Genomic DNA, 46,678 nt, shown 5'->3' on the forward strand with positions numbered 1-46,678 from the left:
TCAACGGAGAGCGAATGACCGAATGAACACCTTTGCGTATGAAATTCGGAGCAGTTCAGCGTCAACAATAACGTCTACATGGTGCGGATCACGCCTGCAGTCGGCGCGCCCTATTATCTGGTCGATAGTGACGGCTCCGGCGATATGGAATGGAACCGTGGGCGACCGGGCTTGGATATGCAGGTGCCACAATGGGCACTCATCTCCTGGTAGCGTGATGACGAACCGGTGGCCCGCAAATAACGTTTTTCCGAACAGGGTCGCCCGCGCACGGCAATGACATGAGGATTCGAGTGATGCACGTCTCGACGCGAAACTGGCATGGTTTCCTGCTTGCCGCACTGCTGCTGATCCCGTTCGGGGTCGCCGCCGATCTGTTGGACGAGGTGCGCGAGCGCGGCGTCTTGCGCTGCGGTGTCAATGGCGAGAGCCCGGGGTTTTCCTCGCGCGACCAGGATGGCGATTGGAGCGGGATCGACGTCGACCTCTGCCGCGCGGTTGCCGCTGCGGCCCTCGGCTCGGCAGACAAGGTGGAGCTGACCCCGTTGACCACGGTCGAGCGTTTCAGTGCGCTGCGCGAGGGCAAGGTCGATCTGCTGGCACGCAACACCACCTGGACCCAGGCACGTGATCTCGCCCAGGGCGTGACCTTTGCCGCGACGCTCTTCTATGACGGCCAAGGCTTCATGGTGCCGCGCGCGAGCGATACCCTGAGCACGCTGGAGCTTGGCGGCGCGCGCATCTGCGCGATTGCCGACACCACGAACATCGAGAGCGCCAAGCGCTACTTTAAGCGCCATCGCATGCCGATGGAACTCAAGCCGTACCCAGACCTCAAGGCCGCCGTCGCGGCCTATCTCGACGGTGAATGCACCACCCTGACCACGGACCGCACCCAGCTCTCGGTGCTGCGCGCTGGGCTCGAGCAACCGGAGGCGCAGCGCATCCTGCCCGAGGTGATCTCGCGTGAGCCGCTGGCGCCAGCGGTCGCAAAGTCAGAAACCCGGCTCCTGGATCTTGTGCGCTGGACCCTCTTCACCCTGATCAATGCCGAAGCGATGGGCATCAGTTCCGATAATGTCGACACCGCCAAGGCCCGGGCGCGGAGCGATGCGCTGCGCACCCTGCTCGATCTCGACGGCGAGAGCGCCGAGACGCTCGGCATCGAGCCCGGCTGGGGCTATCGCGTCATCAAATCAGTCGGCAACTACGGCGAGGTCTTCGAGCGCAACCTGGGCAAGGGCTCGGGGCTCGACATCAAGCGCGGCATGAACGCGCTCTGGACCGATGGCGGCCTGCTCTACGCGCCGCCGCCGCGCTGAGGCAACCCGACATGAGCTTGATCGTCCCTTTCGCCGGACTGCGTCCGGGCGCCGAGCGCGCCGCTGAGGTCGTCGCCCCACCCTACGACGTGATGAGCACCGCCGAGGCACGCGCGATGGTGCAAGGCCGACCGGCGAGCTTCCTGCATATCTCCCGCGCCGAGGTCGATCTGCCCGAGGGCACCGATCCCTATGCCGAGGCCGTCTACGCCAAGGCGCGCGAGAACCTAGAGCGACTGCGCGCCGAGGGCATCCTGCGGCAGGACCCGAGCCCGCGCTACTATGTCTATCGCCTGAGTCTGAGTCTGGGCGAGCATCGGCAGACCGGGCTGGTCGCGGCGGCATCGGTCGATGCCTATCGCGAGGGCCGCATCCGCCGCCATGAGCTGACGCGCCCGGCGAAGGAACAGGACCGCGTGCGGCAGATCAGCGCGCTCGCGGCACAGACCGGGCCGGTGTTTCTGGTCTACCGCGCCATGCGCGACATCGACAGCCGGCTTGAGTCGATCTGCCAAACCCCGGCCGAGATCGATCTCCACGCACCGGACGGGGTGCGACATCAGCTCTGGTCGATCGATAACGAGGCCGAGATCAGGGCCTTTAGTCAGGGGTTCGAGCAGCTCGAGCGTCTCTACATCGCCGATGGTCATCATCGCGCGGCGGCGGCAGCGCGCGTGGCCGAGGCACAGCGCGAGAGCGCGCCAAAGGCCAGCGCCAATCCGCGCCCGAGCGATCACTTCCTGGCCGTCATCTTCCCGCATGATCAGCTACGCATCCTGCCCTACAACCGGGTGGTGCGTGATCTCGGTGGTCTCGAGGCCGAGACATTCCTGGCGCGGATCGCGGAGGCCTATGCGGTCAGCCCGAGCGCGCAGCCAGTGGCGCCGACCGCGCGCGGCGAGGTCGGACTCTATCTGAGTGGACGCTGGTATCGGCTGAGCCTGTCGCCGGATCGGATTCCAGCCAGCGACCCGATCGGCCGGCTCGATGTCAGCCTGCTGCACGATCAGCTGATCGCACCCATCCTGGGTATCCATGATCCACGCCGCGATGAGCGTATCGACTTCGTCGGCGGTAGCCGCGGGCTCGACGGACTCAGCGCGCGCGTTGATAGCGACGAGATGGCTGCAGCCTTCTCACTGCCGGCGACGCGGATGGATGATCTGCTGGCGGTCGCCGATGCCGACGCGCTGATGCCACCGAAGTCCACCTGGTTCGAGCCCAAGCTCGCCGACGGCCTGGTTAGCCACCTGCTCGACTGAGCCGCGCCTGCGCTGAGCGAGCGGCTCGGGCGCGGCCAGGAGATCACGACATGGTCACGCACCGTACCACCCTGCCCGACGCCGGAGTCGACGACACCGAGGCTGCTGCCTTCTGGCTCGAGCAGGTGCCCGAGCATTATGGCGAAGACGGCCGGGCCCGCATCGCCGATGCCATCGCGCTGATGCAACGCTGCGTTGGTGATGAGTTGCTCGAGACTGGCGAGAGCGCCGCGCGCCATCGGCTCGGCACGGCCGACATCCTGATGGGGCTGCGGCTGGACACCGAAACCCTCTGCGCCGCCCTGCTGCGCGGCTGCCTCGGCCGCGCCGAGATCGACGCGGCAACGCTCGACGCCCGGTGCGGTGCCGGTGTGTCGCGCATGGTTCAGGACCTCGGCCGCATCGCCCAACTTGCCGAGCTGGAGCCTAAGGCAAGCAGCGGCGCTCGCGAGAAACCGCGCGAGCACGCGCGCCACGAGGAGAACCTGCGCCGCATGCTGCTTGCCATCGCCGAGGACGTGCGCGCCATCCTCGTGGTGCTCGCCGAGCGCGTTAATCTGATGCGCGCCGCCAAGCAGCTACCGGCCGAGCGACGACGCGCGCTAGCCCGGGACACGACAAGGCTGTATGCGCCGCTCGCCAACCGGCTCGGGATCTGGCAGCTGAAATGGGAACTCGAAGACCTCTCGCTGCGCTATCTGGAGCCCAACGAATATCAGCGCATCGCGCGCCTGCTGCGCGAGCGCCGCGATGAACGCCAGCGTTATATCGCCGAGGCGATCGAGCGCCTGCAGCAGGAGTTCGCTCGCATCAGCCTACACGCCAGTATCAATGGGCGCCCGAAACACATCTACAGCATCTGGCGCAAGATGCAGCGCAAGCGCGTGGATATCGATGGCATCTTCGATCTGCGCGCGGTGCGCATCATGGTCGATAACGAGGATGACTGCTACACCGCGCTGAGCGTGGTACATAGCCTCTGGCCGTACATCCCAGACGAGTTCGACGACTACATCTCCAAGCCCAAGGGCAACCTCTATCGCTCGCTGCACACCGCAGTCACCGGCCCGGACGGCAAGGTGCTCGAGGTGCAGATCCGCACCCCGGAGATGCATCAGCATGCCGAGTACGGCGTCGCCGCGCATTGGGCCTACAAGGAGGCGGCCGGGCACGATGCGGCCTTTCAGCGCCGCATCGTGCTGATGCGCAACTGGCTCGAGCGGACCTTGGAGGCCGAGCCGACCGCTGATGCAAATGCTGGCACTGGAGCGAGCAGTGGTGCGGGTGCAGGTACTAGCGGCGCGCGCAGTAGCGCTGGCGCGAGTGCGCACGCGGGTGCGAGGACTCGCTCCGGCTCTAGCATGGGCTCGACGAGCGCGGCAAGCGCCGATCCCGGTGCCGGCGGCGATCCATCGCCGGTGGGTGAAAGCGGCGCGGCGCAGCAGGAAGCCGCCACAAGCATCTATGTGCTGACCCCACAGGCGAAGGTGGTGGAGCTGCCACCCGGCGCGACACCGCTCGATTTCGCCTATGCGATCCACTCCGAGGTCGGTCATCACTGCCGGGGTGCCCGTGTCGATGGGCGCATCGTGCCGCTGACCTACAAGCTCGCCAGCGGCGAGACGGTCGAGATCATCACCCAGAAGAACGCCGCTCCGAGTCGCGACTGGCTCAGCGTCCACCACGGCTATCTAACCACCTCGCGGGCGCGCAATCGGGTCCGACAATGGTTCAAGCAGCAGGACTACGACCGCCATCTCAGCGAGGGCCGCAGCCTGCTCGACAAAGAGCTGACGCGCCTCGGCATCGAGACCAAGCCGCCGCTTGAGCAGCTCGCGGAGCGCTTCAACCTGCAGCGTGGCGATGACGTCTTGGCCGCGATCGGCCGTGGCGACCTCGCGGTCGGTACCGCCGCGCGTCAGGTGGGTGAGCCGCGTCACGAGCGCCGTGATGCGAACGTCGAGTCCGAACAACCGGCACAGCTCATCCAGGGCCGCCGCAATCGCCAACACCAGGACCGCCCGGAGGTGATGGTGGCCGGGGTACCGGATCTAATGACGCAGATCGCAAGCTGCTGTCATCCAGTGCCCGATGACCCGATCATCGGCTTTATCACCCGCAGTCGCGGGGTTGCGGTGCATCGAGCGAACTGCACCAACATCACCAGCCTAGGCGACGAGGAGCAGGAGCGCCTGATTGAGGTGGAATGGACCGAGCAGCCGGACCATGTCGCCTATCCGGTCGACATCGTCATCACTGCGGCTGATCGCAGGGGACTGCTGCGCGATGTCTCCTCGGTGCTCGCCGATGAGGAAACCAATGTCATCGCCACCGAGACCCAGACCGATGCGGCCCATGACCGCGCCAGCATGCGCTTCAGGGTCGAGGTCAGCGACGTCGATCAGCTCGAGCAGGTCTGCAGCAAGCTACGCCAGCTCAGCGATGTGATCGAGGTGCGGCGCACCGGCCGCTGAGCTAGCAATTCCAAATTTAAACCTCTATGTTATCAGGGGCTTTTGAGACACAAGTTGCCGTTCCGATTGTTACCCCATGGGAGCCAGCCCCGCACCGCAGCGCGAATTGCGCTCCCTGGGCGAGAGACGTCGGCACCCACTGAACCCAGTCCGGATCCTTGACGGCCTTGAGCGGTCGTCCAGCACTCCCGCAACTCATCAGGGGGGCTCGGCGCTGATCTATCAGATCAGGGACGTAATCGAGCCGCGCCGGACCCAGGCGGTGGATGAGGAGAGGGGTATCCGACATCGATGCGAGGTGGCGCGGTTTTTGATTATGTCAAGTCTAGAAAATAAAAACGAAGGACTGGATTGGTGGCCTGCCATACAATGGAAGCTGCGCAACATTCGGCAAATGAGCACGCGAGCGCACAATGCAGCCCTGAGGCGCTTGCGTCATGTGCTCGAGCTATGAGGATGCGTGACCATGCGAGGTACAAAGTGAGCCCCAAGCACCTGCCAGCTGTGATCATCGGGTCTCTACTCTTGGCGATCCCCCTTGCCGCTTTGGCTGAGGAGGAGGTCATCACCGATGGGCTCGACGTGGATGTCCGCCAGTCGATTGATGAGTGTCCACAAGGCCAAACGTACCCGGGCATCGATAATGTTCAGGATCTGGGTGATGGGAGCACGAACGAGGGCGGACTACCGGACGTTGTGGTCGATCCGCGCGACGCAGCCCTTGAAGACGAAAAGAACCTGGGTCCCAACGCTCCGGGCTACATCCCTTGAGGGGTCAAATGCGACGATCCCCGACCGTGCCATCTGGACTGGCGGGTTGTGCTCAGGGGTTGGCGGCCGTGAACTCCTCGCGCAATACGCGGCGCAGCGTGCTCTCAAAGTCGGCGCTGCGACGCTGTACGACCGTCGGCAGCAGTGGCATCCCTCGCTTCTGGGTAATGATCCATGAGTGCACCGAACCGAGATGAAAATCGAGCAGTCGGCCGAGCCGATCGGACTCGCGTTGGGCCAGGTTGAGCCGTTTACTCGCCGCATCAGTGAGCGGCTGTCTGCCGAGATAATCCAGCGCCATGCGGAGGGTCGAGAGCGGATTGCGGATCTGGTGCACCATCATTGCCGCGAACTCACCCATCTCGGCCAAGCGGGCGATGGCCGCCTCGGCGGTCTTGCGCTGGCTGACGTCGCGCAGCAGGGCGATGTAGCTCGGCGCCTGCGCCTCGCCGTGGGCACAGAGGCTGACCTCGCTGGGGAAGACCGAGCCGTCGCGACGCCGATGCCGACTCTCGAGCAATCGGGGCTGGTCGATCTCCAGCTCGGCGAGGAGCTGCGCGAAGGTCTCTGGTGTCAGGCCGGCATCGATCTCGAGCACCGAGCGGCCGACCAACTCCTCCGCGCGCTGGTAGCCGAGCATCTCGGCAGCCCGGCTGTTGGTGTCGAGGATGCGACCATCACTGGCGACCAGGAAGAAGCCGTCGCCGGCGTTCTCGACGAAGGCGCGGAAGCGGGCTTCGCTGCGGCGTAATGCCACTTCGGCGGCCTTGCGCGCGGAGACGTCGCGCACCATGGCGATGATGCAGTCGCGCCCGTCGACCTGGACCACCGAGGCGGAGATCTCAGACGGCAGCTGAAGGCCGTCCTTGCGCATGCAGCTGAGCTCGTCGGTCCAGCCCTGGCCGCGGGCCTTGACCTCTTGGGCGAACTGGCGCAGGCGCTCCATCTCGTGGGGATGCACGCTGGAGATGCGCACCTCGTGGGTCAGCTCGGCCGGGTCATAGCCGAGCATGTGCGAGGCCTGGGTATTGGCCTCGAGGATGCGATCCTGCTCGGGATCGATCAGCAGGATCGCATCGTTGGCGTGGTCGAAGATCTTGCGCAGTGGGTGCGCCGGCTCCTGGTGTGTCCGCCCTTCTGTCTGCTCAGCTGCCTGCTCCCGGCCGGGCAGCGCACTCGGGTCGCCTGCTTCAGACATCCTGCCATCCTCCGCGAAAGATCAACCGCGCCGATCGGGTCTTGTTCGCTATCAGCGATCAGTATCAGCGTCTCAGCAACCCGATCGGAGTATCCCCCATGGTGATCAGCCTCATAACTCAAGCTCGCAGCCTACTCGATGCCACGCGCCGCGTCGATTTCATCGCGCCGCTGCTGTTGCGGCTCTATCTAGCGCCGATCTTTTGGATGGCGGGAACCAAGAAGTTCGCCAGCTTCGACAGCACCGTGGCCTGGTTTGGCAATCCGGATTGGGGCTTGGGCCTACCTTTCCCCACGGTGATGGCGTTCCTGGCCGCTTCAACCGAGACGGTTGGCGCGGTCTTATTGGTGTTTGGCCTTGGCGTGCGGCTGATCTCCGTGCCATTGATCGTGACCATGATTGTGGCCATGGTCACGGTGCACTGGCAGCACGGCTGGCTGGCGATCGCCGAGGGCAGCGGCTCGCTGTTCGCGACGGAGCGCACCATCGGCGCGATCGAACGCCTGGACCGTGCCAAGGAGATCCTACGCGAGCATGGCAACTATGAGTGGCTGACCGAGAACGGCAGTCTGGTGATCCTAAACAATGGTATCGAGTTCGCCGCCACCTACCTGATCATGCTGGTGGCGCTGTTCTTCATCGGCGCCGGGCGCACGCTGTCGGTCGATGATTGGATCGGGCGTTGGCTGGATCGTCGCAGCGCCCGGTCCGGTCAGACGGCGGCCAGGTTCGCAACCGCGCGCGCCTGATCCCATCCGACCCCAGCATCCGACCCCGGCCAGCCAAGGAGCCATCGCATGACTCAACGCCTACCCTCAGCACTCCTCCCGGCCGTCTTTGCCGTTGCCGGTTTGGTCGCCCTCAGTGCCAGCCTGCTGCTGGACGCGGCACCGACGGCACAACAGCTCAACGGCTTTGCGGTGCACAATAGCCTGGTTCCGGTCGCCGAGATCCATGCCGGCGGCCCGGATCGGGATGGCATCCCGGCGATCGATCAGCCGCGCTTCGTCGAGGCCGATGCCGTGGCGTTTCTCGCGCGTGACGACGAGATCCTGGGCCTGATCCATCAAGGCGAGGCCCGCGCCTATCCGATCAAGATCATGGATTGGCATGAGATCGTCAATGACCGCATCGATGGCGAGCCGATTGCCATCACCTACTGCCCCTTGTGCGGCTCGGGGATCGCGTTCCGCGCCGAGCAGGCGGGACGGGCGCTCAGCTTCGGCGTCTCTGGGCTGCTCTACAACAGCGACCTGCTGCTCTACGATCGCCAGACCGAGAGCCTCTGGAGTCAAAAAGAGTGTCGCCGTGCTCGGGGTTGAGGTTAATGGACAGTTCAAGGCGTATCCGTTCGCGGAGCTGTCGCAGACCGATGGCCGCGTTTCTGATCAGCTCGGCGGTGAGTCCATTGAGGTGCGCTTCGATTGGGCACAGCCCAGTGCGCGCGCCTTCGATGCGGAGGGCGATCCACTCCCGGCCACGACCCTGTTCTGGTTCGCTTGGTATGCCTTTCACCCCGAGACTGAGGTGTATCGGGCGAACTGAGTGCTTTTGGTCAGCGATCCTTAGCTTCGGCGCAGGCGATACAGAGCGATGCTGCAGGGTCCAGCTCCAACCGACGCGGGTTGATCAGCTCGCCGCAATCCTGGCATTCACCATAGCTGCCCTCATCGCAGCGCCGCAGCGCGGCCTCGATACGCCGCAGCGACTGCTCGGCGCGCTGGCGTGTGCCCTGCGCCATCGCCTGCTGCTGCATCGCGTCCATCCGCGAGATCCGGCCAACGCTGGTCTGATCGAGCACCACCGTTGCCGTTGCGGCATTGCGTTCTTCCGTCAACCCTAGCAAGTCAGCCTGCAGCTGCAAGAGCTTGGCGCGGAAATGATCGATATCGGGCTCGGGGCTTTCAGACATGGGTTGTTATCCTCGGATCGTCAACGGGCGCCACGGCTGCCCTGTGCTCCGCGCCGCCAAACCCTTTAGCATAATGGCGACGAGCCTGCAGCGTCGCCAGCGCGATGCAGGGCGGCCATGCATTCACTCGGCGCATCAGGCAAAATGATCAGAGCCTACATCCCAAGGCCAGAGACTCGATGATCAACCAGACCGAAGCCCAACAACAAGCCACCGCAATACCACCCGTCACCGACTCAGTGCTCGCCCTCGCTTAGACCGACCGATGGCTTATCTCGGAGTCGACGCTGCGGTGGCTTTACTGAGGTCGATGGCGCTCAATTGCGCCACTGCGTGAAGACGTAGTCACGTTCCGTGACATCCTGGTGACAGCTGAAGCAGCCTGCGCCACCATCATTGACCATGCGTTCTTTGCGGCTATCGCCCTGCCAAGCCTCGAAGCCCCAACCGCCCGTTTCGGAATACCGACCGCTGTCCTTCACCATGACGCCCAGCAGGACTCGCTCGCCCTCACTAGAGGCGTTGTCGGCGGTATCGTATTCCAACAGGTCGAAGGCGAAGACCGCACCATCGGCATAGCTGCGGCTGGTCGGCATGGCAGAACTCCAAACGTAGACGCTGAACATATAGTATCGGATCGATACAATAATAACTCTAGCCGGGGAAGCAGGACTGGTCAAGATTGTTTCGACAAAAAACCACTTGTCGCGCTAGACTCGCGCCATGGCCATTGACGATACTCTGGAACGTCTCTGCAACCTCCTGCGTAGCGAGGCCTGGGTGGCCAGCGCGAAAGTCGGCCTGCAGCCTATCCACCTGCATACCTTGCGGTATCTCGCCGTCTGTAACCGCTACTCGGACACGCCACTTGCGGTGGCCGAATTCCTCGGCCAGACCAAGGGCTCTGTGTCGCAGAGTCTAAAGTTGCTTGTGGGAAAAGGGCTTGTAGCCAAACACCCAGATGCAGCGGACCGGCGCGTGGTGCACCTAGAACCCACGTCCGCAGCCCTGGAGCTGCTGGAACTGGCCGTCCACGAGCAGCGGATTAGCCAGGCTGCAGCAGACCTTGATGAGACGGCCCTTTCGGCGCTAGACGCAGGTCTTACCCAGCTTCTGCGGGCACTGCAGATCGTCCACGGCCGACGGGTCTTTGGCGTTTGCAGCGGATGCCGCTTCAACGAGCGCCGCGCGGACGGCAACCGCTGTGGTCTGACGGGCGAGCCGCTTTCCGTCGATGACATCGTCCGCATCTGTCGGGAGTACGAAGCTCTGGGCGCAGTTTGAGCGACAAGGTTGGTGTACAGCACGCCCGTCGGCTTACGCAGAGACACTCGCTTGGCCGCCGCGCTCGCAGGTCTATCTGCCACGGCGCAAACACTGGATGTCTAGGCGCTTACCGCCGTAAAGGACAGCAGGAACGCACTCGTGATCAGCGCACCAACGAGCAACAGCCAGAGGCTGATCACCGAGGGCCAGGGGCCGCAGATGCCCTTGAAGCCCGATGAAGCAATCCCCGATCAGCTGGCCCTTTACCAGCGCCTGACCGAGCACCGCAAGCGAGACTCAAAGCCCGCCAGCGCCCGCATGTCCGACACCCAGGGTCACCGTACCGTGGTCAGGGCCAACAAGAGCAAGAGCAGGTAGACGCGGGCAGCTTGCGCGGTATCGGCTTGTTGCTATCGGCCGTCATCGGACCTCAGCGCACCACGCAGACAACCAGGAACAGGAACAGCCAGACCAGATCCACCATCTGCCAATAGCACACGCCACTCTCGACGCCATACGATCGGCGGCGCTATGGGCACCCGCGCGGGCGCGCGGCGCCACAGCAGCAAGGATGACCATGCTGAGCAGCACATGGATGAAATGGAAGAAGGTCAGCGACAGATAGAATCGGCAGGACTTCCGCGTCCTCCATGACATCTAGGGCCACGACGGCTAAGGGTCGGTGTCGAAGGTCTCCAACGGCTCGAGCAGCTCGTCAGCCTGTGCTAGATCGGAACGGCCAACAGGCTCAGCCAAATACCCCGACCAGCGCAGCCGAGCCCGGCCCTCGTGATTAACCATCTGCACCGAATCCCCGCGTGTGCGCCCAAGCCCGAGCATGATCGCGCGCGCGTCGCTCACCGCCCGTAGCGGCACCTGAATCCGGTCCGGCGAGAGCACCGGCATCCGATAGCTGAGGCAGAGCTTCCCATCGGTGAGCTTGAGCTTGAGGTCGGTGACCGGAAAGCCGGGGTCTGGATTGAGGATGCGCCAGGAGCCGAGACGATCGCGCCAGGCTCGTGGAACCGGCTCCTGCGGGACCTTCTCACCGATGATGCGCTCGCCCTGCGGGGTGTCGGCGATCATCACCTCGCGGCCTTCGATGCGGCGCGTTTGCAGCCGCAGCTCGCGGAGTAAGCGCAGGCTTGCGCTGCCCAGGCTCTGGGACTCAGATCCGTCGCCGCGTTGATCCGATGCTGGCGGCGTGGCACCGATCCAGCCCTGCGGATAGGGCATCAGGTCGAGCTGCTCGCCGGTCATGCAGGCGCAGAGACTGTCCTGCTGTGGCTGGATCGCGATCAGACCAAGGTCGGTCGCAAAATGCCCTTCGGCCGGGAGCGTCTCTGTCGACTCCGTGACAGCTGTCGGCGTTGGCGGCATTTTCGCCGCTGCGATAAAGAGGTCGGCCGGTATCGGCTCGGGCTCGAGCGTCATCGCATTGCTGAGGATCGCCTCGGCCAGCAGCTTGACCACGCGCTCGGCGTGACCGGCATTGGCCAGCACCACCACGCCCAGACCCTGCTCCGGTAACAGCACCCACTCGGCGGTATAGCCCAGGCTATTGCCGCTATGGCGCACCACGCGCGTGGCGCCCGGGATGCTCTGCTCCTCAAGAAAGACGCCAAGCCCGACGCTCAAGCCCAGATCCAGCGCGATCTCGGCATTCTGCGGCTCGATCATTGTCTCGATCAGACTCGGCTCAATGACCTGCCTGCCCTCAAACTCGCCGGCGCAGAGCAGCGCGATGCTCAGACGCGCCATGTCTGCGGCGCTGGTCTCCAAGCCCTGCGCCGGCAGATCGCGCAGCGGTAGCGGCGCAAACGGCTGGCCGTTGCGGTGGCCCATGGCAAAGGCGTCATCGCGCGCCGGCTGCGTCGCAAATCGGGTGTGCGATAAGCCCAGTGGCTCGAACAGGGCCTGCTGGGCGTGCTCGGCGAAGGGCGTCTGCGTGACCACCTGCAACAGATGACCGAGCAGGCTGTAGCCGAGGTTGGAGTAGTTGAAGATCAGGTTCGGCGGAAAGGCGGCATACTCATCGTGCAAGCGCTCGCGCACCTGGGTGAAGGGCTCCGTCGACCAGAGGCCCTTGTTCAGATCGGACGGCAGCCCGGCATGATGGCTCAGGAGCTGGCGGACGGTGATCGGCTGCGTGGTCTGGTCGAAACGGCTTTGGAGACGAAAGCCCGGTAGCGCTGAGCCGACCGGCTGGTCGATGTCGATCGTTCCTTGGGCCTGCTGTGCCAGGACCAGCAAGGCGGTGATCGGTTTCGCCAACGAGCCGGCCCGGTAGCGGGTCTGGGCGTGTGCCGGGCGTTGCTGCTCGGGGTCGGCGAGGCCGAAGCCCTCGAGCCAGAGGATACGGTCGTGGCGCACCAGGGCCAGACTCAGGCCGGGGATCGCGTACTTGGATTGCGCGGCCTGGATCAGTGGTGTCAGGGCCTCGCGCAGGGGGGCCATTTCATCGACGATGAGGGCCTCAGTCTCGCCCTGCATTGGCGTAGGTGCAGGTGTGGGTTCAGACTGGAACTCGGCCGAAGCCATTGCACTTAGGGCCAGGAGCAGTAACAGGGCGGGTCGTCCCGGTGGCGTCATGTCGACGATGCCTAAAGCGCAGCAGCAATGGCTGCAGTGTAGACATCGAAACCCACCCAATACAAACACCCATCACAAAGAAAAACGCCGAGCCCCATCCTGGACTCGGCGTTGCTTGCACCGGCCTCAGCGACCGGCCGGCTGATTCGAGACGTTGGTCTTAGAAGCTGAGATCCGGGTTGCCTTCAGCAGACCCATAGATCTCGGGTGTCTGGCTCTTTGGCGAGCGACCGAGGTCAATCTCGAACAGGTCCGGATGGCCCGCTCCCACGCCCTGATAACGGTTGATGTCAGCGCCAACACCCGGCGGCTGGGCCTGGATCCCGGTATAGCGTTCCCAGCTGTTGTCGCTGTCGGGATTGTTCTGAATGAACTGGTGGTAGCTGTCGGCGGCGTGAGCCGAGACGGTGAACAGGACGGCTGCAGTGGTCAGGATAAGCTTGGTCATCGCGTACCTCATCTTGGGTGGCTGGTGTTGCAGATGGCCAGTACCTGCTGCTCGGCTGGCGAGAACGAGGTCTGCTCGAACAGCTCACCCAGGGCCAGGTAGCCCTTCAGCAGCGTTGGCGCGGTGGCCATCTTGCGCATCAGGTTGGGCAGCATGCCGAAACGGCGCTCGGCGTCGGTGAGCGCCGCGACGGCGTCTTTCGGCGCCGATTCAGTGTCGTGATCAGGAAAGTTGAAAGACATGGTGTTCTCCAAGGGTCAGTTAACATGGCCACTCACAGTGATCTTAGAGGCCAGACCGGTTCGGACGCGAGATCATTGCACTGTGAGCACAGCCCGAGCGCGCAAACCCCGACCAGCGCCGCCAGAGGGTGGGCAGGCCACCAAGCCCCAAAGCCCGATTCCGACACCTGAGAGGACGACGCGATGATCCCACACCTGCTCATCATCGAAGATGATCGCGCCCTCGGCGAGATGCTCGTGATGCACTTTGAGGACTTGGACTTCGCCGTGACCCATGCTGAGCGTGCGCAGGCCGGACTCGACCAGTTGCGCCAGGGGCGTTTCGACCTGGTGCTACTCGATCAGCAGCTCCCCGACGGGCTCGGCAGTGAGCTGATCAGCCCGTTGCTTGAGATCGACCCACAGTTGCCGATCCTGATGATGACCGGCAAGCATGACCTAGAGCTGGCGATCGCGGCGATCCAGCGCGGAGCCGCAGATTTCGTGCACAAGCCGATCAAGACCGATGAGCTGACCCAGGCCGTGCAGCGCCTGCTACGGGAGCGTGAGGCACTCAGCCAGACAAGCGGCAGCGCGCCTGCCGGCTCATCTGAGGACGCGGCGCCGCGTGATCTGATCGGTCGCAGCGACGCCATGCTGAGCGTCAGCAAGGCCATCGCCCGCAGCGCGCGCACCCAAGCGACGGTCTTGATCACCGGTGAGTCCGGGACCGGCAAAGAGGTGGTCGCACGGCTGATCCATCAGCACAGCGGTCGCGCTGGACCCTTTATCGCAGTGAACTGCGCCGCCATCGTCGATACCCTGCTCGAGAGCGACCTGTTCGGCCATGAAAAGGGCGCGTTCACTGGCGCCCAGGCGCGCAAGCAGGGGCGCTTTGAGCAGGCGGCGGGCGGCACCCTCTTTCTCGATGAGATCGGCGAGCTGGCCCCCGCACTGCAAGCCAAGCTGTTGCGCGTGTTACAGGAGCACGTCTTCGAGCGCGTCGGTGGTCATGAGTCCATCCACACCGATGCGCGCATCATTGCCGCCACCAATCGGGATCTCCTTGCCGAGGCCGCCGCCGGGCGCTTTCGCGAGGATCTCGTCTACCGGCTGCAGGTGATCCAGATCCGCATGCCGCCGCTGCGCGAGCGCCGCGAGGACATTCCGTTATTGGTCACAGCCTTGCTCGCGCGCATCGCGGCCCGGCTTGAGCGCCCAATCCCGACGGTCACGCCGGCCGCTCTGGCACGGCTGACCGAGCACGACTGGCCCGGCAACGTCCGCGAGCTGGAAAACCGATTGAGCCAAGCCCTACTGCAGACCCACCATGCGCTCATCACCCCGGAGATGCTCGAGCTTGGCGGCGGCCATGCCGGTCAGCAAGGTCCGCTCGGCGGGGATTCTCAGGCTACGCCCGCCAATCTTGGAAGCGGAGCAGCGGGCGATCAGGCGTCAGTGCTGCGCAGCCTTGATGAGGTCGCCGCAGTGCATATTCAGCAGGTGCTCGATCACACCCAGGGGCACAAGGGACAGGCCTGCGAGATCCTCGGCATCTCCCGCCCGGCATTGGATCGCAAGATCGAGAAATACCAGCTGCGGGTCATGAAACGCTAACGCTTATCGCTCAGAGTCACTCCGGCCGATGCAGCCTTTGTTCCATCGTAAGCCATGGTTCAGTGACGATTGAGCGATTGCGGCTGTGAGTTCCTGAGACGAGGAGACTGATCACGGGTTCACCACGAAGGCACGGGGTACAGGGAGGTTGCGGATGTCTGTCTTCCTCTGTGCCCTCCGTGTCTCCGTGGTGACTTTATCTGCTGGGATCAACTGCAGCCGCAGTCCCATCCGTTTCATCGATCCATTGCGGCAGCACGATCTCGACCGAAGTGCCCTGCTCGGCCGTTGACTGAATCAAGAGGCGGCCCCCATGCTGCTCGACCAGCCGCCCGACGATCGCCAGCCCAAGCCCGGTACCGCTGGCCTTGGTGCTAAAGAAGGGCTCGGTCAGGCGCGGTAAGCGCTCCGCCGGGATCGGCTCACCGGGATTGTGCACCGAGAGCCGAACCGCGTCCGCATCGCTTGGCTCGACATTCGCAGCAGCCCCGACAGTCTCGGCAGCCTCTGCGCTCTCGCCGGTCCCAGCAGTCTCGGCAAGCCCAGGGGTCTTGGCGTTCTCAGCAGTCCCAGCGATGCGCCAGGTGACGACACTGCCAACAGGCGCAGCCTCGCAAGCGTTGTCGGTGAGATTGGTCAGGATCTGGCGCAGTCGATCCGGATCAGCCATGACCTGAAGCCGGTCCGACGCCTGCTCGAGTTGGATCGAATGCCCAGGATGGCGCTCGGCCGCGATCGCGATCTGCTCCTCGAGCAGTGGCCCGAGCGCCACTGGACGCGGGTCCAGACTCAAAGGCTTCGCATAGAGCAGGATCTCCTCAAGCAGCCGGCGCGTGCGCTCGGCCTCACCCAGTGCCAGGTCCAACCGGCGCTTCGCCCGCGGCTCCGGCCCGCCCTCGGCCAAGTAACTGAGCGCCATCGAGATGGTACTCAACGGCGTGCGCAGCTCATGCACGATGCCGGAGGCGAACTCGCCGATGGCGGCGAGCCGTCCCTGCTCGGCCAGGCGCGCGGTGCGCCCAACCCCCTGCGTCAGCAGCTGACCGATGTTACCGAGGAGTCGCTGCCGGGCATCGCCGAACCCGGCGGGATCGCGGGTCGCGAACACCACTACCGCCGGGATCGGGGTCTGCGTTTGCGGCGTCAGTGGCAAGAAGATGGCGTCGCGCATGCCCAGCGCGACCAGATGCCGCAGCAACTCATAGGCCGGATTCGCACTCGCCCGCTCGGCCATCGCCTGGACATGCAGGGGCGTCTCATCGGCCAGGACGCGCTCGAGCAGCGTGCCTTGTAGCCGGTACAGCCGCTGAGCGCCCGGCTGCGGCAGGCCGTCGAGCCAACTGGTTTCGACGCGGGCGCTGGCGCGGCGCTCGTCGATGAACACCAGGCCGCTCCAGTCGCAGCCCAGCAGCGGTCTGAACTCGGTGTTGAGCAGCCCCATCAGCTGATCCAGGTCCTGACCCTGCTGCAGGGCCTGGATCAGCCGGTAGAGCAGATCGAGCCGCTCGGAGAGCCGATTGAAGCTGCTGCTGAGATCCTGCAGCTCGGTGGTGCCGACCACCGGCAGCTGATCGCGAAAGTCACCATCGGCGACGCGCTGAAAGCCGGCTGTGGTGCGGCGCAGCGGCGCTAAGACCTTCCACTGCAGCAGCCAGAGCAGGAGCACGGCAATCACCAGGGTGATCCCGGCCGCTGCTAGGGTGCCTTGGGTCATCAGCTGGTATTCGCGCGCGGACCAGCGGCGCAGCGCCTCGGCGAAGACCTCAACCGCTGCGTTCAACCGGCTGTGGTCTTCGATCACCTGCTCAGCGGCCCATTCCAGGCGCGGCTCGTCCTCGTCGTCACCCAGGGCGTCAAAAAGCTTTGCGTGCCACGCCTCCCAGGTGTCTTCGAGCGCGACAATCGCCGCTTCGGCCTCGAGGCCGAGGTGCGGCTGCAGCCAGGCCGGCATCGGCATCGGCATCGCGTCGCTGAAGTCGCCGCTCATGAAATTGTCGACGATGCCATCGATGGTCGCGATCTGCGCCAGCAGGTCTTGGTAGTACAGGCGCACATCGCGGTAATAGGTCGGATAGTCGCGTGGGGCGTTCTGCCAGTAATTCATCGCCTGGGCGTGCATCTGCTCGACCGCCAGCTCGAGCTGCCCGGCCCGGTTGACCAGCTCAATCGCACCCAATTGGCGTTGAAAGGCGCTGAGGGTGTAAAGGCTTGCCGCGCTCAGCAGCAGCCCGAGTGCGAGATAGGCTGCGGCGACTTGCAGGCTCAGACTGGCGAGGTGCCGGGACAATGACATGGGTAATGGCCTGGGTGATCGACTGGGTGATCGAGGTGGTCACTGATCCCGCGCCTCGGCTAAGCGAATACAGCCAGGCGGGCATCGACGCGGTGCTCTGAGGATCGTCGGCCATCGCGCCCGATGCGCTGTCCTCGGCCGGGCTCGAGGTTTCAGCATGCGGGTAACACGCCTACCCCGCTGCTCCGCTGCGCCACAGAGGCTCTGCCGATCGTGGCATTGCCCGCACGTCATCGCTAACCCGCTGGACTTACGCGTCTCGGCAGCCTCGCCAACATCGGCTGAAAGATTCCACCGACCACTGCGGTCTTTAGCGAGTGATAGCCACTGGCCAAGGGCAAGCCGGCGAGCCGACCAGTGCAAGCCGACCGGTGCGACTCAAGGCCGCTACAACAGCTATCAGCATACCAACCTTAAATTCTTTCGGAGTGATTCCATGTCCAAGCAGATCATCACCTCAGCCGCCATGATTGCCGGCGCTACCCTCGTCGGCACCCTGAGCGTCGCCAATCTGGCCCAGGCCAGCGACAACCCCTTCGTCACCGAGCAACTCGACAGCGGCTATCTGCAGCTGGCAGAGGGCAGCTGCGGGGCTAAAGGCGACAGCGAGGGTAAGTGCGGCAATAAGGATGACAGTGAGGGCAAATGCGGCGCCAAGGATGACGGCAAGGGCGAAGGCGAAGGCAAGTGCGGCGAGGGCAAGTGCGGCAATAAGGGCTGATCCCGCTCTGACCACCGCATAGACCCACGCCAGAAGCCAGCCATGAACATGACTCCCGACCCCGTTTATGGCGCCGGTCTCGGTCTGCGGCGCGCGTTTATCGCCGCCGCAGCCGAACAGCCTCCGCCGGAGGTCTCCTTCTGGGAGATCGCGCCGGAGAATTGGATCGCTGTTGGTGGCCGCTGGGGGCGGCTGCTGCGCGGCCTGACCGAGCGCCATCCCTTCGTCTGCCACGGCTTGTCCCTCTCGATCGGCTCACCCGCCCCGCTCGATGTGCCGTTCGTCAACCGCATCAAGACCTTTCTCGATGCACACCAGATCGCGGTCTATAGCGAGCATCTGAGCTACTGCTCGGATGATGGACAGCTGTATGACCTGATGCCGATCCCGTTCACCGCCGAGGCGGTGCACCATGTCGCCCGGCGCATACGTCAGGTGCAAGACCTCCTCGAGCGACGCATCGCCCTGGAGAACGTCTCCTACTACGCCGCACCAGGCCAAGAGATGCGCGAGATCGACTTTATCAACGCAGTGCTCGACGAAGCCGACTGTGACCTGCTGCTGGATGTGAACAACATCGTTGTCAACAGCATCAATCATCGCTACGACCCGATCGCCTTCCTTGATGCCCTCCCCGCCGAGCGCATCGTCTACGGCCATATCGCCGGGCATTACGAAGAGGCGCCGGACCTGCGCATCGATACCCATGGGGCCGATGTGATCGAGCCGGTGTGGGCGTTGTTGGAGCAGGCCTATGCGCGCTTTGGCGTCTTCCCGACCCTGCTCGAGCGGGATTTCAACATCCCGCCGCTCGCTGAGCTTACGACCGAGGTGCAGCGGATCAGCGACATTCAGCAGCGATACGCCGTTCAGCGCGGAGCCCAACGGGTCACTGCCAGCGGACACCTTGCTCATGCCTGAGACCCATTCCCACTCAAAAACCAACTCACAGGCCCACGTTCAGGCGGCGCCCGGATTCATGCAGATTCAGCAGGCCTTCACGGCCCATCTGCGCGACCCGCAGCAGCAACCGCCGCCGGCTGGCATCGAGGATCGCCGTCTGCAGATCTATCGGGAGCTGATCTTCAACAATCTCGCCTCGCTGCTCGAGCAGGGCTTTCCGGTCCTGCACCAGTGCCTGGGCCGCGAGCGCTGGCGAGCGCTGATCCGCGGGTTCTTGATCGCCCATCGCGCCGAAACGCCCCTGTTCCCGGAGCTGGGCCAGGAGCTGTTGGCCTACCTGAGCACAGCGGGTGCCTTGCACCCTGAAGACCCGCCCTTTGTGCTGGAACTTGCCCACTACGAGTGGGTCGAGACCGCCTTGATCTTCAGCGAGGCCGAGGCCGGACCCGCGCTCGCCGATCCGAACGGTGATCTGCTCGACGGCGTTCCGGTGGTCTCACCGCTGGCCTGGAACCTCAGCTACCGCTTTCCGGTGCATCGCATCAGCCCGGACTTCCAGCCGCACGCGCCGGACCCTGAGCCGACGCATCTGGTCGTGTACCGCACGCGACAGGAGCGCATCGAATTTCTGAAGATCAACCGGGTGACCCAGCGACTACTGGTGCTGCTGCGAGAGCACAACGACCGGAGCGGACGGGATCTGCTCAACAGCATCGCGCTCGAGCTTCAGCATCCACGGCCGGCGCAGCTGATCGAGGCCGGCCGCAGCCTGCTGGACGATCTGCGCGAGCGCCAGATCCTGCTGGGCACGCGCCGACAGTAAACAGACCAACCGGAGTCCGTCATGCCCGATGCATCCAGCACGCCCATCACGGACCCCAGCCGCCGCCCTCGGATCATCATCATTGGTGGCGGCTTCGCCGGTGCGACCGCAGCCAAGGCCCTCGAGCGGCGCCTGCGCTCGGCCGAGATCCATCTGCTGTCGGCCGAGAACCATCTGACCTACAATCCGCTGCTGCCGGAGGTGGTCGGCGCCTCGGTGCTGCCCGGTCATGTGGTCGCGCCTTTGCGACAGATGGTGCGCCGCGCCAAGGTCCACCAGGTGCAAGTCACCGGCATCGATACTGATGCGCGTCGCGTGCATTTCCGCAATAGCTCCGAGGGCGGCCACCTCGATTATGACCATCTGGTGCTGGCCTGCGGCAGCCGCGCGAATCTGCACATGATTCCCGGCATGGCCGAGCACACGCTGCCGCTGAAGACGGTGGGCGATGCGCTCTATCTGCGCAATCGGGTCATCGCCCGGCTCGAGGACGCCGAGCTGACCGAGAACCCGACCTTGCGCCGCTGGCTGAAGACCTTCGTGGTCATCGGTGGTGGCTTTTCCGGGGTCGAGGTCGCCGGTGAGATCAGCGACTTCCTCACCGAGAGCCAACGCTGGTATCGGCAGTCGCAGCTGGAGCCCGCGCGGGTGGTGATCGTCCATGGTGGTCCACACTTGTTGCCGGAGCTGCCGGAGCGACTGGGCCGCTTTACCGAGCGCCAGCTGTCGCGCCATGGCGGGGTCGAGGTGCGACTCGGAACCCGCAGCGAGGCGATCGATGCGCAGGGCGTGACGCTCAACAAGGGCAGTCGTATCGATGCCGGCACCGTGATCAGCACCATCGGCACGACGTCGAATCGGCTCATCGATGCCCTGCCTGCTGAAAAGGAACGAGGCCGCTTGCGCGTCGAGGCCGATATGTCGGTACCGGGCCTGGCGGGTGTCTGGGCCATTGGCGATTGTGCGGCGGTGCCGAACAGCCGGGCCGATGGGTCACCCTGCCCGCCGACGGCGCAGTTCGCGTTGCGCCAGGGACCACAGCTCGCGGCCAATCTCGCTCGGCACGAGCGCGGCGAGCCGACCCGCGCGTTCGGCTATCAGCCCAAGGGCCTGATGTCGGCCATTGGTCATAACCGCGCCGTGGCGCGGGTCTACGGTATGAATCTGTCTGGGTTCATCCCCTGGCTGCTCTGGCGCGGCTTCTACCTGCTCTATATCCCGACCCTGGCGCGCAAGGCGCGGCTCTATCTCGAGTGGAACTGGGCGATGTTCTTCCCGCCTGATATCGCCCATCTGCGGTTTACGCGCACGGTTGATGACAGCGAAGAGGCCGCGCAGGAGGAAGGCGCCCAAGGCGTCAAAGAGCGCTCACCGACGCCGGTTGCTGAGCGTGTTTGACGCCCCGCTGCCTCAGTCTGCCCGCCAGACCACCAGCTTCTCGATGCGCATCTCCTCGAAGCTATAAGGCATTCCGCCGGTGCCCAGTCCTGATTGGCGCAATCCGGCAAACGGCATCCAGTCGGTGCGAAAGGCGGTGTGATCATTGATCATCACCGCCGAGGCAGCAAGACGCTCGGCGGCATGCCGTGCAAAGGCCAGCTCACGCGTGAACACCGCAGCCTGGAATGCAAACGGCAGGGCATTGGCCGCCTCGATCGCCGCATCGACCTCAGCATAGGGATAGACGCAGATCACCGGGCCGAACAGCTCCTGCGTGCTGACCTTGGCCCTGGCCGGCGGGTCGAACAGCACCGTCGGCGCATAGCAGGTCCGGGAGAGCGGCTCACCACCGCAGAGCAGGGTCGCGCCCTGCCCCACCGCCTCGAGCACCCAGTGATCCACGCGCTCGACCTCGGCCGGGCGGATCAAGGGACCGATCGCGGTCTCGGCCAGGGTCGGATCATCGATGCGCATCCCGGCCGCGGCCTCCGCCAACGCCTGCGCCAGATCCAGCGCCTGATCCTGATGCGCATAGACGCGCTGCACCGAGACGCAGACCTGGCCGGCGTGATAGAGGCCGCCCTTGGCGAGCAAGGGCACGACCTGTTGCAGATCGACGCCGCGATCGACCAGCACCGGCGCCGCGCCGCCATGCTCGAGCGCACAGCGCGCACCGGGCGCCAGTCGCGAGCGCAGATGCCAGCCGACGCGCGCGCTACCGATGAAGCTGAGGAAGGCCACGCGCGGATCGGTCGCCAGCGCCTCGGCGGTCGCCGGCGCATCAGTGACCAACGCCTGCGCCCAGGCCGGCGGCAGACCGGCCTCGCGCAGCAGATCGATGAAACGCAGGCACGACAGCGGCGTGTCCTCGGCCGGCTTGATGATCACCGGACAGCCGGCGGCGACCGCCGGCGCCACCTGATGCACGATCAGGTTCAAAGGATGGTTGAAGGCGCTGATCGCCACCACCGGACCGATCGGCTCATGGGTGCTGAAGGCCCAGCGCCCAGCGCCGGCGGCGGTGGCCTGCATCGGCACCTCGCGCCCGCCGCTGTGGCGCGGCAGCTCGGCGCAACAGCGCAGGCCGTCGACCGCCCGTTCGGCCTCGACGCGCGCATCGCTCAGCGGCTTACCGCCCTCGCGGGCGATCAACAGGGCCAGCTCCTCGTTGCGCGTCGCCATCAGCTCAGCGGCCCGGCGCAGGATCGTCATGCGTTCAAAGTCCGGTAGCCAGCCGTCGCGCTGTCGGTAACAGGTGTCGGCCACCGCAAGCGCTCGCTCGACACCTTGACGATCGACGGTCTCAACGGTCGCGATCGGTCGCAGAACGAAGGGATTGAGCACTTCGAACGAGCCGACCGGCGTGACCTCGGCAGCGATGCGATGGCGGCGATGCGGTTGTTGGTCATTGGTCATGGTATCGATCCCCTCTTGCTGACGAGTCAAACTTGGCAAGGCTTTGCCTGTTCTTAGCAAACTCCACGCCATTCTTTGGCGGCACTGTTTCTAAACCATTTTCGCCCGTTTCACCGGATCGATGAACAGGATTCGTTAACAGGATCCGTTGCCGCGCGTTAGTCCGTTGATCGTCTTGTTGCATCCGACTGCTAACGACGAAGCCGGTCAGTGCCGGCCTGAAGACAGGCAACGACGGCCTCGGTGGGATCAGCGATGAGACTGATGCTTTAGACTTGCTTTCTAACATTTTGTAGCACTATAGTTAACGTCTAAAATTACTTATCAACTGTTAAGACATGCTCATCGCCCCACAACTGCGCGCCGCAAGGGCGCTACTCGGATTGGATCAACGCCAGCTGGCCGAGGCAGCGGGGCTGTCGCTGCCCACCATTCAGCGCATGGAGGCCAGCAACGGCATGATCCGCGGCAACGTGGACTCGTTGATGAAGCTGGTCGACGCGCTTGAGCGTGCGGGTGTCGAGCTGATCGCCGAGGGCGCGACCAGTACCGGCGGTGGACGCGGCGTGCGAATGAGGGCGCTGGCCACCGCGGCTGATCCGCCCAACTCCGCCGAGCTCAGTGACCAGCCCTCAGCGCGGAGCGCCGCCTGATGCCCGAGCCATTGTCGGCGCTGATGCCGGCACTCCCATCCCCACTCGGACTGGCGGGGCTGGCCGTATTGCTATCGCTGCTCTCCGGCCTCGCCGCGCTGCCGGCCGGTCGCTGGCCCTGGCTGCTGCGCGAAGTGTCCCTGCCGCTACTCGGCCTCGCCGGTCTGCTGGCGCTTGGGGCCGGACTGGGCGCCTTGGCCTCTGGCCAAGCTGAGACGGCAACCCTCCCGTTCGGCCTGCCGTGGCTACCTTGGCAGCTGCACCTCGATGCCTTAGCGGGCTGGTTCCTGGTCATCATCGGCCTGGTCACCGGCGCGGTCGGTCTCTACGGTCCGGCCTATGTGCGTGACTTTGAGCAGGAGCACAGCTCGCTGGTCATGCTTGGGGCCTGCACCGGGTTGTTTGTGGTCGGCATGCTGCTGGTGGTGCTGGCGGCCGATGCTTTTCTGTTCATGCTGGCCTGGGAGCTGATGTCGCTGGCGTCCTATTTTCTAGTGGCCTTCCGTCATGAACAGGCGGCCAGCCGACGCGCCGCCTTTCTGTATCTGTTGATGGCCCATCTCGGCGGCCTGCTGATCCTGCTCGCCTACGCTGTGCTCGCAGCCTTCGGCGACGGTTTCAGGTTCGCGGGCATGGGCAGCGCTGAGCTCAGCCCGACCTGGGCGGCCATCGCCTTCAGCCTGGCCTTCGTCGGCTTCGGCATGAAGGCCGGCCTGGTGCCGCTGCACGCCTGGCTGCCCGAAGCACATCCGGCAGCGCCCTCGCATATCTCGGCGCTGATGTCGGCGGTGATGCTCAAGGTCGCGGTCTATGGGTTCGTGCGGGTGGTGTTCGATCTGATCGGCAACCCGCATTGGTCCTGGGGTGTGGCACTGATCCTGGTCGGTGGCGCCTCGGCGGTGCTTGGCGCGCTGTATGCCATGGTCCAGACCGACCTCAAGCGCTTGCTCGCCTACTCGTCGGTCGAGAACCTGGGCGTGATCTTCCTCGGGCTTGGGCTCGCGCTGCTGTTTCTCAGTGCCAATCTGCCCATGCTCGGGGCACTGGCGCTGGTGGCCGCGCTCTATCACGCGCTCAACCATGCGCTGTTCAAGGGGCTCTTGTTCTTCGGCGCCGGAGCCATCCTGCACAGCACCCATGAGCGCGATCTGGGACAGATGGGCGGGCTGCTGCGACGCATGCCCTGGACCGGTTTGTTCGTCCTGATCGGGGTGTTGGCGATCGCTGGACTGCCGCCGTTGAACGGCTTCGTCTCCGAGTGGCTGTTGTTCCAGGCCGCGCTGCAGGCGTGGCAGCTGGACAGTGGTGTGCTGCGCACGCTGGTGCCACTGGCCGCCGCCGCGCTGGCGCTGACCGCGGCGTTGGTGGCCGTGACCTTCGTCAAGGTCTTCGGCATTGCCTTCCTCGGTCAGGCGCGCTCGCGCCATGTGCGCCGCGCACGCCCGGCACCGCTGGGCATGCGCGCCGCGCTCGGTTTGCTGGCCGTGCTCTGCATCGGCTTGGGCGTGCTGCCCGCTGCCGTGCTCGGACTGCTCGGTCAGGTACCGGTGCTGCTGCTCGGCGTCGGACTGCCCCAGGCCACCGCCCATGGCTGGCTCTGGCTGACACCAATCTCGGCGCAGACCGCGAGCTACAGCGCGCCCCTGGTGGTATTGCTCCTGCTGGGGATCGCCGGGCTGACGCTGCTGCTGTTCAAGCGCCTGCTGAATCCCGCTGGTAGGCGCCGGCGCCAGCGCCGCTGCGATCCCTGGGATTGCGGCTTTGCCGTGCCAACGCCCTCGATGCAGATGAGTGCCGGCGGCTTCGCCCAGCCCCTGCGGCGCGTGTTCGCGCCGGCCTTTGCGCTGACCGAGACCTTGGCGCTGCGTGATGATGGCAGCCGCCGTTGGCTGGTGCGCATCGGCGATCGCGCCTGGGCCTGGCTCTACCTGCCGGTCAGCCGACTCGTCGAGCAGGCGGCGCGACGAGTGGTACGCCTGCAATCCGGCAGCGTGCGGCTGTATCTCGGCTGGACCTTGGCAACCCTGGTGGTGCTGCTGTGGATCATCACGACGCCCGTCGCGGCGGCTACGGGGTATGGACGATGAGCAGCTCGCTCACCCTGATCGGCTGGCTTCTGGCGCTTTTGCAGGCGCTGCTTTACCTGGCACTGGCCCCTTTGCTGGTCGGCTGGGTGTGCCTGGTCAAGGCGCGGCTCCAAGGCCGACGTGGGCCCGGTCTGCTGCAGCCGTATCGCGATCTGCGCAAGCTGTTCGCCAAGGATACCCGGGTCGCGCACACCGCCTCGCCGCTGTTCATCGTCGCGCCCTACCTGGTGCTGGTGGCGACCTGGCTGGCCGCCGCCACGGTGCCCATGCTGGCGCTCGAACTGCCGACCGCTGTGATCGCCGACCTGATCGTGCTCGCCGGTCTGCTGGCCCTGGGCCGGGTGTTTCTGGCTCTCGCCGGCATGGACGTCGGCACCGCCTTCGGCGGCTTCGGAGCCTCGCGCGAGATGTTGGTCTCAGCACTGGCGGAGCCGGCGATGTTGATGGCCGCCTTTACGCTCGCGATGACCGCGCATAGCACGAATCTGTCCAGCGTGATGGGCACGCATCTGGCCGAGGGCTTGGTCGTACGACCCTCGTACCTGTTCGCCTTCGCCGCGTTGGTGCTGGTTGCGATCGCCGAGACCGGGCGCCTGCCGGTCGACAACCCGGCGACTCATCTCGAGCTGACCATGACCCACGAGGCGATGTTGCTGGAATACTCCGGCCGCCACCTGGCCCTGATGGAGTGGGCGGCACAACTGAAGCTGCTGCTCTACGCGGTGCTGCTCGCCAATGTGTTTCTGCCTTGGGGGATCGCTGCCACACCGACCCTCGGACCGCTGTTGCTGGCCCCGGTGGCAATCCTGATCAAGCTAGCCCTGCTCGGCGCTGCCCTGGGCCTGGCCGAGACCTTGTTTGCGAAGCTGCGGCTGTTTCGAGTGCCGACCCTGCTCAATCTGGCGCTGTTGCTCGGACTGCTTGGACTGCTGAGCCATGTCATCTTAGAGGTGGGCGCGTGAACATGGCCGAGCTGCCCTTGTTGCAGCAAGCGCTCGTCCTGCTCGCGGCGCTCGTGCTGTTCTTATCCTTCGTGCTGCTGGCGCAGGCGCGGCTGGTCTCGGCGATCCACGCCTTCGCCTGGCAGGGTGGCTTGATCGCCGCCGTCACGGCTGTGGTCGCCCTCATCGAGGGGAGCCATCATCTTTATTTCTCGGCGCTGCTGACGCTGATACTCAAGGCGCTGTTGATCCCCTGGATGCTGCATCGCCTGGTGCGGCGGCTGGCGCTGGAGCGGCATCGCGAGACCATCGCTCGCCCGGCCTTGGCAACCAGTGGCGCGGTGGCACTGGTCATCTTCAGCTGGTGGCTGGTGCTGCCGATCATCGCCGACGAGCTCGCCTTCACCCGCAACATCATCGCCGTGAGTCTGGCCGTGGTGCTGATCGGGCTGTTGATGATGGTGAGTCGGGCGCAGGCAGTGGCCCAGGTGCTGGGCTTCATGTCGATGGAGAACGGGTTGTTTTTGGCGGCGGTCTCGGCCACCGGCGGCATGCCCCTGGTGGTGGAGTTGGGCGTCGCCTTCGACGTGCTGGTGGCGATGGTCTTGTTCGGCGTCTTCTTCCTGCAGATCAGCGATAGCATCGACTCGCTAGACGTGGACCGGCTTAACCGGCTGCGCGAGGCGGATGCGGCTGCCGATCCAGGGGTGGGCGGCGCGGACGCTGGCGGTGAGGCGCCGCGATGAGCGCCCTGACCTGGCTCCTGCTGACGCCTTTGACGGGTACGCTGCTGCTCCTGCTGCTGCCGCCGTTGCACCCCCATCATCAAGTTTGGAGCCGGCGCCTGGTCGGCTGGCTGTCGCTGGCGATCTCGGCGCTGACCTTCCTCGCCGCACTCTGGCTCGCCGCTGGCGTGGCCGCGACGGGCCAGTTGCGCGTCAGCGCGCTGAGCCTGCCCTGGCAGGTGGATAGCCTGAATGTCTCGCTGATCCTGCTGACCGCGTTCATTGGCTTCACCACCGCGATCTTCGCGCGGCCCTACATGGTGCACGCGTGCGTCGACGGGCGCATTGGCCCGCGTCGGTTGCGCACCTTCCACAGCCTCTATCAGCTGTTCATGCTGACCATGCTGGTGGCGCTGACGACCGATAACCTGGGCGTGCTCTGGGTCGCGGTCGAGGGTGCGACCCTGGCCACGGTGCTGTTGGTCTCGCTGTACCGCACGCCGGAGGCGATCGAGGCGGCCTGGAAGTACTTCATCCTCTGTAGCGTCGGCATCGCCTTGGCCTTGTTCGGCACCGTGCTGACCTATTTCGCCGCACAGCATGTGCTGGCCGATCCCAGCGCCGGGCTGACCTGGAGCCTGCTGCATGCGGCGGCCGGCGAGCTGGACCCGGCGGTGATGCGCCTGGCGTTCGTGTTTCTGCTGGTGGGCTACGGCACCAAGGTCGGTCTGGTGCCGATGCACCAATGGCTGCCGGATGCGCATTCTGAGGGACCGACGCCGATGTCCGCGGTGCTCTCCGGTCTGCTGTTGAATATCGCGCTCTATGCCCTGGTGCGGCTGAAGATGCTGGTGGACGGCTCGCTCGCCGCAACCGCCGCGCCACAGCTGGCCGGGCACTTGATGATGGGCTTCGGTCTGGTGTCATTCCTGGTTGCCGCGCTGTTCCTGCATCGTCAGCGCGATATCAAGCGCCTGTTCAGCTATTCCAGCATCGAGCACATGGGGCTGATGACCTTCGCCTTTGGGCTCGGCGGCGCGCTGGCCACCTTCGGCGCCCTGCTGCACATGCTGGTGCACTCTTTGACCAAGTCGGCGATCTTCATCAGCGTTGGTCATGCCACCCAGATCGCCGGCACGCAGCGCATCGACCAGATTCGCGGCCTGCTCCGCACCCAGCCCGCAGTAGGCTGGGGACTGCTGCTCGGTGTCACCGCCATCGCCGGCTTTCCGCCGTTCGGGATCTTTACCAGCGAGTTTCTGCTGTTGAGCGCCACGATGAAGACTGCGCCCTGGCTCAGCGTGGCGCTGGTGGTCGGACTGGCGATCGCCTTCGCCGGTCTGTTTCGGCACCTGCAGCCAATGGTCTATGGCACGCCGCCGGCTGGGCAGTTGCCGGTGGCGGCGAACATGTGGCCGGTTGCGGTTCATCTTGGGCTGGTGATCTGGCTTGGGGTCGCGATGCCGGTGCTGCTGGTCGGTTGGCTCGACGATGCCGTGCTGTTGATCGCCGGTATTGGGCTGCCCGGATGATCGGCCAAATGATACTGGCCTCTTTCCCCTGAGCCGACGCACACCGAGATAGAGATGAAGAACCTCGATGGGTTGTCTGAATACCAGGAGCGGATGCGAGACGCGCGTCTGCGCCTGCGTGATGCGGATCAGCAGACGCTGGTCCCTGCCCACCGGCTGTGCGTGCTGGCCGAGGACTGGGGCGCGGCGGCGCGGATCGCCGCCGCGATGGGACTGCGTCATGCCGGCGTATTCGCTGATCCGCCGGATCGCGCGCGCCCAGTGGCGTCCGACGTTGCACTGCTTGCCACAGCGCATGCCGTGACTCCCGATGAGACCATCGACGCGGCCGCAGCAGAGCGCACAGACCAGATCGAGCCCGCGATCACGCTGCGTGCGGTCCTGGAACGACACGGCGACTATCTGCTGCTGGAGACTCAGGTGCCGCTGGCTCGGCCGGAACTGCCCTCGCAGACCCCTTGGTATCCAGGGCTCGATCGGCTCGAGCGCCATGCGCAGGATCTGATTGGCGTGCGTTTTATCGGCCATCCGCACCCGCATCGCTGGACCCGCCATCAGGCCTGGGCCGAAGGGCGTTTCCCGCTGCGGGCGGAGTTTCCATTGGCGGGTGATGAGCAGCATCGCGCCCCGGCGGATTGGGATTATCCTTTCGAGGCGCTGCCCGGTGACGGCGTCTATCAGATCCCGGTCGGCCCCGTTCATGCCGGCATCATCGAGCCCGGACATTTCCGCTTCCATGCCGAGGGCGAGACGGTTCTGCAGCTGGAGGCACGGCTCGGCTACGTGCACAAGGGCATCGAGCGACTGGCGGTCGGCCGCGACGCCATGGGGCTCGCGCGGCTCGCGGGGCGAGTCAGTGGCGATTCGACCGTCGCCCATGCCTGGGCCGCCTGTCAGGCGCTGGAGCGCGCCACCGGCTGCGTGGTCCCGGAGCGCGCACTGGCGCTGCGTGGATTGCTGTGCGAGCGCGAGCGGGTCGCCAACCACATCGGCGATATCGGCGCGATCTGCAACGACGTCGGCATGGCCTTTGTGCACATGCAATGCGCGCGGCTGCGCGAGCGCTGGCAGCGCGCGAGCCAGGTCCATTTCGGCCATCGCTTATTGATGGATCAGGTCATCCCCGGGGGGGTTGCCGTTGATTTGGATGCGGCCGCGCTCGCGCGCCTGCGCGCTGAGCACGCGGCTCTGCGGCGCGCGGTCGTCCCGATCTTCGCCATCGTCGATGACCTGCCGTCGCTCGCGGATCGGCTGCTCAGCACCGGGCAGCTGCATGCCGAGGATGCCCGTGCCTTAGGCTGCACGGGGTATCTGGCCAAGGCGAGCGGGCTGGACTTTGATCTGCGTCGGGATGCGCCTTATCCACCCTATGATGGGCTCGGACTTGCCATCGAGGTGCCGGTGCAACAGGAAGGTGACGTGGCGGCACGCGTGCGGGTGCGCATGCAGGAGGTTCGTCAGAGTCTTGACCTGATGGATGCGCTGTTGCAGCACCTGCCGGAGGGGCCGATCGCCGCTGACTTGCCGCCGGCGCCTCCCGGCTCGCTCGGACTCGGCCTGATCGAAGGGTGGCGCGGTGAGGTGTTGGCGTTCGTACGCCTCGGCACTGACGGGCGGGTCGCGCGCTATTTCGCCCGCGACCCGAGCTGGTTCAGCTGGCCGGCGCTGGAGCGGCTGATCCACGGCAATATCGTCCCGGACTTCCCGGTCTGCAACAAATCCGTGAACGCTTCGTATTCGGGCCACGACCTATGACGACGCAACCATGCTCCGCATCCTGACGCAAGCACTGCGCACTGGACTCGCCACCGAGCCGGTTCCCGCGACCGATGATCAGGCATTGGCCGAGATCGGTATCGCCCTGCAGCGTCGCATCGATGCCCGCCTCGGCCGCAGCCTGGCGATTCGGCATGTCGATGCCGGCTCCTGCAACGGCTGTGAGCTGGAGATCCATGCCCTGAACAATCCGTACTACGACCTGGAGCGGTTCGGCGTTCACTTCGTCGCCTCACCGCGCCATGCCGACGCGATGTTGGTCACTGGTCCGGTCTCGCGGCACATGGAGGAAGCGCTACGACGCACCTGGCGCGCCATACCTTCACCGAAGTGGGTCATCGCCGCCGGCGATTGCGCCTGCAACGGCGGCGAATTCGGCTGTTCCTACGCCTGTCGCGGCGGTGTCGACCAGGTGTTGCCGGTCGATGTCGGGATTCCCGGCTGCCCGCCGACGCCGCTTAACCTGCTGCGGGCGTTGCTGGCGATACTGACCACATCCGAGTAAGAAAGTCCTAACCGACGGATGGCCAAACGAGAGGTGCCTTGCAAACGATGCGCCGCCGAGGCCAGCTCATTTCACCGGCGCGTGCAGCGACGGAGCGGACTTCATCGCCGCGATCGGAGGCTCAAGCGATGGCTTGCGCGATAGCTCAAGCGGACTCGGACTTGGCCGCGGTTGGCGCTCAGCATCCTCCGCCACCGCGATCTGATCGCGCGGCCAGGTCCGCGGCCGGCTTAGGGCCGCGATGATCTGCCGCTCGGACTCCGGATAGAACTGATCCAGGCCGATCGTGCGTCCATCCGCCTGCACCAGATGGGCATGGAAGCGCCGCAGCTCGCGCGGGCTGCGCACGCCGCAAGAGTGCGCGATGACGCCGACCTCCTTGACCAGATTCTGCACGTAGGCGGCCACGCGCACCGCCTTGGTCGGCGGATGCAGGCCACGTTGGAACTTGCGCTGATGGGTGGTGATACCGGTCGGACAGGTGTTCTTGTTGCACTGCAGCGCCTGGATGCAGCCGAGCGCGAACATGAAGCCGCGTGCCGAGGTGATGAAATCGGCCCCGACACAGAGCGCCCAGGCGACATCGGCTGGAGTGACGAGCTTGCCCGAGGCGATCACCCGGATGCGCCCACGCAGCCCGTATTCGGTCAGCTTATCGACCAGCATCGGCAGACTGACCCGCAGCGGCAGGCCCATGTCGTCCATCAACGGCATCGGCGCGGCGCCGGTGCCACCGTCGGCGGAATCGACAGTGATGAAATCCGGCGCCGAGGCCTCACCGCGCTCATGCACCATGGTCAACAGCTCATCGAGCCAGCCGTAGGCGCCGAGCACCACCTTGAAGCCGACTGGCTTGCCGGTGACTCGGCGCACCCGCTCGATGAGATCGAGCAGCTCGGCGGTGTTGCCAACATCCGGGTGGCGATTCGGACTGATGCTGTCGACGCCGACCGGGATGCCGCGGATCTCGGCGATCTCGGAGTTGACCTTGGCCGCCGGCAGGATGCCGCCCTTGCCGGGCTTGGCGCCCTGACTGAGCTTGATCTCGAACATCCGCACCTGCGGATGCGCGGCGACGGTTTCGAGGCGCTCATCGCTGAGGTTCCCAGCGGTATCGCGCACTCCGTACTTCGCGGTACCGATCTGAAACACCAGATCGGCGCCCCGCTCCAGGTGATAGCGCGAGAGCCCACCCTCGCCGGTATTGAGCCAGCAGCCGGCCTTGGCCGCGCCGCTCGCCAAGGCCTCGAGTGCCGGCTTGGAGATGGCACCGTAGCTCATGCCGGAGATATGAAACAGCCCGGCGGTGGTATAGGGTTCGCGCGCGAAGGGGCCGATGGTGAGCGGCTCCGGCGGCACCGCATCCTCGCCCAGGGTTGGGAAGGGGCAGTTGACGAAGATCACCTGTCCCGGCACCGTCAGGTTGCGTGTCGAGCCGAAGGCGACGGTGTTGTCGACGCCCTTGGCAGCACGATAGACCCAATTGCGCTGCGCCCGATTGAACGGCAGCTCCTCACGGTCCATGGCGAAGAAATATTGGCGAAAGAACTCACCGAGGCGCTCGAACAGATAGCGAAAGCGGCCGATGACCGGATAGTTGCGGCGGATCGCCTGCGCCTTCTGGGTGCTGTCGACGATAAAGGCGTAGACGCCCCAAAGGGCGGCCAGGCCAATGACAAAGATGAACAGCGCCGACATCAGCTGCAAGGACGTCAGCAGGAAGTTTTCGGTCGAATCGAACATCGTGAGCATCGTCTTTGACTCCTCTCAGACCGGGCACTGCAGCGCGGCGAGGCGCTCGGTCAACAGCATGTTTTGGGCGTAGTCGACCGGGCAGTCGATGACGGCGACGGTGCCGCAGTGCAGCGCCTGGTCGAGGACCGGGATCAGCTGCTCAGCTGAATCGACCCGATAGCCGCGGGCACCGAAGCTCTCGGCGTACTGGACGAAGTCCGGGTTGTTGAAACCGATCTGGGTATCGCGGCCGAAGCGCCGGTCCTGATGCCACTTGATCAAGCCATAGGCGCTGTCATTCCAGATCAGGACCACGAAGGCGAGCCCGAGCCGCAATGCGGTCTCGAGCTCCTGGGAGTTCATCAAGAAGCCGGCATCGCCGGTGATGGTCACCACGCGCCGCTCGGGATGGACCAGCTTGGCCGCCAGCGCGCCGGGCACGCCAATACCCATGGCGGCGAAACCGTTGGAGATGATGCAGGTATTCGGCGCCAAGGCTTGCCACATGCGCGCGATCCAAATCTTGTGTGCGCCGACGTCCGAGATCAGGATGTCCTCAGGCGCCATCACCTGGCGCAGATCCCAGAGGATCTTCTGCGGTTTGATCGGAAAGCCCCTGTCCTCGGCGTACTCGCGGTTCTCGGCCTGGATCGACTGATTGAGGCCATCTGCCCAGTTCTCGGCGCGCGGCTCCAGGGACTCGGTCAGGCCGCGCAGCGCGGCGCCAATGTCGCCGACGATCCCAACCTCCACCGGATAATGGGCATCGACCTCGGCCGGCTGCTGGCCGATGTGGATCACCGCCTGCTGCGGATTGCGGTGCCAGCGCTCGGGGTGGTACTCGACCATGTCGTAACCGACGCAGATGACCAGATCGGCGCGCTCGAAGCCGCAGGCGATCAGATCGTCACCCGAGAGCCCAGCGGTACCGAGCGACAACGGGTGATCACGCGGGATCACGCCCTTGGCCATGAAGGTCTTGGTGACCGGGATGTTCAGGGTCGCGGCGAAGCGGTCCAGGGCCGCGGCGGCGCGCGCGCGGATGACGCCGTTGCCGGCCAGCACCAGCGGCCGCTCGGCCTGGGCGATCAGCGCCGCGGCCTCGGCCAGGCGCTCCTCCGGCGGCCAGGGCGTGCGCGGATTCTGCACCCGCAGCGGCGCCGTCTCCGCCACCTCAGCGGCGGCGATGTTCTCGGGCAGCTCGATGAAGCTCGCCCCCGGTTTCTCCATGGTCGCCTCCTTGAACGCCTTGCGCACGACCTCGGGGATCACCTCGGGCTCGCGCACCGAGGTCGCGTACTTGGAGACCGGCGCGAACAGGTTCACCAGGTCGACGATCTGGTGGCTCTCCTTGTGCAAGCGATGGGTCGAGCCCTGTCCGGCGATCGCGACCACCGGCGCGCGATCGAGATTGGCGTCGGCAACGCCGGTGACCAGGTTGGTCGCACCGGGCCCCAGCGTGCCCAGGCAGACCCCGGGTCGACCGGTGAGGCGGCCGTAGACATCGGCCATGAAGGCCGCACCCTGCTCATGGCGAACGGTGACGAATTGGATCGGGCTGTCGATCAGTGCATCCATCAGGTCGAGGTTCTCCTCGCCTGGAATGCCGAAGATGTACTCGACACCCTCGTTCTCGAGACAGCGGACAAAGAGCTCAGCGGCACGCATACAGCACTCCTAGGGTTGAGCCGGTCGCGCCGGCTTTTCGCTCGCAACAAACAACTGGTGAACACTGTGCAGATTGACCGGCTTTCTCAGAAAGGCGCGGATATGAGGCGCCAGCGCCGGATCAGGCTGCAGATCATGGGCACCGCTCATGAGCACGATCGTGAGCCCTGGAGCACGCCCTGCCAGCTCCGCCCCCAGCTCGCGTCCGTCGCCATCCGGCAAGCGGATATCGATCAGGGCTCCGCGCACCGGCTGTCTCTCGATGAGCTGCCGGGCCTCAGCGCAGTCACCAGCGGCACGAATCTGATAGCCGAGGTCGCTCAGCTCCCAGCTCAGCATCTGGCGCAGAGGCGCGTTGTCTTCGACCAGCAGCAAGGGCCTCGCTGGACCACAGCCGCACTCCACCATGCCCAGCACTCCGCGCCGGCCAAGGTCGGTACGGTCAAGCCCCCTGGCGGCCGTCATGACCGTTCGCCCAGCGCATCGCGCAGCCGTTGGCGGGCGCGAAACAGCCGCGTGCCCGCCCCCGCAGAGGTGAGACCAAGGCGCGTCGCGATCTCTTGCTGCGAGTAGCCATGCAGCACCTGCAGGATGAGCGGCTCGCGATACTCGTCGGTCAGCGCACGAAGCGCCCGGCGCAGGACAAAGGCATCGGTGGAGGTGTCGTAGTCCCGAGCCGCCTGTGCCGGCAGCTCTTCAGTCGGCATCGCGCTCTCGCGCGGTTGGATGCGCTCGAAGCGGCGCGCATTCTCGCGGCGCACGATGGTCTTCATCCAGCCCAGCGCTGCGGCCGGGTTCTGCAGCCGATCGAACGAGCGCCAGGCCCGCAGCAGACTGTCCTGGACCAGATCTTCGGCGACCTGTCTGTCACCGGAGAGCCGGTAGGCGTACTTGAAGAGACTGTGCCGATGGGTCTCCGCGAGGACCTCAAAGCTCGGCGCCTCAAGCGTCTCCAGCGATGGGGTGGATGCGAGTGCAGCAGAAGCAGACATGGAGGAACTCCCGAAGTCGATGAGTGATCTGCCTGCTCTATCGCAGCTCTCGTGCCATCTTTTAACTTATTGTTTTATAGTGCCTTTATAGAGTTTCGACCCGACGAAGAGAACGTTTCGTTAAAACGATCCGTTGCAACGCGGTATCGGTTCGCTGCAGTGCGGCCATGCGCGGTTGGTCATCAACACGAAATATCTGCGGCGGATGGCTGGTCCTACCCGGTATCCAAGCGCTATCCGCGTCGCGCAGAGGGCTCAACCCGTGAACTGTCTATCCTTTCGCCGGCAACTGCTGGTCGATCCGCAAGGACGAAAAGCCGATCTCCAAGCCCATGCGGCGCAGTGCGCCCCCTGTGCGCGCGCGCTGCAGCGCGCGCTCGCCTTTGAGGCGAGTCTTAAGGCGGCACTCCTCTTGGACAATGCTGACGACGAAGGCGCGCATCGCGAGGACGAGACCGATGACAGCGGCGACGCCGATTCAACGACGTCGGTCTATTGCGCGAACGGTTGCTGAGCGTGACGCCATGTCGACACAGCGACGCGCTCTCAAACCCATCGCCAGCCTGGCGGCCGGCATAGGCCTGATTGCCCTACTGAGCGGAGCGCTCGCGCATGCCGATACAACGGTCGAGGGCCGGGTCAACGGCCTGCGTTGCGCGCAGGGCGGCCATGTCTGCCCGCTCGAGAACCTGGATGCCCACCTCTCGTTCGAGCTGGAGCTGGTGCTATAGCTGTCCGATGGCCAGTACTACTTCCTCACCGGCGAGCGTCAATGGCACCTGCCATCGAGAAAGCGATAGCCAACCCCGGGCTCCGTTCTTAGATAGCGCGGCTCATCGGTGTCTTCACCCAGCTTGTGTCGAATACGACCGACGAAGTTGCGCAGATAATGGGTGTCATTGGTATGGGTCGGTCCCCAGACCTCGCGCAACAGCTGGGTTTGGGTGACGACCTGGTTGGGACTCGAGACCAGCAGCTTGAGAATGGCAAACTCTTTGCGCGTGAGGCGAACCTCTTCGCCCATCACGGACACCAAACGCTTGACCAGATCGATCCGCAGATAGCCGTCATCGTAGACTCCGGCATCGGGCATCGTCGTCGCCCTGGGCAGGCGCAGTAGGTTACGCACACGCGCCAGGAATTCCTGGATGCCGAACGGCTTGGTCACATAATCGTTAGCACCCGCGTCCAACACGGCAACCTTGTCGCTCTCCGATGAGCGCACAGACAGGATCATGACCGGCACGCTCGACCAATGCCGCAGTTCAGTGAGCACCGATTGGCCATCGGCATCGGGAAGACCAAGGTCGAGCACGATCAAGTCCGGCGTCTGGGTCGCCGCGAGCTCGAGACCGTTCCCCGCTGTCTCCGCCTCGATGACCTGATATCCCTGGCTCTTGAGACTGATACGCAGGAAGCGACGGATCTGGTCCTCATCGTCGATGATGAGGATACGGGCCGATGTTGGGCTTTCCGTCATGCGTGCTTGTCGTTACCAGAAATGAAGGGAACGCGACCTGAGAAAAGTGAGTTGTTCACTCACTCCTCTCATCTCACTCCTCTTGTTCGCCGACTGGAGGCTCGGTCAGCGGCAAGCGGATAGCGATGCTGGTTCCCCGACCGCCCGGACCCGGGAACGCCTCGATGCGCCCGCCGTGGGCGCCGATCATGCCGCTGCAGATAGCCAGCCCCAACCCGCTGCCATGCTTGCCGCGATCCCCTTCGCCGCCGGTGAAGAACATGTCGAACACCTGTTCGCGCTGATCGGGCGGAATGCCTGGTCCTTCATCCGAGACCCTGATCAGGAGCTCGGCGCCCTCACGCGTCGCCGCCACCCGCACGTCGCCGCCGTCGGGCGAGAATTTCGCCGCGTTTTCGATGACATTGACCAGCGCCTGCTCGATCAATGCCGGGTGCACATAGAGCAGCGGCAGGCCCGGTTCGATGTTCCTGACCAACCGACACTGGCTCAGCAGCTCGCGGGTGCGGCGCAGCGCCGAGTTGAGAATATCGTCGATGCCGATCCAGTCCCGCTCCAGTTTCAAGGTGCCGTGACCGAGTCGGGTCATGTCGAGCAGATTCTGGATGTAGCGGTTCAGTCGCTCGCCTTCACTGATCACGGCGTCAAGCAGCTCTTGTCTGTCCTTGGTGGAAAGCGCTTCATCCAGCGAACGCAAGCTGCTCGCGGCCCCGATCATCGAGGCCAGCGGGGTGCGCAAGTCGTGCGAGACCGATGACAGCAGCGCGGAGCGCAAGCGCTCGGTCTCTTCCGCGATCTTGGCCTGCTCCAGGGTGGTGGCGAGACCGATACGGGCAATGGCCATCGTCACCTGCGTGATCAGGGCATCGATGGCGGCGAGTTGTTCACTCTGGAAACCTTGGCTTGGTTGATAGACACCGAGCACACCGAAGCAGTCCTGATCGATGGCCAGGGGCAGAAAGCGCCAATCGATCGCCGAGAGGGTTTGGGTTTGAAAGCCGCTCGGTTGCCGGTGATCATAGGCCCACTGTGCCGCCGACCAGGCCTTGTCATTCAGCGCCAGCTCGTCCTGTGAGGCGGCTGCCAGTGCCATCTGACCGCCATCACTGGGTGCGAGCAGCACGACCGGCACGTGCAGATGCTCGGCGATGGCCAGGGTCGCCTCGCGATGGACCGTCGCGAGGTCGACCGCAGCCGCCAGGCGGCGGCTCAGGGACAGCAGCCGTTGCGTCTGTTCATTGGTGCCGCGCAGCGCGAGCACCTGGTGGCGCAGACGACCAGCCAACTGGCCGCCGATCAGGCCCATGATCAGAAAAAAACCGACGGTCACCAGCTCATGCGTGCGAGACATGGCAAAGGTGTAACGCGGCTCGGTAAAGAAGAAGTTATAGGCGGCAGCGCTCAGGACCGCAGCGATCAATGCCGGGCGCATGGCCGTGCGCACCGCGACCAGCAACACGGCGGTCAGGAAGACCAACGACAAGCTGGGCAAGGGAACCAGTGGTTCGATGGCGGCGGCAACCCCGGTCGCCGCCGCGACCACAACCAGTAACAGGACATAATCACGCGCGGGCTCAAGTCGCCGGAGCCAGCGTCGACGTCGCCGCACGCGGGCCGACCTTGAGGCCACGAAGGTGATCTCGAACTCCTCGGCCTGGCGCAACAGGCGTTGACTCAAGGTGGTGCCAAAGCGTCCTGCCCAGGGTCGCTGCCGACTCCGTCCGACCACCAGGGTGGTGGCATTGTGCTCGCGCGCGAAGGCGATCAATTCCTCCACGGGATCGTGGCCGCGCAGCGTGACAGGTTCGCCGCCGAGACGCGCGGCCAGCTCGAAGGTGCGCTCGACACCGGCCTGCTGTTCCGGGCCGGTGTCGCCGCGATCGACGAACACCACGCTCCAGGGCGCCCGACGCCGCTCGGCGAGGCGTCGGCCGAGGCGCACCAGCTCATCACCATTACCGACGCCATCAACGGCGACAACGATGCGCGCGCGCACCGGCCAGGGACCCGCGACCCCCTGAGTGCGCATGACCTCGCGCACATCGCGATCGATGCGCTCAGTCACGGTCTGCAAGGTCAGCTCGCGCAGGGCCGACAGATTGGTCGGACTGAAGAAGCCATCAAGAGCCGCGCGGGCCTGTTCCGGGACGTAGACCTTGCCCTGCTTGAGCCGCTCGATCAGCTCGCGAGGTGTCAGATCCACCAGCACGACGTCGCGCGCCGCGCTGAGCAGGGTGTCCGGAACCGTCTCCCGCATGCGCACGCCGGTGATGCGTGCAACCGCATCGTTCAGACTCTCCAGGTGCTGGATATTGACCGTGGTCCAGACATCGATGTCGTGTTCTAGCAGTTCCTCGATATCCTGATAACGGCGTGGATGGCGGGTCCCGGGAATGTTGCGATGGGCCAGTTCGTCGATCAGCACCGCGGCTGGCGCGCGTTTGAGAATGGCATCCAGGTTCAGCTCCCGAAACTGCGCGCCGCGATACTCGAGCGGCAGCAGCGGGATGGACTCCAGTCCCTCGCACAGCGCCTCGGTTTCCTGCCGGCCATGGCTCTCGATGATCCCGATGACGATATCGGCGCCCTCGTGCCGCGCCTCGCGCGCCGCCTCCAGCATCTTGTAGGTCTTGCCAACGCCGGGGAAGGCGCCTAGAAAGATCTTGAGCGCCCCGTGACGCTCGCGCGTGATGGCCGATAGCAGGGCCTGGGGGTCGGGCCGATCGTTCACTGTCGCATTCATGGTCGTTCCAACCTGAATCTCTCCTGGTTTGTCGTCACTTCCGCCAAGGCCGGTTGAACCAAAAGGCCGGGGATGGGCCATCCCCGGCCATGCGCTGCAGTGCCCAGACTGATGCCTACCTGGTGACCGGCTCAGCGTCGAGCCCATCCAGGGCCAGGTTCAACTGCAGCAGATTGACGCGCGGCTGTCCCAATACGCCCAACACGGGCCGTTCCACATGTCCGGCCACGAAGGCCGCGACGGCTGCTCGGGGCAGCCCGCGCGCGGCGGCGACCCGGTCGATCTGAAGTTCAGCGGCCGCCGGGCTGATGTGGGGATCGATGCCCGACCCGGAGGCGGCGATGAGATCGACAGGGATCGCCATCGGTTCCACGGCGTTGGCGGCGGCGATCTCGCTTGAGCTGGCCGCCGCCCGGTCGCGCAGCGCCGGGTGGCTCGGCGCCCAATTGGAACCCGAGACGCCAAAGGGATCGTAGCCGGCAGCCGAGGGACGGCCGTGGAAGTAGCCCGGTGCCTTGAACGGCTGACCGACCAGCGCCGAGCCGATCACCGTGCCATCGCGTTCGACGAGGCTGCCGGTGGACTGCGTAGGAAACAGCACGCCACCGATCGCCACGGTGACCAGCGGGTAGAGGACGCCGCACAGCAGCATCAGCACCAAGGCGCCGCGCAGTGCCGCCAGCCAGCTTTTTACAGGACTCGCGAGGGACTTCAGAGCAACGGATTGGGTTCTTTTCATGACGGTCTCCTACATCAGCAAACCAAGACCAAGATCGATGAGCTTGATCGCCGGGAACGGCAGCAACAGCCCGCCCAGACCGTAGATCAACAGGTTGCGGCGCAGCAGCGCATCGGCACTGATCGGGCGGATGCGCACCCCGCGCAGCGCGAACGGGATCAGCGCCGGGATCACCAGGGCGTTGAAGATCACCGCCGCCAACACCGCCGTGGCCGGGCTGTTGAGCTGCATGATGTCGAGCGCCTGCATGGCCGGCACGCTGGCGATGAAGATGGCCGGCAGGATGGCGAAGTATTTCGCCACGTCATTGGCCAGCGAGAAGGTGGTGAGCGCGCCACGGGTGACCAGCAACTGCTTGCCGATCTCCACCACCTCCAGCAGCTTGGTCGGATCGGAATCGAGATCGACCATGTTGCCGGCCTCCTTGGCGGCCTGGGTGCCGGAGTTCATCGCCAGCCCGAGATCGGCCTGCGCCAGGGCCGGCGCGTCGTTGGTGCCGTCGCCCATCATGGCGACCAACCGCCCCTGCGCCTGTTCGCGCCGAATGTAGTCCAGCTTATCCTCCGGCGTGGCCTCGGCGATGTAATCGGCCACACCGGCCTCTGCGGCGATGGCGGCGGCGGTGAGCGGATTGTCGCCGGTGATCAGCACCGTGCGCACACCCATGGCGTGCAGCCGCTGGAAGCGTTCCTTGATGCCGGTCTTGATGATGTCGGACAAGGGCACGACGCCCAGCACCCGGTCGTCCTCCGCGACCACCAGCGGGGTGGCGCCGCCACGTGCCACCCGCTCCACCAGTGCGCTGGTCTCGTCGGGATAGCTGCCGCCGTTCTCGGTGACGAAGCGGCGGATGGCATCGGGCGCGCCCTTGCGGATGCGACGGCCGTCGGGCTGGTCGATCCCTGAGAGGCGGGTCTTGGCGGAAAACGCCAGGACGCGCGCCTCAGGGTCGGCCTCGACGGTCGCCCCGCGATCACTCGCCAACGCCACGATGGACTTGCCCTCCGGCGTGGGGTCGGCCAGTGACGCAAGCGAGGCCGCATCCCTCAACTGCTCGGGGGCAATCTTGGCCAAGGGCAGGAAGTCGCTGGCCTGGCGGTCGCCGTGGGTGATGGTGCCGGTCTTGTCCAGCAGCAGGGTGTCGATGTTGCCGGCCACCTCCACCGCCTTGCCCGACTTGGCGACCAGGTTGGCGCGCATGGCCCGATCCATGCCGGCGATGCCGATGGCCGGCAGCAGCCCGCCGATGGTGGTGGGGATCAGGCAGACCAGCAGCGCCACCAGCACCGGCACTGGCACCGGCACTGGGACCTCGCCGCCGACAAAGGCGGCGAAGGGCACCAGCGTCGCCACGACGATGAGGAACACCATGGTCAGCGCCGCCAGTAGCACGGTGAGCGCGATCTCGTTCGGCGTCTTTTGCCGCTTGGCGCTCTCCACCAGCGCGATCATGCGATCCAGCAACGACTGGCCCGACTCCACCGTCACCTCGACCAGGATGCTGTCGGTCAGCAGCTTGGTGCCGGCACTGACGCCGCTGTTGTCGGTGCCGGCCTCGCGCAGCACCGGCGCCGATTCGCCGGTGACCGCCGACTCGTTGATGCTGGCGGCGCCGTCGATGATCTCGCCGTCGGCCGGAATCAGCTCGCCGGCCAGCACCCGCACCCGATCGCCGCGACGCAGGGCGGTGGCGGGCACCGACTCTTCAGCGTCCCCCCGCACGCGCCGGGCCACGAGCTGCTCCCGGGTCGAGCGCAGGCTCTCGGCCTGCGCCCGGCCCCGCGCCTCCGCCAGGGGCTCGGCGGCATTGGCAAAGAGCAGGGTGAACAGCAAGACGAGGCTGATCGCCAGATCGAAGCCCCAGGGACGACCGGCCAGCAGATCGGCGCCGGTCAGCCACAGGGTCACCAGGGTGCCGACCCCGACCACGAACATCACCGGATTGCGCGCCAGCCAGCGCGGGTCGAGCCGCCGCAGCGACTCACCCGCCAAGCGGACTAGGGTCTCGGCATTCAGAAGTTTCGATGCGTTGCGTCGATGTTTCATGATAGTTCCTCGAAGGGATCAGCCCGCCAGTGACAGGGACTCGGCGACCGGCCCCAGGGCCAGGACCGGGAAGAAGCTGAGCAGGGCGAACATCAGGATCACGCCCAGGGTCAGCACGGCGAAGGTGGGCGTTTCCACGGCCAGGCTGCCCGAGGTGGTGGGCGCGACACGCTTGCCCGCCAGGTGGGCGGCCAGCGCCAGAGGCGCCAGGATCGGAATAAACCGCCCGAGGATCAGCGCCACCGCACAACTGACATTCCACCAGACCGTATCGTCACCCAGCCCCTCGAAGCCGGACCCGTTGTTGGCGAACGCCGACGTGTACTCATAGAGCACCTGACTCAGGCCATGGAAGCCAGGGTTGGAGTTCTGCGCCAGGCCCGGAATCGCGACCGCCGTGGCGGTCAGCCCGAGGATCAAAAGCGGCTGGATCAGCAGCGCGATGCAGATCAGCTTGATCTCCTTGGCCTCCAGCGCGCGGCCGTAGACTTCCGGCGAGCGGCCCACCATCAGGCTGCCGAGGAAGACCGCGAGCAGCAGAAACAACAGGAAGTTGATCAGCCCCACGCCAACCCCGCCGAAGGTGGCGTTGATGAACATATCCATCAGCAGCGAGGCGCCGCCGAGTGGGTTGAACGAGTCATGCATGCCGTTCACCGAGCCGTTCGAGGTCTGAGTGGTGAAGCTGCCCCAGAGCGCCGTGGCCGTGGCGCCGAAGCGCACCTCCTTGCCCTCCAGATTCGGCCCCTCGGCGGCGAGGCCGGCAAAGGCGGCGTTAGGTTGGTTCTCCGACCAAAGATTGATGCCCGTCAGGACCACCGACATCGACAGCATCACGCCCATCACCAGGATCGCCAGACGCCGCCGGCCCGTCAGATAGCCGGCCATGAACACCAGGGCCATTGGGATCAGCACGATGGCGACGGTCTCGACGAAGTTGGACACCGGCGTCGGGTTCTCTAGCGGCACGGAGCTGTTCGGCCCGTACCAGCCGCCACCGTTGGTGCCCACCTGCTTGATCGCGACCATGGGCGCCACCGGGCCGACCGGGATGCGCTGCTCGGCAAGTGCCGCGCTGGCATCAAGCGGGGTGGCGGTCTGTGCGCCTTCAAGGGTGTTGGGCACCCCCTGCCAGGCGAGCAGTAGCGCGGTGATGAAGGCCAACGGCAGCATCAGCCGGACAATCGCGCGGACCAAGTCAGCATAGAAGTTACCGACCGATACAGGGCCGTCACTGGTCGTCGCCGTTTCCTCCCGTCGCGCGAATGCCGTGCGCAGGATGGCGACCAGCGCCGCGATGCCCGCTGCTGGCGTGATCACCTGCAGGCTGACGATAGCGACCAGATGCGCGAAATAGGACAGTTGCGCCTGACCCGAGTAGTGCTGCTGGTTGGTATTGGTGATGAAGGACGCTGTGGTGTGCAGCGCCAGATCCCAGCTCATGCCCGCGATGCCATCCGGGTTCAGCGGCAGCCGCCCCTGCTGCATCAGGATCACCAGAACGATGAGACCAAGGATGACGTGTAGCTTGAGCAGCGCCTTGCCGTAGTCTTTCCAACTCATCGGGGCAAGGGGTTGAACGCCGATGGCGCGATGGATCACCCACTCGATAGGGCCAAACACCCGATCAAGCGCGGTCGGTGTTGGCGAATAGATCGCCGCCAAGTAGCGCCCCAACGGCCAGGCTAGCAGCAACGCGGCCGCGTAGATGAGCAGAACCTCATTCATAGCTGGTCCTCCCATTCAATGAACAGGAAACACAGCCCGAACAGGGCGACGAGAATCACTGCGCTGACGATGCCCATGGCTAAAACCTCTCGGGCCGCAGCAGGGCGACCGACAGATAGACGAGCAAGGCCAGCACGACGAACAGGAGGATGGCGTACACGATGACCTCACACAGCGTTGTTGACTGACGCTGGAAAGGTTAGAGAGCGCGGGCGTCACAGCGCTAGGCGCCGGCGGGAGAATGGCGTCACAAAGGCGTATTATTTTGCCGCAGCGCGCTTGCCCGCGAGCCAGCGAGACTCGCTGTCGTTTTTGCAAGTTGGCGCCCAAGGGCTAGAATCACCGCCATTCTTGGAATCGCGACCCGAATAACGTCGATGTCAACACAACAAAAGCGCAGTTTCGCCGTGATCGGCCTCGGCACCTTCGGCACCACGGTCGCCTCGGAGCTGGCGCGGTTCAACAACCATGTGCTGGGAATCGATATCCTGGAGCGAAGCGTGGCCAACGTCGCCGAGACGCTGGCCGAGGCGTTGATCGCCGACGGGCGGGACGAGCAGGCGTTGCGCGAGGCTGGCGTCGGTAATTACGACGTGGCAGTGGTGGCCATCGGCGAAGAGCTCGAGGCCAACATCCTCTGCACCATGAACGTCAAGCTGCTCGGTGTGCCCACCGTTTGGGTCAAGGCGATCAGCCGCACCCATCACCGCATCCTGAGCAAGATGGGCGCGGATCGCGTGATCCAGCCCGAGCAGGAGATCGGCCGCCACATCGCGCAGATGCTGCACAATCCGTTGGTGCGCGATTATGTGAGCCTTGGCAACGGCTTCCATGTGGTGGATTTCCGCGTGCCCGAAAGCCTCGCGGGAAAACGGATCGATGAGCTGAGACTGAGCGATGACTTTGACGTGCGCGCGCTTGGCCTGATGCGCGGCTCGGAGTTCCTCTCCTGCGAGAGTGGCAGCGCAGAACTACAAACCGACGACAAGCTGTTGCTGCTGGGGCGCCGCGAGAACATGCGGCGCCTCGGTGACAGCCTCTGATCTGCGCTCTGGTTCGGGTCATGCGCCTGAAGTGGATTAGAAAGGGCGGGCGGCTCCAGATCCCGCCACCCGCGATCCTCGCCTTGCTCTACGCGGCGCTGATCGCCGCCGGCGCCGGATTATTGAAACTGCCGGTCGCAACGCCGGAGCCGATCTCCTGGTCCGATGCCCTCTTTACCGCCACCTCGGCGGTCACCGTCACGGGCCTGGTGGTGATCGATACCGGCAACCAGCTGACCCTGTTCGGACAGACCGTGGTCATGCTGCTGATCCAGCTCGGCGGGCTTGGGCTCATGACCTTCGCGGTGCTGGTCTTGACCATGCTGGGCCTGCCGCTGAGCATCTCGCATCGTATCTACCTGCGCGACGACCTCAACCAGACTTCGATCACCGATCTGCTGGCGCTGGTGCGCGGCATCATCAAGGTGGTGCTGGCCTGCGAGCTGCTCGGCGTGGCGCTGCTTGCCATCGTCTTCGTGCCCGAGTTCGGCTGGGCAGAGGGACTCTGGCAAGCGCTGTTCCACACGGTCTCGGCCTTCAATAACGCCGGCTTCGCGCTATTCCCGGATAGCCTGTCGCACTGGGTCGGCAACCCGATCATCAACCTTGTGGTGCCAGCGCTGTTCATCTTCGGCGGCCTCGGCTTCGTCGTCGTCACTGAGCTTTACGGCAAGCGCGGCTGGCGCCGTTTTTCGCTGCACACCAAGCTGATGATCGTCGGCACGCTGAGCCTGATCCTCTGGTCGGTGCTCCTGTTCGCCGCGCTGGAATGGACCAACCCGGCGACGCTAGGTGGTCTCGATGGCATCGCCGAGCGGCTCTGGGCCAGTTGGTTTCAGGGGGTGACGACGCGCACCGCCGGGTTCAACACCGTCGATATCGGCGGCATCCATGAGAGCACGGCGATGATGTTCATGTCGCTGATGGTGATCGGCGGCGGCAGCACATCGACGGCGGGCGGCATCAAGGTGACCACCTTCATCGTGCTGCTGCTGGCCACCCGGGCCTTTTTCAAACGCCGCTCGCAGCTTCACGTCTTTGGACGCAGCCTCGGGGCCGAGGAGGTCATGAAGGTCCTGGCGCTGGCCATGGTGAGCCTGATGACAGTGCTGGTCGCCATCTTCTTGATCATGCTCACCCACGACGGTGATTTCCTCGACGCCGCCTTCGAGGTCACCTCCGCGTTCGGCACGGTCGGTCTCTCGCGCGGCACCACCGGCGCGTTGGACGAGCTGGGCCGGGCGGTGATCATTGCGGTGATGTTCATCGGGCGCGTCGGGCCGCTGACGCTCGGCTTCTTCCTGGCCACGCGAGCCAAGGCTCGGGTGGCCTATCCGGCGAGCAAGGTGTTTCTCGGATGAGCTTATCCAACTCGCGCTGAACGCCCGCCTGCTGGTCACCGTGCTAAAGCCCAAGACGAGGTGGACTGATTGATGGAAGCCGCCTCTAAAGACCTCGCCTGCGCCTTCAGTGACAATGAGCCGGAGTACGGAGCGGATGGTGCCAGTGCTTGCCTGAGACACCACCCGCTCAGACCGGAGCGGCACAGCTGGCACCCTCCACCGAGCGGCCCAGGTGCAGCAGCTCGATACGCTCGGGGCGCTCCA

The 46,678-nt window shown here is 65.1% G+C and carries 43 protein-coding genes and 1 pseudogene; 25 read left to right on the forward strand and 19 right to left on the reverse strand.

What is annotated here, in order from left to right:
- Positions 1-60: 60 nt before the first annotated feature.
- From AC54T3_RS12180 to AC54T3_RS12200, 5 genes and pseudogenes are all read left to right on the forward strand, one after another.
- A pseudogene (locus tag AC54T3_RS12180) lies at positions 61-213 on the forward strand (DUF2782 domain-containing protein); the annotation flags it as partial.
- 83 nt (positions 214-296) lie between these two features.
- Positions 297-1,322: an amino acid ABC transporter substrate-binding protein gene (locus tag AC54T3_RS12185; RefSeq protein ID WP_496625079.1), complete on the forward strand. Its 1,026-nt coding sequence runs from the start codon at positions 297-299 to the stop codon at positions 1,320-1,322.
- A gap of 11 nt (positions 1,323-1,333) precedes the next feature.
- Positions 1,334-2,584, forward strand: a complete 1,251-nt coding sequence (locus AC54T3_RS12190) for a DUF1015 domain-containing protein (RefSeq protein WP_496625081.1) — start codon at positions 1,334-1,336, stop codon at positions 2,582-2,584.
- 50 nt (positions 2,585-2,634) lie between these two features.
- The gene (locus tag AC54T3_RS12195; RefSeq protein WP_496625083.1) at positions 2,635-5,058 is read left to right on the forward strand and encodes a RelA/SpoT family protein; all 2,424 of its coding nucleotides are present in this window, start codon (positions 2,635-2,637) and stop codon (positions 5,056-5,058) included.
- A gap of 456 nt (positions 5,059-5,514) precedes the next feature.
- Complete coding sequence (locus tag AC54T3_RS12200; protein ID WP_496625085.1) at positions 5,515-5,829, forward strand: hypothetical protein; 315 nt, start codon at positions 5,515-5,517, stop codon at positions 5,827-5,829.
- A 52-nt stretch (positions 5,830-5,881) separates the two neighbouring features.
- On the opposite strand, the gene AC54T3_RS12205 is transcribed toward AC54T3_RS12200, so the two are convergent.
- Positions 5,882-7,027 carry a PAS domain S-box protein gene (locus tag AC54T3_RS12205; RefSeq protein WP_496625087.1) on the reverse strand — a complete coding sequence of 382 codons (1,146 nt, stop codon included), beginning with the start codon at positions 7,025-7,027 and terminating at the stop codon, positions 5,882-5,884.
- Positions 7,028-7,125: 98 nt separating this feature from the next.
- Between AC54T3_RS12205 and AC54T3_RS12210 the strand changes: the two genes are divergently transcribed.
- From AC54T3_RS12210 to AC54T3_RS12220, 3 genes are read left to right on the forward strand one after another with little or no spacing between them, the layout of a single operon-like run.
- Positions 7,126-7,776: an HvfX family Cu-binding RiPP maturation protein gene (locus AC54T3_RS12210; RefSeq protein WP_496625089.1), complete on the forward strand. Its 651-nt coding sequence runs from the start codon at positions 7,126-7,128 to the stop codon at positions 7,774-7,776.
- A 48-nt stretch (positions 7,777-7,824) separates the two neighbouring features.
- Positions 7,825-8,349, forward strand: a complete 525-nt coding sequence (locus AC54T3_RS12215) for a DUF3179 domain-containing (seleno)protein (RefSeq protein ID WP_496625091.1) — start codon at positions 7,825-7,827, stop codon at positions 8,347-8,349.
- Complete coding sequence (locus AC54T3_RS12220; RefSeq protein ID WP_496625092.1) at positions 8,336-8,572, forward strand: DUF3179 domain-containing (seleno)protein; 237 nt, start codon at positions 8,336-8,338, stop codon at positions 8,570-8,572. The genes AC54T3_RS12215 and AC54T3_RS12220 overlap by 14 nt, the downstream gene beginning before the upstream one ends.
- A gap of 10 nt (positions 8,573-8,582) precedes the next feature.
- Here the strand turns inward: AC54T3_RS12220 and AC54T3_RS12225 are convergent, their stop codons facing one another.
- On the reverse strand, positions 8,583-8,939 hold the full coding sequence (locus tag AC54T3_RS12225) for a TraR/DksA family transcriptional regulator (protein WP_496625094.1): 357 nt from the start codon (positions 8,937-8,939) through the stop codon (positions 8,583-8,585).
- Positions 8,940-9,256: 317 nt separating this feature from the next.
- Entirely contained in the window at positions 9,257-9,565 is a 309-nt protein-coding gene (locus AC54T3_RS12230) for a cytochrome P460 family protein (protein WP_496625096.1), read from the reverse strand.
- A gap of 97 nt (positions 9,566-9,662) precedes the next feature.
- Between AC54T3_RS12230 and AC54T3_RS12235 the strand changes: the two genes are divergently transcribed.
- Positions 9,663-10,223 (forward strand): MarR family winged helix-turn-helix transcriptional regulator, encoded by a 561-nt coding sequence (locus AC54T3_RS12235; protein ID WP_496625098.1) that lies wholly within the window; start codon positions 9,663-9,665, stop codon positions 10,221-10,223.
- Positions 10,224-10,635: 412 nt separating this feature from the next.
- On the opposite strand, the gene AC54T3_RS12240 is transcribed toward AC54T3_RS12235, so the two are convergent.
- The 4 genes from AC54T3_RS12240 to AC54T3_RS12255 form a co-directional block, all read right to left on the reverse strand.
- Complete coding sequence (locus AC54T3_RS12240) at positions 10,636-10,704, reverse strand: hypothetical protein (RefSeq protein ID WP_496625138.1); 69 nt, start codon at positions 10,702-10,704, stop codon at positions 10,636-10,638.
- Positions 10,705-10,877: 173 nt separating this feature from the next.
- On the reverse strand, positions 10,878-12,698 hold the full coding sequence (locus tag AC54T3_RS12245) for a serine hydrolase domain-containing protein (RefSeq protein WP_496625100.1): 1,821 nt from the start codon (positions 12,696-12,698) through the stop codon (positions 10,878-10,880).
- Positions 12,699-12,957: 259 nt separating this feature from the next.
- On the reverse strand, positions 12,958-13,245 hold the full coding sequence (locus AC54T3_RS12250; protein WP_496625102.1) for a hypothetical protein: 288 nt from the start codon (positions 13,243-13,245) through the stop codon (positions 12,958-12,960).
- 8 nt (positions 13,246-13,253) lie between these two features.
- On the reverse strand, positions 13,254-13,487 hold the full coding sequence (locus AC54T3_RS12255; RefSeq protein WP_496625104.1) for a hypothetical protein: 234 nt from the start codon (positions 13,485-13,487) through the stop codon (positions 13,254-13,256).
- Positions 13,488-13,670: 183 nt separating this feature from the next.
- Between AC54T3_RS12255 and AC54T3_RS12260 the strand changes: the two genes are divergently transcribed.
- Entirely contained in the window at positions 13,671-15,083 is a 1,413-nt protein-coding gene (locus tag AC54T3_RS12260) for a sigma-54-dependent transcriptional regulator (RefSeq protein WP_496625106.1), read from the forward strand.
- A 196-nt stretch (positions 15,084-15,279) separates the two neighbouring features.
- Here the strand turns inward: AC54T3_RS12260 and AC54T3_RS12265 are convergent, their stop codons facing one another.
- Positions 15,280-17,376: a sensor histidine kinase gene (locus AC54T3_RS12265; RefSeq protein WP_496625108.1), complete on the reverse strand. Its 2,097-nt coding sequence runs from the start codon at positions 17,374-17,376 to the stop codon at positions 15,280-15,282.
- Between the two features lie 436 nt (positions 17,377-17,812).
- Between AC54T3_RS12265 and AC54T3_RS12270 the strand changes: the two genes are divergently transcribed.
- Genes AC54T3_RS12270 through AC54T3_RS12285 form a run of 4 tightly spaced genes read left to right on the forward strand, consistent with a single transcriptional unit; the run spans position 17,813 to position 21,221 of the window.
- Positions 17,813-18,097, forward strand: a complete 285-nt coding sequence (locus AC54T3_RS12270) for an HvfA family oxazolone/thioamide-modified RiPP metallophore (RefSeq protein WP_496625110.1) — start codon at positions 17,813-17,815, stop codon at positions 18,095-18,097.
- A gap of 42 nt (positions 18,098-18,139) precedes the next feature.
- Entirely contained in the window at positions 18,140-19,018 is an 879-nt protein-coding gene (locus AC54T3_RS12275; protein WP_496625111.1) for an HvfB family MNIO-type RiPP peptide maturase, read from the forward strand.
- A gap of 58 nt (positions 19,019-19,076) precedes the next feature.
- The gene (locus AC54T3_RS12280; protein WP_496625113.1) at positions 19,077-19,823 is read left to right on the forward strand and encodes an HvfC family RiPP maturation protein; all 747 of its coding nucleotides are present in this window, start codon (positions 19,077-19,079) and stop codon (positions 19,821-19,823) included.
- 21 nt (positions 19,824-19,844) lie between these two features.
- Entirely contained in the window at positions 19,845-21,221 is a 1,377-nt protein-coding gene (locus AC54T3_RS12285; RefSeq protein WP_496625114.1) for an NAD(P)/FAD-dependent oxidoreductase, read from the forward strand.
- Positions 21,222-21,233: 12 nt separating this feature from the next.
- On the opposite strand, the gene AC54T3_RS12290 is transcribed toward AC54T3_RS12285, so the two are convergent.
- Positions 21,234-22,679, reverse strand: a complete 1,446-nt coding sequence (locus AC54T3_RS12290) for an aldehyde dehydrogenase family protein (protein ID WP_496625116.1) — start codon at positions 22,677-22,679, stop codon at positions 21,234-21,236.
- Positions 22,680-23,017: 338 nt separating this feature from the next.
- On the opposite strand from AC54T3_RS12290, the gene AC54T3_RS12295 reads away from it, so the two are divergent.
- Genes AC54T3_RS12295 through AC54T3_RS12325 form a run of 7 tightly spaced genes read left to right on the forward strand, consistent with a single transcriptional unit; the run spans position 23,018 to position 30,898 of the window.
- Positions 23,018-23,332, forward strand: coding sequence for a helix-turn-helix domain-containing protein (locus AC54T3_RS12295; RefSeq protein ID WP_496625117.1), 315 nt, complete (start codon positions 23,018-23,020; stop codon positions 23,330-23,332).
- Positions 23,332-25,419 (forward strand): hydrogenase 4 subunit B, encoded by a 2,088-nt coding sequence (gene hyfB, locus AC54T3_RS12300; protein WP_496625119.1) that lies wholly within the window; start codon positions 23,332-23,334, stop codon positions 25,417-25,419. The genes AC54T3_RS12295 and hyfB overlap by 1 nt, the downstream gene beginning before the upstream one ends.
- Positions 25,416-26,381, forward strand: coding sequence for a respiratory chain complex I subunit 1 family protein (locus AC54T3_RS12305; protein ID WP_496625120.1), 966 nt, complete (start codon positions 25,416-25,418; stop codon positions 26,379-26,381). Before hyfB ends, AC54T3_RS12305 begins: the two co-directional genes overlap by 4 nt.
- 2 nt (positions 26,382-26,383) lie before the next feature.
- On the forward strand, positions 26,384-27,106 hold the full coding sequence (locus AC54T3_RS12310; RefSeq protein ID WP_496625122.1) for a formate hydrogenlyase: 723 nt from the start codon (positions 26,384-26,386) through the stop codon (positions 27,104-27,106).
- Entirely contained in the window at positions 27,103-28,617 is a 1,515-nt protein-coding gene (locus tag AC54T3_RS12315) for a hydrogenase 4 subunit F (RefSeq protein ID WP_496625123.1), read from the forward strand. The genes AC54T3_RS12310 and AC54T3_RS12315 overlap by 4 nt, the downstream gene beginning before the upstream one ends.
- A 54-nt stretch (positions 28,618-28,671) precedes the next feature.
- On the forward strand, positions 28,672-30,372 hold the full coding sequence (locus AC54T3_RS12320) for a hydrogenase large subunit (RefSeq protein ID WP_496625124.1): 1,701 nt from the start codon (positions 28,672-28,674) through the stop codon (positions 30,370-30,372).
- A 10-nt stretch (positions 30,373-30,382) separates the two neighbouring features.
- Positions 30,383-30,898 (forward strand): NADH-quinone oxidoreductase subunit B family protein, encoded by a 516-nt coding sequence (locus tag AC54T3_RS12325; protein WP_496625126.1) that lies wholly within the window; start codon positions 30,383-30,385, stop codon positions 30,896-30,898.
- A 66-nt stretch (positions 30,899-30,964) separates the two neighbouring features.
- On the opposite strand, the gene AC54T3_RS12330 is transcribed toward AC54T3_RS12325, so the two are convergent.
- Genes AC54T3_RS12330 through AC54T3_RS12345 form a run of 4 tightly spaced genes read right to left on the reverse strand, consistent with a single transcriptional unit; the run spans position 30,965 to position 35,292 of the window.
- A complete protein-coding gene (locus AC54T3_RS12330; RefSeq protein ID WP_496625127.1) occupies positions 30,965-32,641 on the reverse strand; it encodes an FMN-binding glutamate synthase family protein in 1,677 nt (558 codons plus the stop codon).
- 24 nt (positions 32,642-32,665) lie between these two features.
- Complete coding sequence (locus AC54T3_RS12335) at positions 32,666-34,300, reverse strand: acetolactate synthase large subunit (RefSeq protein WP_496625128.1); 1,635 nt, start codon at positions 34,298-34,300, stop codon at positions 32,666-32,668.
- A gap of 9 nt (positions 34,301-34,309) precedes the next feature.
- Positions 34,310-34,765, reverse strand: a complete 456-nt coding sequence (locus tag AC54T3_RS12340; RefSeq protein WP_496625129.1) for a response regulator — start codon at positions 34,763-34,765, stop codon at positions 34,310-34,312.
- Positions 34,762-35,292, reverse strand: a complete 531-nt coding sequence (locus AC54T3_RS12345; RefSeq protein WP_496625130.1) for a sigma-70 family RNA polymerase sigma factor — start codon at positions 35,290-35,292, stop codon at positions 34,762-34,764. Before AC54T3_RS12345 ends, AC54T3_RS12340 begins: the two co-directional genes overlap by 4 nt.
- Positions 35,293-35,554: 262 nt before the next feature.
- Between AC54T3_RS12345 and AC54T3_RS12350 the strand changes: the two genes are divergently transcribed.
- The gene (locus tag AC54T3_RS12350) at positions 35,555-35,806 is read left to right on the forward strand and encodes a hypothetical protein (protein WP_496625131.1); all 252 of its coding nucleotides are present in this window, start codon (positions 35,555-35,557) and stop codon (positions 35,804-35,806) included.
- 10 nt (positions 35,807-35,816) lie between these two features.
- Positions 35,817-36,023: a hypothetical protein gene (locus tag AC54T3_RS12355; protein ID WP_496625132.1), complete on the forward strand. Its 207-nt coding sequence runs from the start codon at positions 35,817-35,819 to the stop codon at positions 36,021-36,023.
- A gap of 38 nt (positions 36,024-36,061) precedes the next feature.
- Here AC54T3_RS12355 and AC54T3_RS12360 read toward each other — a convergent pair whose 3' ends face one another.
- The 6 genes from AC54T3_RS12360 to kdpF form a co-directional block, all read right to left on the reverse strand.
- A complete protein-coding gene (locus tag AC54T3_RS12360) occupies positions 36,062-36,772 on the reverse strand; it encodes a response regulator (protein ID WP_496625133.1) in 711 nt (236 codons plus the stop codon).
- A 73-nt stretch (positions 36,773-36,845) separates the two neighbouring features.
- Positions 36,846-39,515, reverse strand: coding sequence for a DUF4118 domain-containing protein (locus tag AC54T3_RS12365; RefSeq protein ID WP_496625134.1), 2,670 nt, complete (start codon positions 39,513-39,515; stop codon positions 36,846-36,848).
- 115 nt (positions 39,516-39,630) lie between these two features.
- Complete coding sequence (kdpC, locus tag AC54T3_RS12370) at positions 39,631-40,254, reverse strand: potassium-transporting ATPase subunit KdpC (protein WP_323683855.1); 624 nt, start codon at positions 40,252-40,254, stop codon at positions 39,631-39,633.
- A 9-nt stretch (positions 40,255-40,263) separates the two neighbouring features.
- Positions 40,264-42,300, reverse strand: a complete 2,037-nt coding sequence (kdpB, locus tag AC54T3_RS12375) for a potassium-transporting ATPase subunit KdpB (RefSeq protein WP_496625135.1) — start codon at positions 42,298-42,300, stop codon at positions 40,264-40,266.
- An 18-nt stretch (positions 42,301-42,318) separates the two neighbouring features.
- Entirely contained in the window at positions 42,319-44,028 is a 1,710-nt protein-coding gene (kdpA, locus tag AC54T3_RS12380; protein WP_496625136.1) for a potassium-transporting ATPase subunit KdpA, read from the reverse strand.
- Between the two features lie 79 nt (positions 44,029-44,107).
- On the reverse strand, positions 44,108-44,188 hold the full coding sequence (gene kdpF / locus AC54T3_RS12385; protein WP_416274564.1) for a K(+)-transporting ATPase subunit F: 81 nt from the start codon (positions 44,186-44,188) through the stop codon (positions 44,108-44,110).
- A 217-nt stretch (positions 44,189-44,405) separates the two neighbouring features.
- On the opposite strand from kdpF, the gene AC54T3_RS12390 reads away from it, so the two are divergent.
- Together AC54T3_RS12390 and AC54T3_RS12395 are read left to right on the forward strand one after the other, a co-directional pair.
- Positions 44,406-45,071 (forward strand): potassium channel family protein, encoded by a 666-nt coding sequence (locus AC54T3_RS12390; protein ID WP_496625137.1) that lies wholly within the window; start codon positions 44,406-44,408, stop codon positions 45,069-45,071.
- A 20-nt stretch (positions 45,072-45,091) separates the two neighbouring features.
- On the forward strand, positions 45,092-46,432 hold the full coding sequence (locus tag AC54T3_RS12395) for a TrkH family potassium uptake protein (protein ID WP_323683859.1): 1,341 nt from the start codon (positions 45,092-45,094) through the stop codon (positions 46,430-46,432).
- Positions 46,433-46,678 lie beyond the last annotated feature (246 nt).

The sequence above is a fragment of the Halochromatium sp. NSM3 genome (genome assembly GCF_059621085.1).

Excerpts from the sequence above, each read along its gene's own strand:
- AC54T3_RS12185 (WP_496625079.1), top strand. The coding sequence starts at position 297 with ATGCACGTCTCGACGCGAAACTGGCATGGTTTCCTGCTTGCCGCACTG.
- AC54T3_RS12190 (WP_496625081.1), top strand. The coding sequence starts at position 1,334 with ATGAGCTTGATCGTCCCTTTCGCCGGACTGCGTCCGGGCGCCGAGCGC.
- AC54T3_RS12195 (WP_496625083.1), top strand. The coding sequence starts at position 2,635 with ATGGTCACGCACCGTACCACCCTGCCCGACGCCGGAGTCGACGACACC.
- AC54T3_RS12200 (WP_496625085.1), top strand. The coding sequence starts at position 5,515 with ATGCGTGACCATGCGAGGTACAAAGTGAGCCCCAAGCACCTGCCAGCT.
- AC54T3_RS12205 (WP_496625087.1), bottom strand. The coding sequence starts at position 7,027 with ATGTCTGAAGCAGGCGACCCGAGTGCGCTGCCCGGCCGGGAGCAGGCA.
- AC54T3_RS12210 (WP_496625089.1), top strand. The coding sequence starts at position 7,126 with ATGGTGATCAGCCTCATAACTCAAGCTCGCAGCCTACTCGATGCCACG.
- AC54T3_RS12215 (WP_496625091.1), top strand. The coding sequence starts at position 7,825 with ATGACTCAACGCCTACCCTCAGCACTCCTCCCGGCCGTCTTTGCCGTT.
- AC54T3_RS12225 (WP_496625094.1), bottom strand. The coding sequence starts at position 8,939 with ATGTCTGAAAGCCCCGAGCCCGATATCGATCATTTCCGCGCCAAGCTC.
- AC54T3_RS12230 (WP_496625096.1), bottom strand. The coding sequence starts at position 9,565 with ATGTTCAGCGTCTACGTTTGGAGTTCTGCCATGCCGACCAGCCGCAGC.
- AC54T3_RS12235 (WP_496625098.1), top strand. The coding sequence starts at position 9,663 with ATGGCCATTGACGATACTCTGGAACGTCTCTGCAACCTCCTGCGTAGC.
- AC54T3_RS12245 (WP_496625100.1), bottom strand. The coding sequence starts at position 12,698 with ATGCAGGGCGAGACTGAGGCCCTCATCGTCGATGAAATGGCCCCCCTG.
- AC54T3_RS12250 (WP_496625102.1), bottom strand. The coding sequence starts at position 13,245 with ATGACCAAGCTTATCCTGACCACTGCAGCCGTCCTGTTCACCGTCTCG.
- AC54T3_RS12255 (WP_496625104.1), bottom strand. The coding sequence starts at position 13,487 with ATGTCTTTCAACTTTCCTGATCACGACACTGAATCGGCGCCGAAAGAC.
- AC54T3_RS12260 (WP_496625106.1), top strand. The coding sequence starts at position 13,671 with ATGATCCCACACCTGCTCATCATCGAAGATGATCGCGCCCTCGGCGAG.
- AC54T3_RS12265 (WP_496625108.1), bottom strand. The coding sequence starts at position 17,376 with ATGTCATTGTCCCGGCACCTCGCCAGTCTGAGCCTGCAAGTCGCCGCA.
- AC54T3_RS12270 (WP_496625110.1), top strand. The coding sequence starts at position 17,813 with ATGTCCAAGCAGATCATCACCTCAGCCGCCATGATTGCCGGCGCTACC.
- AC54T3_RS12275 (WP_496625111.1), top strand. The coding sequence starts at position 18,140 with ATGAACATGACTCCCGACCCCGTTTATGGCGCCGGTCTCGGTCTGCGG.
- AC54T3_RS12280 (WP_496625113.1), top strand. The coding sequence starts at position 19,077 with ATGCAGATTCAGCAGGCCTTCACGGCCCATCTGCGCGACCCGCAGCAG.
- AC54T3_RS12285 (WP_496625114.1), top strand. The coding sequence starts at position 19,845 with ATGCCCGATGCATCCAGCACGCCCATCACGGACCCCAGCCGCCGCCCT.
- AC54T3_RS12290 (WP_496625116.1), bottom strand. The coding sequence starts at position 22,679 with ATGACCAATGACCAACAACCGCATCGCCGCCATCGCATCGCTGCCGAG.
- AC54T3_RS12295 (WP_496625117.1), top strand. The coding sequence starts at position 23,018 with ATGCTCATCGCCCCACAACTGCGCGCCGCAAGGGCGCTACTCGGATTG.
- hyfB (WP_496625119.1), top strand. The coding sequence starts at position 23,332 with ATGCCCGAGCCATTGTCGGCGCTGATGCCGGCACTCCCATCCCCACTC.
- AC54T3_RS12305 (WP_496625120.1), top strand. The coding sequence starts at position 25,416 with ATGAGCAGCTCGCTCACCCTGATCGGCTGGCTTCTGGCGCTTTTGCAG.
- AC54T3_RS12310 (WP_496625122.1), top strand. The coding sequence starts at position 26,384 with ATGGCCGAGCTGCCCTTGTTGCAGCAAGCGCTCGTCCTGCTCGCGGCG.
- AC54T3_RS12315 (WP_496625123.1), top strand. The coding sequence starts at position 27,103 with ATGAGCGCCCTGACCTGGCTCCTGCTGACGCCTTTGACGGGTACGCTG.
- AC54T3_RS12320 (WP_496625124.1), top strand. The coding sequence starts at position 28,672 with ATGAAGAACCTCGATGGGTTGTCTGAATACCAGGAGCGGATGCGAGAC.
- AC54T3_RS12325 (WP_496625126.1), top strand. The coding sequence starts at position 30,383 with ATGCTCCGCATCCTGACGCAAGCACTGCGCACTGGACTCGCCACCGAG.
- AC54T3_RS12330 (WP_496625127.1), bottom strand. The coding sequence starts at position 32,641 with ATGTTCGATTCGACCGAAAACTTCCTGCTGACGTCCTTGCAGCTGATG.
- AC54T3_RS12335 (WP_496625128.1), bottom strand. The coding sequence starts at position 34,300 with ATGCGTGCCGCTGAGCTCTTTGTCCGCTGTCTCGAGAACGAGGGTGTC.
- AC54T3_RS12340 (WP_496625129.1), bottom strand. The coding sequence starts at position 34,765 with ATGACGGCCGCCAGGGGGCTTGACCGTACCGACCTTGGCCGGCGCGGA.
- AC54T3_RS12345 (WP_496625130.1), bottom strand. The coding sequence starts at position 35,292 with ATGTCTGCTTCTGCTGCACTCGCATCCACCCCATCGCTGGAGACGCTT.
- AC54T3_RS12355 (WP_496625132.1), top strand. The coding sequence starts at position 35,817 with ATGTCGACACAGCGACGCGCTCTCAAACCCATCGCCAGCCTGGCGGCC.
- AC54T3_RS12360 (WP_496625133.1), bottom strand. The coding sequence starts at position 36,772 with ATGACGGAAAGCCCAACATCGGCCCGTATCCTCATCATCGACGATGAG.
- AC54T3_RS12365 (WP_496625134.1), bottom strand. The coding sequence starts at position 39,515 with ATGAATGCGACAGTGAACGATCGGCCCGACCCCCAGGCCCTGCTATCG.
- kdpC (WP_323683855.1), bottom strand. The coding sequence starts at position 40,254 with ATGAAAAGAACCCAATCCGTTGCTCTGAAGTCCCTCGCGAGTCCTGTA.
- kdpB (WP_496625135.1), bottom strand. The coding sequence starts at position 42,300 with ATGAAACATCGACGCAACGCATCGAAACTTCTGAATGCCGAGACCCTA.
- kdpA (WP_496625136.1), bottom strand. The coding sequence starts at position 44,028 with ATGAATGAGGTTCTGCTCATCTACGCGGCCGCGTTGCTGCTAGCCTGG.
- AC54T3_RS12390 (WP_496625137.1), top strand. The coding sequence starts at position 44,406 with ATGTCAACACAACAAAAGCGCAGTTTCGCCGTGATCGGCCTCGGCACC.
- AC54T3_RS12395 (WP_323683859.1), top strand. The coding sequence starts at position 45,092 with ATGCGCCTGAAGTGGATTAGAAAGGGCGGGCGGCTCCAGATCCCGCCA.